This is a genomic window from Photobacterium rosenbergii, assembly GCF_033022775.1.
Taxonomy (GTDB): domain Bacteria; phylum Pseudomonadota; class Gammaproteobacteria; order Enterobacterales; family Vibrionaceae; genus Photobacterium; species Photobacterium rosenbergii_A.
Genome location: NZ_JAWJZI010000003.1, coordinates 230,686 through 285,501 on the forward strand (window position 1 = coordinate 230,686; position 54,816 = coordinate 285,501).

42 protein-coding genes, 4 tRNA genes and 1 pseudogene are annotated in these 54,816 nt (G+C 46.1%); 18 read left to right on the forward strand and 29 right to left on the reverse strand.

The features are described 5' to 3' along the window. Positions 1-99 precede the first annotated feature (99 nt). From gltS to tusE, 9 genes are all read left to right on the forward strand, one after another. Positions 100-1,323: a sodium/glutamate symporter gene (gene gltS / locus R2X38_RS09000; protein WP_317521902.1), complete on the forward strand. Its 1,224-nt coding sequence runs from the start codon at positions 100-102 to the stop codon at positions 1,321-1,323. Positions 1,324-1,570: 247 nt separating this feature from the next. Continuing rightward, positions 1,571-1,807 carry a YdcH family protein gene (locus tag R2X38_RS09005; RefSeq protein WP_317521903.1) on the forward strand — a complete coding sequence of 79 codons (237 nt, stop codon included), beginning with the start codon at positions 1,571-1,573 and terminating at the stop codon, positions 1,805-1,807. A gap of 334 nt (positions 1,808-2,141) precedes the next feature. After that, positions 2,142-3,365 (forward strand): OFA family MFS transporter, encoded by a 1,224-nt coding sequence (locus R2X38_RS09010; RefSeq protein ID WP_317521904.1) that lies wholly within the window; start codon positions 2,142-2,144, stop codon positions 3,363-3,365. Between the two features lie 293 nt (positions 3,366-3,658). Next, a complete protein-coding gene (locus tag R2X38_RS09015) occupies positions 3,659-4,816 on the forward strand; it encodes an amino acid ABC transporter substrate-binding protein (protein ID WP_317521905.1) in 1,158 nt (385 codons plus the stop codon). Positions 4,817-4,871: 55 nt separating this feature from the next. After that, positions 4,872-6,068 (forward strand): amino acid ABC transporter permease, encoded by a 1,197-nt coding sequence (locus tag R2X38_RS09020; RefSeq protein WP_317521906.1) that lies wholly within the window; start codon positions 4,872-4,874, stop codon positions 6,066-6,068. A gap of 11 nt (positions 6,069-6,079) precedes the next feature. Beyond that, a complete protein-coding gene (locus tag R2X38_RS09025; protein WP_317521907.1) occupies positions 6,080-7,180 on the forward strand; it encodes an amino acid ABC transporter permease in 1,101 nt (366 codons plus the stop codon). 93 nt (positions 7,181-7,273) lie between these two features. Next, complete coding sequence (locus tag R2X38_RS09030; RefSeq protein WP_317522252.1) at positions 7,274-7,999, forward strand: amino acid ABC transporter ATP-binding protein; 726 nt, start codon at positions 7,274-7,276, stop codon at positions 7,997-7,999. 234 nt (positions 8,000-8,233) lie between these two features. Continuing rightward, positions 8,234-8,899, forward strand: coding sequence for a Bax inhibitor-1/YccA family protein (locus R2X38_RS09035; protein WP_317521908.1), 666 nt, complete (start codon positions 8,234-8,236; stop codon positions 8,897-8,899). Positions 8,900-9,016: 117 nt separating this feature from the next. Further along, positions 9,017-9,346, forward strand: coding sequence for a sulfurtransferase TusE (gene tusE, locus R2X38_RS09040; protein WP_317521909.1), 330 nt, complete (start codon positions 9,017-9,019; stop codon positions 9,344-9,346). A 98-nt stretch (positions 9,347-9,444) separates the two neighbouring features. Here the strand turns inward: tusE and yccX are convergent, their stop codons facing one another. Continuing rightward, entirely contained in the window at positions 9,445-9,717 is a 273-nt protein-coding gene (gene yccX, locus R2X38_RS09045) for an acylphosphatase (protein WP_317521910.1), read from the reverse strand. Between the two features lie 91 nt (positions 9,718-9,808). Between yccX and R2X38_RS09050 the strand changes: the two genes are divergently transcribed. Both R2X38_RS09050 and R2X38_RS09055 read left to right on the forward strand, forming a co-directional pair. Continuing rightward, entirely contained in the window at positions 9,809-11,209 is a 1,401-nt protein-coding gene (locus R2X38_RS09050; RefSeq protein WP_317521911.1) for a methyl-accepting chemotaxis protein, read from the forward strand. 123 nt (positions 11,210-11,332) lie between these two features. After that, positions 11,333-12,523: a class I SAM-dependent methyltransferase gene (locus R2X38_RS09055; protein ID WP_317521912.1), complete on the forward strand. Its 1,191-nt coding sequence runs from the start codon at positions 11,333-11,335 to the stop codon at positions 12,521-12,523. Between the two features lie 76 nt (positions 12,524-12,599). Here R2X38_RS09055 and R2X38_RS09060 read toward each other — a convergent pair whose 3' ends face one another. Continuing rightward, positions 12,600-13,361, reverse strand: coding sequence for a sulfite exporter TauE/SafE family protein (locus R2X38_RS09060; protein ID WP_317521913.1), 762 nt, complete (start codon positions 13,359-13,361; stop codon positions 12,600-12,602). Between the two features lie 202 nt (positions 13,362-13,563). On the opposite strand from R2X38_RS09060, the gene R2X38_RS09065 reads away from it, so the two are divergent. From R2X38_RS09065 to R2X38_RS09075, 3 genes are all read left to right on the forward strand, one after another. After that, the gene (locus R2X38_RS09065) at positions 13,564-14,235 is read left to right on the forward strand and encodes a DUF2057 domain-containing protein (protein WP_317521914.1); all 672 of its coding nucleotides are present in this window, start codon (positions 13,564-13,566) and stop codon (positions 14,233-14,235) included. A gap of 413 nt (positions 14,236-14,648) precedes the next feature. Continuing rightward, on the forward strand, positions 14,649-17,801 hold the full coding sequence (locus R2X38_RS09070; RefSeq protein WP_317521915.1) for a chitinase C-terminal domain-containing protein: 3,153 nt from the start codon (positions 14,649-14,651) through the stop codon (positions 17,799-17,801). Positions 17,802-18,333: 532 nt separating this feature from the next. Further along, positions 18,334-18,981, forward strand: a complete 648-nt coding sequence (locus R2X38_RS09075) for a murein L,D-transpeptidase catalytic domain family protein (RefSeq protein ID WP_317521916.1) — start codon at positions 18,334-18,336, stop codon at positions 18,979-18,981. Positions 18,982-19,404: 423 nt separating this feature from the next. Here R2X38_RS09075 and ald read toward each other — a convergent pair whose 3' ends face one another. The 7 genes from ald to R2X38_RS09110 all read right to left on the reverse strand — a co-directional run bounded on the left by ald (position 19,405) and on the right by R2X38_RS09110 (position 28,914). Next, on the reverse strand, positions 19,405-20,520 hold the full coding sequence (gene ald / locus R2X38_RS09080) for an alanine dehydrogenase (RefSeq protein ID WP_317521917.1): 1,116 nt from the start codon (positions 20,518-20,520) through the stop codon (positions 19,405-19,407). Positions 20,521-20,996: 476 nt separating this feature from the next. After that, positions 20,997-21,263, reverse strand: a complete 267-nt coding sequence (locus tag R2X38_RS09085) for a hypothetical protein (RefSeq protein ID WP_317521918.1) — start codon at positions 21,261-21,263, stop codon at positions 20,997-20,999. Positions 21,264-21,347: 84 nt separating this feature from the next. Beyond that, complete coding sequence (locus R2X38_RS09090; RefSeq protein ID WP_317521919.1) at positions 21,348-21,995, reverse strand: HAD family phosphatase; 648 nt, start codon at positions 21,993-21,995, stop codon at positions 21,348-21,350. Between the two features lie 60 nt (positions 21,996-22,055). Continuing rightward, positions 22,056-25,013 carry an EAL domain-containing protein gene (locus tag R2X38_RS09095; RefSeq protein WP_317521920.1) on the reverse strand — a complete coding sequence of 986 codons (2,958 nt, stop codon included), beginning with the start codon at positions 25,011-25,013 and terminating at the stop codon, positions 22,056-22,058. Between the two features lie 337 nt (positions 25,014-25,350). Next, positions 25,351-26,154, reverse strand: a complete 804-nt coding sequence (locus R2X38_RS09100; protein WP_317521921.1) for a MetQ/NlpA family ABC transporter substrate-binding protein — start codon at positions 26,152-26,154, stop codon at positions 25,351-25,353. 139 nt (positions 26,155-26,293) lie between these two features. After that, complete coding sequence (locus tag R2X38_RS09105; RefSeq protein ID WP_317521922.1) at positions 26,294-28,117, reverse strand: ABC transporter ATP-binding protein/permease; 1,824 nt, start codon at positions 28,115-28,117, stop codon at positions 26,294-26,296. Between the two features lie 119 nt (positions 28,118-28,236). Further along, entirely contained in the window at positions 28,237-28,914 is a 678-nt protein-coding gene (locus R2X38_RS09110; protein ID WP_317521923.1) for an SDR family oxidoreductase, read from the reverse strand. A gap of 417 nt (positions 28,915-29,331) precedes the next feature. Here R2X38_RS09110 and R2X38_RS09115 point away from each other — a divergent pair. Next, a pseudogene (locus R2X38_RS09115) lies at positions 29,332-30,509 on the forward strand (IS3 family transposase). A 154-nt stretch (positions 30,510-30,663) separates the two neighbouring features. Here R2X38_RS09115 and R2X38_RS09120 read toward each other — a convergent pair. From R2X38_RS09120 to R2X38_RS09190, 16 genes are all read right to left on the reverse strand, one after another. After that, complete coding sequence (locus R2X38_RS09120) at positions 30,664-31,296, reverse strand: acyltransferase (protein ID WP_317521924.1); 633 nt, start codon at positions 31,294-31,296, stop codon at positions 30,664-30,666. After that, positions 31,283-33,433: a peptidase domain-containing ABC transporter gene (locus R2X38_RS09125; protein ID WP_317521925.1), complete on the reverse strand. Its 2,151-nt coding sequence runs from the start codon at positions 33,431-33,433 to the stop codon at positions 31,283-31,285. Before R2X38_RS09125 ends, R2X38_RS09120 begins: the two co-directional genes overlap by 14 nt. A 2-nt stretch (positions 33,434-33,435) precedes the next feature. Further along, on the reverse strand, positions 33,436-34,722 hold the full coding sequence (locus R2X38_RS09130; protein ID WP_317521926.1) for an HlyD family secretion protein: 1,287 nt from the start codon (positions 34,720-34,722) through the stop codon (positions 33,436-33,438). A gap of 27 nt (positions 34,723-34,749) precedes the next feature. Next, entirely contained in the window at positions 34,750-35,733 is a 984-nt protein-coding gene (locus R2X38_RS09135; protein WP_317521927.1) for a radical SAM protein, read from the reverse strand. Positions 35,734-36,281: 548 nt separating this feature from the next. Beyond that, positions 36,282-36,527, reverse strand: coding sequence for a hypothetical protein (locus tag R2X38_RS09140; RefSeq protein ID WP_317521928.1), 246 nt, complete (start codon positions 36,525-36,527; stop codon positions 36,282-36,284). Positions 36,528-36,579: 52 nt separating this feature from the next. Next, the gene (locus tag R2X38_RS09145) at positions 36,580-37,755 is read right to left on the reverse strand and encodes a glycosyltransferase family 2 protein (protein ID WP_317521929.1); all 1,176 of its coding nucleotides are present in this window, start codon (positions 37,753-37,755) and stop codon (positions 36,580-36,582) included. A gap of 11 nt (positions 37,756-37,766) precedes the next feature. Continuing rightward, entirely contained in the window at positions 37,767-39,131 is a 1,365-nt protein-coding gene (locus R2X38_RS09150) for an MchC protein (protein WP_317521930.1), read from the reverse strand. Continuing rightward, entirely contained in the window at positions 39,121-39,621 is a 501-nt protein-coding gene (locus tag R2X38_RS26790) for a toxin-activating lysine-acyltransferase (RefSeq protein WP_411184904.1), read from the reverse strand. The genes R2X38_RS09150 and R2X38_RS26790 overlap by 11 nt, the downstream gene beginning before the upstream one ends. A 666-nt stretch (positions 39,622-40,287) precedes the next feature. Then, a tRNA-Leu gene (locus R2X38_RS09155) sits at positions 40,288-40,374 on the reverse strand. A gap of 64 nt (positions 40,375-40,438) precedes the next feature. Continuing rightward, positions 40,439-40,512 (reverse strand) — tRNA-Gly (locus R2X38_RS09160). Positions 40,513-40,756: 244 nt separating this feature from the next. Continuing rightward, the gene (gene arsJ, locus R2X38_RS09165; RefSeq protein ID WP_317521931.1) at positions 40,757-41,986 is read right to left on the reverse strand and encodes an organoarsenical effux MFS transporter ArsJ; all 1,230 of its coding nucleotides are present in this window, start codon (positions 41,984-41,986) and stop codon (positions 40,757-40,759) included. 93 nt (positions 41,987-42,079) lie between these two features. Then, positions 42,080-43,081, reverse strand: a complete 1,002-nt coding sequence (locus tag R2X38_RS09170) for an ArsJ-associated glyceraldehyde-3-phosphate dehydrogenase (protein ID WP_317521932.1) — start codon at positions 43,079-43,081, stop codon at positions 42,080-42,082. Between the two features lie 357 nt (positions 43,082-43,438). After that, complete coding sequence (locus R2X38_RS09175; RefSeq protein WP_317521933.1) at positions 43,439-43,933, reverse strand: dual specificity protein phosphatase family protein; 495 nt, start codon at positions 43,931-43,933, stop codon at positions 43,439-43,441. 52 nt (positions 43,934-43,985) lie between these two features. After that, a complete protein-coding gene (locus R2X38_RS09180; RefSeq protein WP_317521934.1) occupies positions 43,986-44,747 on the reverse strand; it encodes a metalloregulator ArsR/SmtB family transcription factor in 762 nt (253 codons plus the stop codon). Positions 44,748-44,894: 147 nt separating this feature from the next. Then, on the reverse strand, positions 44,895-45,992 hold the full coding sequence (locus tag R2X38_RS09185) for an alpha/beta hydrolase (protein ID WP_317521935.1): 1,098 nt from the start codon (positions 45,990-45,992) through the stop codon (positions 44,895-44,897). Between the two features lie 249 nt (positions 45,993-46,241). Beyond that, on the reverse strand, positions 46,242-47,879 hold the full coding sequence (locus tag R2X38_RS09190) for a choline dehydrogenase (RefSeq protein ID WP_317521936.1): 1,638 nt from the start codon (positions 47,877-47,879) through the stop codon (positions 46,242-46,244). A 361-nt stretch (positions 47,880-48,240) separates the two neighbouring features. Here R2X38_RS09190 and R2X38_RS09195 point away from each other — a divergent pair, with 361 nt between their 5' ends. After that, on the forward strand, positions 48,241-48,507 hold the full coding sequence (locus tag R2X38_RS09195) for an acyl-CoA-binding protein (RefSeq protein ID WP_317521937.1): 267 nt from the start codon (positions 48,241-48,243) through the stop codon (positions 48,505-48,507). Between the two features lie 186 nt (positions 48,508-48,693). Here the strand turns inward: R2X38_RS09195 and R2X38_RS09200 are convergent, their stop codons facing one another. Together R2X38_RS09200 and R2X38_RS09205 are read right to left on the reverse strand one after the other, a co-directional pair. After that, complete coding sequence (locus R2X38_RS09200; protein WP_317521938.1) at positions 48,694-50,370, reverse strand: wax ester/triacylglycerol synthase family O-acyltransferase; 1,677 nt, start codon at positions 50,368-50,370, stop codon at positions 48,694-48,696. A 133-nt stretch (positions 50,371-50,503) separates the two neighbouring features. Beyond that, positions 50,504-50,869, reverse strand: a complete 366-nt coding sequence (locus R2X38_RS09205; RefSeq protein WP_317521939.1) for a phasin-related domain-containing protein — start codon at positions 50,867-50,869, stop codon at positions 50,504-50,506. A 328-nt stretch (positions 50,870-51,197) separates the two neighbouring features. Here R2X38_RS09205 and R2X38_RS09210 point away from each other — a divergent pair, with 328 nt between their 5' ends. Together R2X38_RS09210 and R2X38_RS09215 are read left to right on the forward strand one after the other, a co-directional pair. After that, on the forward strand, positions 51,198-53,441 hold the full coding sequence (locus R2X38_RS09210; protein WP_317521940.1) for an acetyl-CoA hydrolase/transferase C-terminal domain-containing protein: 2,244 nt from the start codon (positions 51,198-51,200) through the stop codon (positions 53,439-53,441). A 488-nt stretch (positions 53,442-53,929) separates the two neighbouring features. Next, positions 53,930-54,535, forward strand: coding sequence for a LysE family transporter (locus tag R2X38_RS09215; RefSeq protein WP_317521941.1), 606 nt, complete (start codon positions 53,930-53,932; stop codon positions 54,533-54,535). Positions 54,536-54,579: 44 nt separating this feature from the next. Here R2X38_RS09215 and R2X38_RS09220 read toward each other — a convergent pair. Further along, a tRNA-Cys gene (locus R2X38_RS09220) sits at positions 54,580-54,653 on the reverse strand. Between the two features lie 86 nt (positions 54,654-54,739). After that, positions 54,740-54,813, reverse strand: a tRNA-Cys gene (locus tag R2X38_RS09225). Between the last annotated feature and the right edge of the window lie 3 nt (positions 54,814-54,816).

Sequence of the window (54,816 nt, forward strand, 5' to 3'; positions counted from 1 at the left end):
CAACCACAGGTCTACACTATTGAAATTAAAATGGCAATATAGGCAGTCGCCATTTTAGGGGGTAAAATTAACGCCTAAAAACAATGAAAAGACATAATCATGAATTCAGTTATACAAGTAAGCGAACTTGAGTCGTTTCTCATTGCGATTATTGTGCTTTTTCTTGGCTACTTCATTAATAGCAAAGTAAAGGTATTCCGGAAGTACAATATACCTGAGCCAATTGTTGGCGGATTAATTGTTGCCGTACTTATTGCAATCTTACATACACAAGGTGTAGACATTACCTTCAAGCTAAGCCTCAAAGACACCCTGATGCAGATGTTCTTTGCCACTGTTGGCTTAGCAGCCAGTTTTAAACTGCTAGCTAAAGGTGGCTCACGGGTATTTTTGTTCCTTGCTATCGCAACGCTTTACATCATTATTCAAAATGCTGTCGGTGTCAGCCTAAGCACCATGCTTGGTCTGGACCCTCTGCTCGGTCTGATGGTGGGCTCGATTACCCTGTCTGGCGGACATGGTACAGGTGCAGCTTGGTCACAGACCTTTGCCGATATGTATGGCCTACAAACCTTGGAGCTGTCCATGGCAGCTGCAACCTTTGGTCTGGTCATGGGCGGTATTATCGGTGGCCCTGTTGCACAGCGACTGATCAACAAGTTCTCACTCAAATCAGAATTTGGCATTGGTGAAAAGCATCATATCGAACATCCCGACTTGGTTACCTACAGTGACAACGAAGAGGATCGTATTACTGCCAAGAACACCATTGAAGTAATGTTCATTCTGTTGATCTGCGTTGCAGGCGCGGCCCACGTCAAAGAGTTGGTAGACAGTATCGGCATCAACTGGCTACGTATCCCTGATTTTGTTTATGCACTGTTTATCGGTGTGTTCATCACCAATATTTGTGAATCGACAAAAGTCTACAAGATCAACAATGAAACTGTGGATGCATTGGGTACTATTTCACTGTCACTGTTCCTGGCGATGGCGCTGATGAGCCTACAATTGTGGGAGCTGCTTGGTCTCGCCCTGCCTATGATTGCGATTCTATCGGTACAAACAATCACGCTAGCAGCGTTTGCCTACTTTGTTACCTTTAGGTTGATGGGTAAGACATACGATGCAGCTGTTATTGCCGGTGGTCACTGCGGCTTTGGTATGGGGGCTACCCCAACCGCTGTGATGAACATGGGTGCCTTGGTGTCGCGTAATGGCCCGTCTCCGCAAGCCTTCATGGTCGTGCCTATTGTCGGTGCCTTCTTTATCGACATTGCCAACTTGATTGTGCTGCAGACCTACATCAGCTTCATTCAGTAAACCTCCTCCAAGCCGGACCTTACAAGGTCCGGCTTTGCCGTTCGGCATCTCCCAGCTATTATTAAATTATTGGCCTTAGTTTGAAGGTTGATGGGTACATCAACTTGGCTTTATAACATTATCAGAATAACTATCTTCATCTCGTTTGGGGTGCGCTTAATAATAGGTCACATGCCTCTGTGGCTTAATGTTGAATCTGTACCTATCGTCAGTTCGGTAGGATTATGAAGAGCGTGGGAGTATCAATATGTTAGGTGAAAATCATGCACTGTTTATCGAGTACCCTGAGCATCAAGATAGAATCAAGGAGCTAAAGCAATCCGACCAACACTTCAAACAAATGGCTGACCGTTACCACCAGCTAGATCACAAGATAAGAGGCCTCGAAGGTAACAACATTCCCACAGACGACCATCACTTCACTCAACTCAAATTAGAACGCGTCCAGCTGAAAGACAAAATCTACAGTATTCTTTCACACTGATCCTACCTATCCCAATATGTCCGATTATGTTCACTTCACAGGTTTACACACTGTGAGGTGGACATAATTTCACACTTTTTACATACCATGTAACCCCTGAGATATCCCAACATAAGTCATTGAATATTAAGAAATAGGCATATTAACAGGATGTGAACAACTCAAATCACCACCGAAACAATTGTAACTGAATATTTCTAGCGGTTTCCTATTCAAAAAATGTTGATAGAATCCGCGCACCTTTAATGACAATCAACTTTTGTTAATAAAGTACAATTTTTTTTGAGCACAGTATGAAGTTCATACTGTTTCCCTTGCAGTGACAGAGAAAACAATGACTAAATTCGATAAAGCAAAACAGATCCTGCTGGCAGGCTTCTGTATCAACCTATGTATGGGCATCCTGTATGCTTGGAGTGTATTCAAGCAAGCACTTGTTCTAGATATGGGCTGGTCTGATGCTGATGCTTCTATGCCATACTCAGTTGCTGTAATCACTTTTGCTCTATCACTATTGGTAGCTGGTGTACTTCAAGACCGCATGGGCCCACGTAAGATCCTTATCTTGGGTACTGTTCTTGTTGGTTCAGGCATGATCATTTCAAGCTTTGCCACTAGTCCTCTGCTACTTCTAATCACATTTGGTCTAATGACGGGTGCAGGTATCGGCTTCGGCTATGCATGTCTTGCCCCTTCTGCAATGAAGTGGTTCCACCCTTCTAAGAAGGGTTTGGTTAACGGTCTAATCGCAGCGGGCTTCGGTCTTGCAGCGGTATACCTGGCACCACTTACATCTCTGCTTATTGACTCGTTCGGCATCAGCACTAGTTTCCTGATCCTAGGTGTTGCGATTCTGCTTATCACTGTACCATTGGCAAGCACTATCACTAACCCACCAGCAGGTTACCAGCCGCAAGTACCAGCTAACTATAAAGCTAAGGCAACTAAGCCTGTCGATATCCAGTGGCGTGCAATGCTAAAAACTCCTCAGTTCTACTCACTGTGGATCATGTTTGCTCTTGCGTCTTCTGCAGGTCTGATGGTGATTGGTAACATCACTCTGATTGCCTCTCAGCAAGCCAACATTACTGAAGCCGCATTCCTGGTTGTTGTTCTGTCTATCTTCAACTCTGGTGGCCGTGTTGCTGCTGGTATGCTTGCCGATAAAATTGGTGGCCTACGTACTCTGACGATTGCATTTATCATGCAGGGTATCAATATGGCACTGTTTGCAAGCTTTGACTCAAGCTTCACGCTAATGATTGGTGCAGCACTTGCTGGTGTGGGTTACGGTACGCTGCTAGCGGTATTCCCAACCCTAACTGCTGAGTTCTACGGTTTGAAAAACTACGGTGCGAACTTCGGCGTGCTTTACACCGCTTGGGGTGTGAGTGGCTTTATCGGTTCTGCTATCACAGCAATCGCGATGGGTGCTTCAGGTAACTACACCCTTGCATACACTATCTGTGCGGTAATGATGGCTGTTAACGTACTTCTTTCTGTTATCACTAAGCCAGTTGATGCAGAAGCACTAGAGAAAAAGCTGGCAAACGCCTAATCTCCCCCGCTCCTTTGATAAAAAGCACAGCCCCGCTGTGCTTTTTTTGTACTTACCTTCCCAAAGCATCACCTCTCCCTCCCCCTCCTTTAAATATTAACAAGTTATTAACTAGAACTATTTCAAAGTGTTTCTATACTAAATAGTGACACAAAAACAGACAGTTATTTTTTATAGCTGAAAGAAAGTGCCTATTAGATGGATAAATCACGGGGCGCCCTTTTAGAGATAACTGCTAATAATGACGATAAGAAGCGTCAATTTCTCTTGATAAGGAATAACAGGACGTAATTATGAAGCAAACCCTTACCTCTACCTTGGCAGTATCAACTCTTGCTCTCATTCTTGCCGGCTGTGATAGTGGTGGTAGCAGTCAAGACAAAGAAATGATCCAATCGCTACAGAACAAAGTCGAGGCCCTCGAACAACAGCTTGTCCAAGCTACCGGAGGAACGGTTAAAGTTGGAGGAGGCAGCGACCAACCGGCATCAGCCCCTAGTTCTGACACCCTTGCTCAAATACAAAAACAAGGATACCTCCAATGTGGTGTGACTACTGGCTTACCCGGTTTTTCTAACCCTAACGAGAAAGGAGAGTGGGAAGGGATTGATGTCGAGTTTTGCCAGGCTGTTGCCGCCGCCACACTCGGTGACAAAACCAAGGTGAAATACATCCCGCTAACTGCCAAAGAACGCTTCACCGCCCTTCAGTCAGGTGAAATCGATCTGCTATCCCGCAATACCACCTGGACGTTACACCGTGATACTGCACTGGGCATCAACTTTGCGGGAGTGAACTACTATGACGGGCAAGGGTTTATGGTCAACAAACAGCTAGAGATTGAAAGTGCCACTGAGCTCGACGGTGCTGCAGTTTGTGTGCAATCAGGTACCACAACCGAGCTCAATCTGGCCGATTACTTCCGCCACCGCGATATGAAATATACCCCCGTCGTCTTTGATACCGCCGCGCAAACAGTGAAAGGCTTTGAAGCTGGCCGCTGTGACGTACTCACCACCGATCAGTCAGGCTTGTATGCCCTTCGCCTGAACCTGCAAGATCCATCTTCAGCCATCGTCCTGCCAGAAATCATCTCCAAAGAGCCATTAGGCCCTGCAGTACGCCAAGGGGATGACCAGTGGTTCAATATTGTGAAATGGACCCTCAATGCCATGATCAATGCCGAAGAATTGGGTGTATCTTCGCAAAATGTTGATGACATGAAGCAATCTGACGACCCAAATGTCAAGCGCTTGATTGGCGTTGATGGGCCGAAAGGGAAAGGGCTCGGCCTGAACGATGATTGGTCATATCAAGTGATCAAACAAGTTGGCAATTACGGCGAGAGCTTCGAGCGTACTGTCGGTATGAGCTCACCGCTTGAGATCAAACGGGGGGCCAACGCGCAATGGAGCGATGGTGGACTATTATACGCACCACCGATGCGCTAATACCCATCGCAAATGTTAGCCCCTTTGGAGGGGAGACGTTGCTTCCCCTCCTGCCATGATAATCTTTTCCACAGGAAGTGTCGTTTTGGCAGCGAAGAAAACAAGTCTATTTTATAACCCAACCTTTCGCGCTCTGCTGTTCCAGGCATTGGCTGCAGCAGCGCTCGCCTATTTTATCTATTCGATAATCAATAATGCCCTGACCAATCTGGACCAGCGCGGTATTGCAACAGGGTTTGGCTTTCTTAGTCAGGAAGCAGGATTTGGCATCGGGTTAAGCCTAATTGATTACGATGAAACCTACAGTTATGGCCGAACCTTTTTTGTTGGTTTGCTCAATACCGCTCTGGTTTCGGTAATGGGGATTTTCCTCGCGACTATATTGGGTTTTGTCATCGGCATTGCCCGACTTTCTTCCAACTGGTTAGTGAGCCGTTTTGCTGCGATCTATATCGAGACTTTCCGTAATATCCCCTTGCTACTGCAAATTTTCTTTTGGTATTTCGCCGTACTGCAAGCGCTACCCACCCCACGCAACAGTATTAGCCTGGGTGAGAGTATGTACCTCAATGTGCGTGGCCTGTATATTGCCAAACCCGTTTTCGAGCCAAACGCCCACTGGATTGGCCTTGCGCTCATTACCGCTGTCTTTATCAGCATCTGCTATACCATTTATGCCAAAAGAAAACAAAAGGTATCAGGGCAGCAGTCGCCCATTTTATGGGTGTCACTTAGCCTACTTATATTGCTCCCCACCCTCGCTTATTTTGCCAGTGGGCAGCCCGTCCACATGGAAGTCCCTGTGCTCAAAGGGTTCAACTTCAGAGGCGGCATCGGCATCATTCCCGAACTGGCAGCACTACTGCTGGCTTTGAGCACCTATACTGCTTCATTCATCGCGGAGATTGTCCGAGCCGGGATCAACGCTGTCAGCCACGGTCAAACAGAGGCCGCTTTATCGCTTGGGTTACCGCAAGGAAAAACCTTACGCCTGGTCGTGATCCCTCAAGCACTACGGATCATCATCCCACCACTGACCAGCCAATACCTTAACCTGACCAAGAACTCATCACTGGCCATGGCCATCGGCTATCCCGATCTGGTCTCGGTGTTTGCCGGGACGACGCTCAATCAAACCGGCCAAGCTATCGAGATCATCGCCATGACGATGGCGGTTTATCTCACACTCAGCTTGCTGACGTCTCTACTAATGAACATATACAACCGCAAAGTTGCACTGGTTGAACGTTAGGAGGAATGGGAATGCTTCATCAACATCAATTTCGCCCAGATTTACCTCCACCAGCTAATACCGTGGGTATTATTGGTTGGCTACGTAAGCATCTGTTTTCCAATATTATCAACACCTGCCTGACCCTCATTCTTGGCTATCTTGCTATCGTGGCAGTTTGGAACATCGTTGACTGGGCATTTATCAAAGCCGATTGGATTGGTTCCACACGAGATGATTGTCACCGGGATGGCGCCTGCTGGGTGTTTATCTCAGTGCGTTTTGAGCAGTTCATGTTTGGTTTTTATCCTCAGGAAGAATTGTGGCGACCTCAACTGTTCTACTTCACGCTCGCGATATTCATTACACTGCTCGCCATTGAAAAAACACCGGGACGAACATGGATTTGGCTTTTCTTCGTCAACATCTACCCCTTCATTATCGCAGGCCTACTATACGGTGGCATATTTGGCCTTCCCGTTGTCGAAACCCACCTTTGGGGTGGCCTGCTGATCACTCTGATTATTGCTATTGTCGGTATCGTGGTCTCCTTGCCAATAGGTATCGCACTGGCTTTAGGTAGACGCTCAAACATGCCAGTAATACGTAGTCTCTGTACCGTCTACATTGAGATCTGGCGCGGTGTCCCTTTGATCACCGTATTGTTCATGGCTTCTGTCATGCTCCCCCTATTTCTTGATGCCGAGACTGAAACTAACAAGTTATTTCGGGCACTCATTGGCGTGGTGCTTTTCAGTGCAGCCTACATGGCAGAAGTCGTACGAGGCGGCTTACAGGCAATTCCATCAGGGCAATATGAAGCTGCTGATGCGCTTGGGCTAAATTATTGGAAGAAAATGTACCTCATCGTGTTGCCGCAGGCGCTGAAGATAAGCATTCCAGCCATTGTTAACACCTTCATCGGGCTGTTCAAAGACACCAGCCTGGTGCTCATTATCGGTATGTTCGATGTCCTAGGGATAGGCCAAGCGGCCAATACCGATCCCAAATGGCTGGGTTTCGCGACAGAAAGCTATGTCTTCGTTGCGCTGGTGTTCTGGATATTCTGTTTTGGGATGTCGAGATACAGCATCTACCTAGAAAACAAACTCCATACCGGTCATAAGCGATAGGTCATAAAGAGGGATGATATGACAGACAGTTCGACTATCAATAAAGTTAATAAAGGCGACAACCCGCCAAACCATTCAGCACCGCAGGCAGCCATGATCACCATGACGGAAGTGAATAAGTGGTATGGGGAATTTCATGTGTTGAAAGACATTAACCTCACGGTTAAAAAAGGTGAGAAAATCGTCATCTGCGGTCCTTCCGGTTCGGGGAAATCCACGCTTATTCGCTGTATCAACCGTTTGGAAGAACACCAACAAGGGCAGATCATTGTCGCTGGCAACGAGCTGACCAGCGATCTGAAAAACATCGAGCTAGTACGCCGTGAAGTCGGCATGTGCTTCCAGCACTTCAACCTTTTCCCCCACCTCACCGTACTCGAAAACTGTACCTTGGCACCGATTTGGGTAAAGAAAATGCCGCAGAAAGAAGCCGAGAACATCGCTATGCAGTATTTGGAGCGAGTAAAAATCCCGGAACAAGCCAACAAATATCCCGGCCAGCTCTCCGGCGGTCAGCAACAGCGAGTCGCCATTGCCCGCTCACTGTGTATGAACCCGCAAGTTATGCTGTTTGATGAACCGACTTCGGCGCTTGACCCGGAAATGGTCAGGGAGGTGCTGGAAGTCATGGTTGAGCTTGCCAATGAAGGGATGACCATGATTTGTGTAACCCATGAGATGGGCTTTGCCAGACAGGTCGCCGATCGGGTTATCTTCATGGACATGGGAGAAATCATCGAAGAAAACACCCCGCAGGCATTCTTCGATAACCCGCAATCAGACAGGACGCAACTATTCTTGAACCAAATCCTGCATTAAAGCGTATAGTTTCATAAGGTTATTGAGGCGCAGCAAGAATGTGCTGTAACATTCATTTACAACTTTGACCACAAAGATAAGGAATTGTTAAGTATCATTCAGGTCATATCGTTACACTGAGTTTATTGTTTGGGGACAGCCGCATTAATTTGACAAACGGCTTGCAATAACGATGAAATGCCCCAATATACATTTACATTAGCAATCACATATCTAACCCTGAGGGGACTATTTATGAACGATCGTATTGTCAATCGTGGCACAGCTTACGAAAGCGTACTTTCTACAAACAAGGTTCTACGTAACACTTATTTTCTTCTGTCTCTAACGCTTGTATGGTCAGCTGTCGTTGCAGGCTTTGCAATGGCGATGAATATGCCTCACCCAGGTCTAATCATCACATTGGTTGGCTTCTACGGTCTTATGTTCCTGACAGAGAAAAACCGTAACAGCAGCCTAGGTATCGTATTTACCTTCGCACTAACTGGCTTTATGGGCTACACATTGGGGCCAATCCTCAATATGTACATCGGCGCTGGCATGGGCCACGCAATTATCCCTGCCCTTGGCGGTACAGCACTGACCTTTATGGCGTGTTCAGCTTACGCACTGACGACTAAGCGTGATCTGTCTTTCCTAGGCGGCATGTTGCTAGCCGGTTTTGTTGCCATCCTAGTTATGGTTGTAGCAAACATCTTCCTACAGATGCCAATGCTATCACTGGCAATCAGCGGTATGTTTGTTCTGTTCTCGTCTGCAGCTATCCTGCTGACCACGCAGAACATTGTGCGCGGCGGTGAAACCAACTACATCTCTGCTACCGTTACGTTGTATGTTTCTATCTACAACCTATTCCTGAGCCTACTGCAAATCCTAGGCATCATGGGTAGCAACGACTAATCTCTGATTAAGTCACAAATATACAAAAAGCGCCGAAAGGCGCTTTTTTTGTAGCCGCAGCCTTGCAGCCATCCTCGAATATCACTATCCTTTTGCCGTTCTATATGCGAGGCAAACATGCTTGAATTTGAAGGTAAACAAATAGAAACCGACGCCCACGGTTATCTGAAAAACACCGACGACTGGAGTGAAGCTCTGGTACCTATGCTGGCCGAAGAAGAAGGCATCACCCTGACAGAAGCCCATTGGGAAGTTGTTCGTTTTGTCCGAGAGTTCTATCAGGAATTCAACACCTCACCGGCCATCAGAATGCTGGTGAAGGCGATGGCCAAGAAATACGGTGAAGAGAAAGGCAGCTCTCGCTACCTCTACAAGCTGTTCCCTAAAGGCCCGGCAAAGCAAGCTACAAAACTAGCAGGTCTTCCAAAACCGGTGAAGTGCCTCTAAAACTTGATGCGTTAACTGGCAAATAGTGCGAGTGGGACCGACCACTCGCCTATCTCAGCCATCAATATCCTATCTCTATCTTTGCACCACAGACTCAACTACATAATTTCGAAGCCGTCATAATGGCGCCAGTCGATCTGTTCCCAACTCACACTATCGACGCGAGAGGTTCTCGGGCCATCCTGCAGCCAGGTAAGTAACTGCTGAACCTGATCTTCTTGTCCACACGCCATTACCTCGACACTGCCATCAGGCAAATTTTTGGCATAGCCCGTCAATCCACATTTCAACCCCTCATGGGCTGTATGGAACCTGAACCCAACCCCTTGAACCATACCAGTAATTAGTGCCTTTACACATATTTGTGACATAGATCACCTCAAGCTTCCTACTCTCAACCCGATAACAATATAATACTACTCGCACAAAAAATGCTCTAAGCTTCTGTTTTTAGGAATTAATATGAAAGAAGTCGCCTTTCGGTGGATTGATCGTTACTTAATCCATATCACCCTTCAGGAAAAATTTTACTTGTTGTTCCTGCTACCCGTTATCGCCCTCATAGGCGTCGCTACAATATTAGCCGATAGTGCTAGCCAGCAACGTATTGAAATCACGACACAGCAGCTAGAGACCACCGCTTCCCTTTTCACCCAGCAGAAAATCAGCCAAACTGAAGCCCGGAATATTCTTGCCGACACCAACCTGCATGTTGGCCAAGGCGACCTTACGGCTTATGTCAGCGGAATGAATTACAGCATATCATCAACTAGTGCTGAGGGGCTGTTTTCGAATGTCAGTACCAGCCAGTGGGCTATTATGGCGGCGATCCTAATCGTTGCCCTCGCTGCGGTTTACTACATCATGACTTTCATTGGTGGTGCGATGTTTACCACCTACAAAGCACTACAAAGTCTCGCTGACGGCGACTTAACCAACCGCCTCAACTTCTTCCAGGTACGAGACGAATTTAGTACTATCGCCATCACTATTGATCGTGTCAGCGAGCGTGAGCAACAACTTGTTCAGGCTACTCAGCAAGCGATAGCCTTGATGCAACAAATCAGCAGCAGCTTGCGCCAGCGTAGCGCAGGCAGTGAGCAACTGTCGACATCGCAGCAGCAGCACCTCGATTCATTGGCCAGTGCTACCGAGGAAATGGCAACGTCTATCCGCGAGGTAGCTACCCATGCCCACCAAACCTCCGAACAAACACGTGAGGCCCAGCTGGTGTCAGAGCAAGGCCGCGCGCAAGTCAACCAGACCCGCAATGCGATCAGCCATCTGAGCACAGAGATCAACCAGGCTGCTGATGCCGTAGCGGAGCTTGATACCAACGCCGCCAGAATCGACGATGTCGTGACCACCATCAATGGTATTTCAGAGCAAACGAATCTGCTCGCACTCAACGCAGCTATCGAAGCTGCCCGAGCCGGAGAGCAAGGACGTGGATTTGCCGTTGTTGCCGATGAGGTGCGTACCTTGGCCGGAAGAACGCAAAGCGCGACGGTTGAAATTCAGCAGATGATTGAAGCCTTACAGCAGAATAGTCAGAAGCTAATGCTTGTAATGAAGAATACGGTTGAGAATGCACAAAACAGCGAAGCCCTGATGGATTCGGTAGACAGTGAAATCTCACAGATCACTGAACGTAACCAGCATATATCGGATCGTAGTACTGAAATTGCGGCGGCTGCTGAGCAACAAGGCGCCGTAGCAGACGATATCGCCAACAATGTTGAACAGGTACGCAGCCAGTCTCATGAAATTTGCAGTGCCATTAATGCATCGGCTAATGACATCGAGCAGCTCAATAAGCAAGCAGAAGAACTTGAGTCGTTAATGCGAGGACTCAAAGTCTAACCCCTCCCCTCCTGGCAGTGCCGCCACACCGGCACTGCCTCCTGCAATCGGCATATAAATTTGATTTTATGTGCTTTCGACAACATAATACGCCCCCATTCCTTACTCCATACTGGGCAAGTCATGACAGCTTCAATTTATCTGGTTAAAGGCCGTGAAAAATCACTTCGCCGCCGCCACCCATGGGTTTTCTCTCGCGGTATTCAACGTGTAGAAGGCAAACCTGCACTTGGTGAAACCGTTGATATCTTCGACCACAAAGGTGAGTGGTTAGCACGCGGTGCTTTTTCTCCGCAATCTCAGATCCGCGTTCGAGTATGGACCTTTGATCGTAACCAAGAAATCAATGTCGATTTCTTCGTTAACCGCTTGAAAGCTGCCCAAGGGCTGCGTGACATTCTCGCCGCTCGCGATGGCCTTACCGGCTACCGCCTGATTGCTGCTGAGTCTGATGGTTTGCCTGGTATTACTATCGACCGTTACCAAGACTTCCTAGTGTGCCAGTTGCTAAGTGCTGGTGCCGAGGCGCAAAAAGACGCGTTGGTAGAAGCCCTAAACATCTGTTACCCAGAGTGCAGCGTGTATGAGCGTTCCGACGTGTCAGTACGTAAGAAAGAAGGCCTGAAACAGCGTACCGGCGTTCTTTCGGGTGAAGAGCCGCCTAAGTTCGTTACCATCGAAGAGAACGGCGTGAAAATCAATGTAGATATTGTTGGTGGCCACAAAACCGGTTTCTACCTTGATCAGCGTGACAGCCGTGAAGCGGCCGTTAAGTACGTTAACGGCAAGCGTGTTCTGAACTGCTTCTGCTACACCGGTGGCTTTGGTCTGTACGCACTTAAAGGCGGCGCAAGTGAAGTGGTGAATGTGGATGTTTCACAGCCAGCACTAGACACTGCACGTATGAACGCAGAAGCAAACGGCTACCCGCTAGAGAATGCGCAGTTCCTAAACGCAGATGTTTTCAAACTGCTTCGCGAATACCGTGAGCGCGGTGAGCTATTTGATGTCGTGATCATGGATCCACCTAAGTTTGCGGAATCTAAATCACAGCTAGTCGGTGCTTGCCGAGGCTACAAAGACATCAACATGCTAGCCATGCAGATCCTGAAACCGGGTGGCACATTGCTGACCTACTCTTGTTCTGGCCTGATGGACAACAATCTGTTCCAGAAGATCATTGCAGATGCCGCATTGGATGCTCATCGTGAAGTGCAATTTATCGAGCGCTTCGGCCAAGCCGCTGACCACCCACTAGACAGTGCCTACCCAGAAGGTTTCTACCTGAAAGGTTTTGCCTGCTACGTGAAATAAGTCAGCGCAGATCGAAAACAATCGGTTATTTAAAGTGAAGCCAGCAATCATTGCTGGCTTCTTTTCATCTCATCCCCTAATCGGTCAACATTGCTGCTAGCGAACCACACAGCGTCATCAAGAACAGAAACCACTTCAAGGTTTCTGGCCGGGCTGAAATAGCCATTTTTACCGCGATATGTGACCCGACCATAGTTCCGGCAGCAAGGATCAGCCCCGGCCCCCACATCACTAAGTCCTCGACAATAAAAAGCACTAGCGCCACTAAAGTAAATGCCAAAGCACACAGCATTTTCAATGCATTGGCTCTCACCAAATCATATCGCAGTGTGCCGGCCAGAGCCGCCAACAAAACGAAACCAACACCGGCTTGGACAAAGCCACCGTAAAAGCCAGCCAGCCCCAGCCCCCACCACGAGCTCGGGGTATTTCTCACTTTTCTTGGTTCAGTACCAGCAGGAGGAGCAACGATGGCAGGGCGAACTAAGATAATCAAAGCCATAGTAACCATGGTGCCGAGCAGCAAAGGCTTGATCCAAGTAGAGGGAGCATAAGCAGCGCCGACAGCTCCCAACAAACCGCCAATAATGGTCGGAAGTAATATCGGCCCGGTATCTGAGGTTTCGAGTTTTCCATGGCGACGAAAACCAAACAGCGCAGTGATTCCTTGTACCGCGACACCAACCCTGTTGGTCGCATTCGCCACCTCTGCCGGCATGCCCATCACCATTAACGCTGGAAGGGTCAGGTTTGAGCCCCCACCAGCCAATGTATTGATAATGCCAGCAAGAAAACCGGTTCCGATCAGCAAGCTGGCCTGCAGTAATGACATATCCATTGTAATATTCTGTCCATAGCAATTACGTTTTTTGTCTATACGCAATATACCCAATACATTAAACAAAGTGTTATATTTGATGATTAGTTTATGAGGGCATCAAAACCAGTATTCAGCCCTTATTCAGCTACCTAGCGACAAACTGCTAGGCTAATCCCGATAACTACAATCTAATTCGGACATTGTTTTTCAAGGAACCGCTATGAAATTTCGTACTGCGTTAATGGCTCTTGCAGCATGCGGCATCAGCTTCTCCTCTCTTGCTGACGTAAAACTGGATCTTCCACACCAAGCAGATCTTGTATTGGTCAATGGTGTAGAGCAAGACGGCAACGACACGTTAACGCTTCCAAATGGTGTCAACCAGTTTGCATTCACTTATATCGATTCACTGCGTGAAAATGGCGATGACTACCTCTACAAGTCTGATGTCATTATTGTTAAGTTCGATGCCAGTGATGAAGCATTAAAGCTTGAACTACCAAAGCTTCGTACTGCTCAAGATGCGCGTAAGTTCAACAAATCACCTAAGGTTTCTTTGGTTGCAGCCAACGGCGAGAAGATTAGCTTCGAGCAAGACAAGTTAATTAAGTCTGGCCTTCAGTTCGGTCGTGATTTTGAAAAAGAAATTGCGGTTTACAACCAGTCAGGTAAAGCGGCGGCTGTCGCTGCTACAGCGACAACTGCAGCGGTTGCTGCAACTGCTGCAGTACCAACTACACTTCCGGCGACTGCAGCACCAGCGGCAACGTCACCAAAGCCACCGGTTGATCAGCAGACACGTAATGTGGCTGAAAACATGCTTAATTACTGGTACGAGCAAGCTGATGAAGCAACACGTGCGCGCTTCAAAGCAAAAATCAACCAAGAGTAATCTTGCCATAAGAGCCTTCGGGCTCTTTTTCCCCTCTTATGCCTATGTTCGCCTGGTTACACTAACCTAGTCTTTACTCGCACTATTTTTCAACCACTTACCCATCAGCCTCCTTTTCAAGGTTATGGTCTTTAATTTAGAACAACCCCAGTCAGTTCTCCCGCCATTGATTCTTTGAACGGCATCTTCAGCTAATCGTCTGCAAAGTACGTCTTGAAAAATTAGTTATCGGTGCAAAATAACCTTGTTTAATTTACATGAAAATAGCAACTTTTTGCGAGACACTGTAAGAAACACAACTATTTCCCCTCCGTGTTCGACTTTTCCTCTTATACTTTTTTCACGGCACAACATAAGACCAAGATGCCGGTATTTTATTCAACTAACGCGTTTCAACTTAAAGGAATTATTCAATGGAACACCTGAAACACGGACAGGCGTTGACTCGAGCACTCCAGCTCAGTACCCTCGCCGTTTCATGCATGGCGGCAATGAATGCCCATGCTGCAATGGACTGTACGAACATCGAACCATGGAGCAGCACTGTTGCCTATACTGGCGGTGCTCAGGTTCAAGAGGCCAACAAAGTCTATAAAGCGAATTGGTGGACTAGGGGTAACAACCCAACCACCCATTCAGGCACCAGCCAAGAGTGGTCATATGTCGATGATTGCTCCACCGGCGCAACAAACCAACCTCCAACGGTTTCCATCACCTCCCCCTCATCCAGCACACAACTGCTCGTCGGTGATATCGTGACATTAGCCGCAGATGCAAATGACAGTGATGGCTCGGTTGCAAATGTTGACTTCTACCTTGGTACCTCTCTGCTCGGCTCAGTCTCACAACCGCCTTATAGCATGAGCTGGACTGCCGTTGCAGGCACTCAGGTACTCAGAGTGATCGCCACTGATGACAAAGGGGAGCAAACGGAAGCGACACAAACAGTGACTGTGCAGGAGACAGCCAATAACCTGCCTTCGGTCACTCTCTCCCTATCTGCGGCGAGTATTGATCTTGGCACGTCCATTACGCTTACTTCCACAGCCGACGACAGTGATGGGACCGTTGAGAAAGTCGACTTTTATGCCAACGGCTCATTAGTTGGCACCGTGGCGACGGCCCCTTATACACTTGACTACACACCAACTCAATCTGGCAGTGTCACCCTTTATGCCCGTGCAACCGACAACCTCGGCGGCACAGCAGACTCCAACTCATCAACACTGACGGTAAATGGTGGAACAACGACCCAAAGCTGCCGACCAGACGGCTTGTACCAAACCGAAGGGGTGAACGTCCCTTACTGTACGATTTACGATGACCAGGGCCGTGAAATCATGGGCGCTGACCACCCTCGCCGTGTCATTGGTTACTTCACCAGCTGGCGCAGTGGTGACGATCCGCAGGCTGCCTATTTAGTGAATGATATTCCGTGGGAGCAGCTCACCCACATCAATTACGCCTTTGTCAGCATCGGCAGCGATGGCAAAGTCAATGTGGGGGACACTACCGACCCCACCAACCCTGCGACAGGTAAAGAGTGGCCGGGTGTCGAAATAGATCCAACCCTCGGCTTCAAAGGGCACTTTGGTGCGCTTGCTACTTATAAGAAGAAGCACGACGTCAAGACCCTGATCTCAATTGGCGGTTGGGCTGAAACAGGTGGCCACTTCGGCGCCGATGGTAGCCGTGTCGCAGATGGTGGCTTCTATACCATGACCACCAATGCTGATGGCTCAATCAACTCTGCCGGTATCGAGAAGTTTGCAACTTCTGCGGTAGCTATGATGCGCCAATACCAATTCGATGGTCTGGACATCGACTACGAATACCCGACCTCAATGGCAGGAGCCGGTAACCCGGACGACAAAGCCTTCATGGAGCCACGCCGTGCTTACCTGTGGGCCTCCTACCAAGAGTTGATGAAGGTACTTCGCCAGAAGCTTGATCAGGCATCTGCGCAAGATGGCGTTCACTATATGCTGACTATCGCGGCGCCTTCGTCTGGCTACCTACTGCGCGGTATGGAAGACTTCAATGTCACCAAGTACCTTGATTACGTCAACATTATGTCATACGACTTACACGGTGCATGGAACGATCATGTCGGTCACAATGCCGCTCTGTTCGACACCGGTAAAGACTCTGAGCTAGCTCAATGGAATGTCTATGGTACAGCCGCTTATGGTGGTATTGGTTACCTAAACACTGACTGGGCATACCACTATTTCCGCGGCTCGATGCCAGCAGGTCGTATTAACATCGGGGTACCTTACTATACCCGTGGTTGGCAAGGCGTAACCGGCGGTGAAAATGGCCTTTGGGGTCGCGCTCCTCTTCCTAACCAATCGCAGTGTGCACCAGGCACCGGCGAAGGTGAGAAGAACAACTGTGGCTATGGTGCTGTGGGTATCGATAACCTATGGCATGACAAGAATGCGGCAGGTGACGAGATGGGAGCAGGTTCAAACCCAATGTGGCACGTCATGAACCTTGCCCAAGGTATCTTTGGTAGTTACAGCACGGCTTACAGCCTAGATCCGGTTAACAACCCAGAGCACCAATTAGTTGGCAGTTACACCCGCCACTATGACAGTGTTGCCGTCGCTCCATGGCTATGGAATGCCGAGAAGAAAGTCTTCCTATCGACTGAAGATAAAGCATCGATCAATGTCAAAGCCGATTATGTCATCGACAAAGAAATCGGTGGGATCATGTTCTGGGAGCTCGCGGGCGACTACAACTGTTATGTCTTTGATGCCAACGGTAACCGCACAACCGTCGATAGCACTGAAAATGCGTGTAAGACGGGCAATGGTGAGTACCACATGGGTAATACCATGACCAAAGCCATCTACGAGAAGTTCAAGTCTGCAACACCGTATGGCAACAAGGTAGCAACGGGGGCGATCCCTACCGAAGCGCTTGATATTGCCGTCGACGTGTCAGGCTTCAAAGTAGGCGATCAGAACTACCCTATCAACCCGAAAATTACCTTTACCAATAATACAGGCCAAGATATCCCTGGCGGAACAGAGTTCCAGTTTGATATTCCAACATCAGCACCGGACAACGCCAAAGATCAATCTGGCGGTGGCTTGAAGGTTATCGCATCCGGTCATACCCGTGCCAATAACATTGGTGGACTGGACGGCGAAATGCACCGGGTTGCCTTTACTCTACCGGGATGGAAGAGCCTGCCTGCTGGCGGTACCTACGAACTAGACATGGTTTACTACCTGCCTATTTCTGGCCCTGCCAACTACAGCGTCAACATTAACGGTAAGGATTACGCGTTCAAGTCAGAGCAACCTGATTTACCACTCGGTTCAATCGGTAGCGGCAATGGCGGCGGCGGTAATCCTGGCGGTGGAGATGGTTCCTGTGACACAACCGGCATCAACACCTACCCTAACTGGCCTCAAGCTGATTGGGCGGGTAATCCAAGCCATGCTAACCAGGGTGATAAAATCATCTACAACGGTGTGGTTTACCAGGCAAACTGGTGGAGCAGCTCTACACCAGGCAGTGATGGTAGCTGGGCACTAGTGTGCACAATTTAACCGATTCAGGCTAAAAACAATGCGCAGGCTCTTTCCTGCGCATTTTTTATCCAAAAAACAACAAAAACAGCAAGTTCATCATTCTTAAAATGACAATTTACAAGCAATATTAATGGCACACATATGCAACCACACTCAATATACGGTTTCTTACTTTAACTTTGGGAAGTAAAAAATTGCGATAAAGCGCTCAATTTTCAACCAAACAGTCAAAATGCTAACATTTCTTTGTTTTCAAAATATGACACAAAATTTGGCTTTAACAAACAATCAATTATCGTACTGAGAATTGTAACAGTGAAGAATTTGACGTATTTTTTCACCTTTGAGACAAAATTTCATATAAAAATGACAATCGCTTTTAATTACTTGTAATTAATTATTTTTTGAACAGCTGTCATTAATAAAACAGGATTTTTTTGCTTTTTCTACCTAACCCTTTCCCCGGTCGTTCACCTTAAATGTCCACATTTTTGTGTTAAAGTCAGCTTCAACCAACATCAACAACATTATTGAACATTTTACAGGGACAATGAAAAAGCTAACCGTACTATTTGCAGTGGCACTATTCATCTTGCCACTGCAGGCGACCGCAAGTGTTATATCTAGCCAACCTTACGCAAACAAAGCACAAGCAGACATCTTAGTAAAAGATGCTTATAACAAAGCAAAATTAAACGGAGTTATTAACTATCAGGTATTTAAAGAGGCCTACGAGGCTTATTACAATACCAAAGGCCGTAAAAAGCCGGTTCTGACAATTATTGATTACAGTCTGCCTTCGACCAAAGAGCGTTTCTTTGTTGTTGATCTTAATCGCAACAAGCTGCTCTACCGTACTTTCGTGTCACATGGCGTGAATAGCGGCGGTAAAAATGCGACAAAGTTCTCGAACATCGTTAACTCTCGCCAGACATCTCTTGGTACCTTCCTGACTGACACCACCTACTATGGTGGCAATGGTTACTCGTTGCGTCTTGATGGCTTGACCCCGGGTGTAAATGACAAGGCCCGCCAGCGCTACATCGTTATTCATGGTGCCGATTACGCAACGAAGTCATTCATTAACCGTCACGGCTACCTTGGCCGTAGCTGGGGCTGTCCGGCGCTGCCTACAGAGCTTTCAAGGGAAATTATCGATACCATTAAAGGTGGCAGTGTTATCTACGCACACGCATAGCTTTATTTTCCCTGTTATTATTGTTTAGTAAACAGCAGCTTATTTAAGCTGCTGTTTTTTATTTGGCTATTGGCTTGCACTCTAATTATGCGAACATCAATGGCTAAATTGTCATATATTTTAATTTAAATCTCTGTATTTAATTATTTTTAATTCTTACATCAATGTCTAAATAAGCAATCCCCCTGACAGTTAATTGGCATCTGTAATAGTGAACAAACTCATTTATTATTTATTTCTAATCTTAAAAGGTACATATAAGCAGTTAAACTCAAAGGCAAATTTCATGCTTAGTGCCCCGTTCCCCCCCCGTGTCTACTTTATGGGGTCATATCACCCTCGCCTCTCGCCTCTCGCCTCTCAGCATCCTATAGGCAAAAAAAATCCCTGCCAGGGCAGGGATTTGATGTTCGCGAGTGTAGATTACGCTAGCGCTTTTTCTGGTGCTAGGTATGGAAGCTCCAATGCTTCCGACACTTCTTCGCAAGTGATCTGGCCACGGTAAACGTTCAAACCGTTTAGCAGGTGCTTGTCTTCTTGCAACGCAGCTTTGTAGCCTTTGTCTGCCAGTTTAAGGATGTATGGCAGAGTCACGTTGTTCAGTGCGAAGGTTGATGTACGAGCAACCGCACCAGGCATGTTAGCAACACAGTAGTGAACAACATCGTCAACAATGTAAGTAGGATCGCTGTGAGTGGTTGCATGTGAAGTTTCAACACAGCCGCCTTGGTCGATAGCGACGTCGACAATCGCAGCACCAGGCTTCATCTTCTTGATCATTTCAGCAGTCACTAGCTTAGGCGCGGCAGCACCAGCGACCAGTACACCACCAACAACAAGGTCAGCTTCCAGTACGTGCTTCTCAATAGCATCTTTGGTTGAGTACACACACTGTACAGAGCCACCAAACTGGGCATCAAGTTGGCGCAATACATCGATGTTGCGGTCCAGCACAACGACATTAGCACGTAGGCCAACTGCCATTTGCGCAGCGTTTGCACCTACAACACCGCCACCGATGATAACAACTTTCGCTGGCTCTACACCTGGTACGCCTGCTAGTAGCATACCGCGGCCACCGTGTGACTTCTCAAGAGCCTGAGCACCGGCCTGAATTGACATGCGGCCAGCAACTTCTGACATCGGAGCCAGTAGAGGTAGGCGGCCTTTATCATCTGTTACGGTTTCGTAAGCAATACACACAGCCTTGCTGTTGATTAGGTCGTGAGTCTGCTCTGGGTCTGGCGCAAGGTGAAGGTAAGTAAATAGGATTTGGCCTTCACGAAGCATGGCACGTTCTACGGCTTGTGGCTCCTTAACCTTTACAATCATCTCTGACTCTGCAAATACCGCTTCAGCGGTTGGCAGAATCTGGGCACCTGCATCAATGTAGTCCTGATCGCTAAAGCCGATCCCAGCACCAGCATTGGTCTCAACGTATACCTTGTGTCCATGAGCAACCGCCTCGCTAACTGAAGCGGGTACCATACCCACACGGTATTCGTGAACTTTAATTTCCTTAGGTACGCCAATAATCATCTTTTGTTTCCTTGCTGCCTCGTTAAAAGATATACACACAATAAAGAAAAAACCTTGGAATGTGTGACCGTTTTTTAACTTAAAGACAACAAATCAAACTGGTATTTTCTTCTAAACCAGCACAAGAAACTGTTTTTGAGCTTGGTCACACAAGAAAAAACCAACATATCACAACAAACTAGACCAGTTGTCTGAAATATTTAGATCATCTAGTTATTTAAACCACCACCAGGCAATAAAAGCAGTTTAATGCACTAGACTAGCACGAGAAAAAGCTCGTGTTTTTTGTTGTTTTCAAGTGCTTATTTTAAAAAAAGTGATATCAGATCGGCCCTTTGCGATATTTTTCTCTATTGTGGTATCCAGTGCAGATTTTTATCTAAATGGTTTCCGGACAATCGCGGGAAACAAACCAGAAACATACAGGCAACAAAAAAGCCGCTAAAAAGCGGCTTTTGTGTGAGCTAACCCAAAAGTTAGTCTTCAAACTCCCAGGGCATATCTGGCAGAGCATTTAAATTTTCACTGTATCGTTTCAAATCGAAGCTGCCATCATTCTTTGCAACATCAAATACTTCAATCGACAGCGCACACGCAATCATTTGAATCGCTTCTTCCCGCGGTGTCCCCATCATCATCAAACGCATCAACGTTTCTTTCACCTTGATAGGGTTGCCTTCTTCTAGCTGGTTCTCAACTGTTTCAACTAGCATATCGCCAGTCATGATATCGTCGTCTTGCATAGCAATGCCTTTTACTAGGCCCATTGAATCGGCCAATATTCTAAATCTAAACTCTCGCCTATATCATAGGCAATAATTCATAGGTTAGGCGACAAGCCATTTGGCCTGCTGCGCCTGTGCTTCCATCAAATTGTCATAGCGATAGGGGGTCATCTCCGCGCCGAACGGATGTAGATCATTGACTACCACCAACCTCAGCCCTGCGCTATGGGCAGATTGTGCCCCGGTCTGGCTATCTTCAATCGCAACAGCTTGGTATTCCGGTACCCCAAGGGTGCGGCAAGCGAGTTGGTAGATTTCAGGAGCGGGCTTGTTATTTGCTACATCATCACCGCAAAACACATGATCAAAGTAATGCAGCCAGCCGAGATGCGCCAAGATTCCCTCAACATAATTCCTCGGAGAGCCCGTCACCACTGCTAATGGTAGAGAGCCATGGAGTGATTTAATCAAATCAAAAGCCCCGTGTTTAGCAGGGATCCCTCTCTCCATAATGGCTTGATAGGTCAATCGCTCCATATCAGACACCACGTTCGACGTACTATGGGGGATCGAAGCAATTGAAGAAAAATGGTGAGCGACCTTCTCCCAAGGTACACCTGCGAAATCGGCTAAAAAATCATGTGCTGAGATCTGGATATTCAAGCCCGACAGGTATTGGCTCCAATTCTGTGCATGAAAAATTTCAGAATCGACCAAAGTACCATCAAAATCAAAACAAACTGCCTGCATGGGCCTACTCCACGAACAACAAGACCGCCATCTTACTCAGTTAAGCCCGACAAATCCAAGTCAACTTTTCTTACTCATAGCCAATGCTTTACCTAACAACTGTCCTTCAAGGATTGAAATACAGTCTGTAAAAGGTACCGCTGGGCTGTAGAAGAACCCCTGAACAAAGTGGCAATTCATCTCTCTTAAAATGTTCAATTGCTTGCGAGTCTCAACACCTTCGGCAATCACCTGGATCCCCAGCTTATGGCTCAAATCAATAATCAAGGACACCAAGGTTCGATTTTCCTGCTTGTCGATCCCTTCAATAAAGCTGCGATCGATTTTGATGATGTTGGGTCGAAGCTCAACAATCGAACTCAATGAAGAATAACCAGTACCGAAATCATCCAGTGCAATTTCAATCCCCTTCTGTTTAAACGACGATAACAACGATTGGATATCACAACTTTCACTGGATGCCGTCGACTCGGTGATTTCGACAACAATTGCGTTCAGTGGCAAACCATAAGATTCAATGGTATCCCAGATAGGAGGGAGCCCATTGCTACTGATAAACTCTTTCACCGACCGGTTCAGACTGATCGTTACATCCGAGAAACCAGATTGGTGTAGCTGCTTTAGATCACGGCACACTTGATGAAGAACAAAGTCTCCCAACGGCCTTATCAAGCCATAACGCTCTGCAACAGGAATAAACTCTGCAGGTGAGATGCTTCCCTCGATATCATCAATCCATCTAATCAAGGCTTCAAATCGGCTAATTTGCCCCGTTTTTGCATCAACAACAGGCTGGTAATAAACGGTCAGCAACTCATCGGAGATCGCCTTTTTCAAGCGATCACGCATTTTTAGCTTTTCTATGTAGTCTGATTGAAGAGCACTGTCGTATTGGCAAATCCCATTGCGTCCCTGCCCTTTCATGTTGTACATCGCATAGTCGGCATTTTTTAGCAGCTCAGTATGGGTTTCGCCGCTTTCAGGGTAAGTCGAAATGCCAATGCTAACGGTGGTATTTACCTCGATATCATCAAGAACAAACGCTTCAGCAACACTATCTACAACTTGCTGCCCCCATACTCTTGCCGCACCGGAGGTGGTCTCAGGCAAAAGGACACAGAATTCATCACCACCGTAACGGCAGATATCGTCTGCAGCAGGAAAAACACGCTTAAGGCAGTTTGCAATATGAACCAACACCTTGTCACCGAAGTCATGGCCATAAAGATCGTTCAGTGACTTAAAATCATCCATATCAATGAACAACAGTGAGAATGTCTGAGCACGTTTGTCATCGATCGATGCTATGTGTTTTTTGACGCGCTGAACGAAGCTACGACGGTTCACCAAGCCAGTAAGCGGATCTTTATAAGCAAAGAAGGTCAGTTGCTCTTCAGCTTTTTTCCAGTGGCTGATGTCACGAAATACCGCCACGTAGTTAATGATCTCTTCATTATCATCGCGGATCACATTGATTGATATTTCTTCCGGGTAGATCTCACCGTTCTTGCGCCGGTTCCATACTTCACCTTTCCAGTGCCCATAATGGTTCAAGTTATGCCAAAGTGACTGATAGTACTTTGCATCATGGATCCCTGAAGACAAGATATTCGGTGACAGACCGAGTAATTCTTTTTCCCGATAACCCGTTGTCTCTTCGAATGCACGGTTAACCGATATGATTTTGTTGTGTTTATCGGTGATCAAAATGCATTCGGAAGTATTGTCAAACACCACCTGGGCTCGGTCCAATTGACGCTTAGCTTCAACGGTATGGGTGATATCTCGCTGGATACCCGCAACCTTGCTCGGCTTTCCATTTTCATCCCGAGCGACAATACTGCCTTTGACGGTCAACCAGCACTCATTGCCATCTACCGCAACCCGACTACAAGGTTTTAACCGAAACTCAAACTGAAAAACAGAGGCATGTTGCTGCTGAATAAAGCGGTCAAAATAATCAACGCCTTCATCACGGTCTTCCTCTACGATGCAAGATAACCAAGCCTGCAGATCGTCCCCTTCTTTGGGTTTTTCACGACCTAGCAGATGCCAAAACTTAGCAGATGTCGCTAGCTCTCTACGTTCAAGATCAAATTCCCAAATCCCCTCGTCCACAGAGTTGAAGGTCGTTGTCAGCTGTCGCGAGGCTTTATTCAACTTTGCCGAAATTTGGTATACATCCGTCACATCGTGGACGGTACCACGCATTTCTACCGCCTTGCCTTGACTGTCACGCAGCACCTCGGCGCGTTTGCGTAGGTATTTTATGGTGCCATCCCAAAGTTGAACTCGATGGACCAAGTTGTAGTTAACGGCATCACTTTCAATGGAGCGCTGAAGTGTATCAAGCACCCACTCACGATCTTCAGGATGAATCAAAGCGGACAGTAAAGACAGAGTTGGTAATATCGATTCATCCTTGATGTCATAGATGCGGTAGACTTCTTTGCTCCATTCAAAATACTCATCTTGGAAATTCCAAATCCAGCTCCCTACTTTTGCAACTCTTTGTCCTTCTTCCAGCTGCCATTGCAACTGTGACTGACGCATTAATAAGGCTTCGTACCCAACTTCTTGACCAAGATACGCACTGAATGTCTCGCAAAACTCGCACAAAGCGTCAACGGAATCAAAACGACGTTTGAAAATACAGGAAAGGACACCAACCAACTGGTGGTTTCTTGCAAACAAAGGAATACCAACATACGTGTCGGCAGACTCAACATGCTGGTGTGTGTATAGAGGGTAGGCCTGGTACAGTGCATTCGGGATAATCACCCGCTGACACAATTCTACGACTTCATTTTCAGGAACATCAATCAACGGGAAGTAGCTCTTCCCCCCATTTTCCCCCTGAAAACAACTAGAAAGGATGTGTACGCCTTCATTGTCATCATGAATTGAACCAATGATAACTTTATCTACTGCAAAGGCTTCATACAAACTTAGGCCAACAGTATCAAAGAGCACTTGTCCGCAGAGTTGATTAAACGTATTTATTTTTTTGTAATCCATCAGCTATTCAATTATTACCAACAGCAACCCTACTGCTTGCTTGGTAATAACACTATCACCTCACCCGCTGCGGACTTTACCGCATGAGAATGGGAGATAAAAGCAATGGCGAGCATTCATAAAAGCGATATAACAAAATATTGATTAACATCACCCTAATGAAATCTAATCGTTTACATAACATGCGAAATGCGTTTTGTATTCCAATTAGGCATAGGTGGTTAAAGAATAAAAAATCACCCCAGTATCTATACCCAAGTAACTTTAAGTTGCTTGGATATACTGGAGCGATTGTTATGAAGAACTATGTTGAGGAATTAACTCACAACACCTAAGTTTAACCCGCTGGCTCAATGGTGCCGTTAAAGGTGTCGCGCATGAAATCCTTCACTGGCTGAGACTGGAAGATACTTACGATTTTCTGATAAGTGCTGTTCGCTTTATCTTCTTCACGCGCAGCAATGACCATTACCGCTAGAGGCGCATCTTTAGCTTCGAGGAACAAGCCTTGCTCTTTGGGATTTAGGCCGGCTGACATCACGTAGTTCATGGTAATGGCTGCGGCATCGACATCATCCAAGCTTCTTGGCAATTGGGCAGCCTCAACCTCAATGAAATTCAGCCCTTTCGGGTTTTGAGCAATGTCATGCAATGTCGCGGTAAAGCCGACACCCGGTTTCAAAGTAATTAGCCCAGCATCTTCTAGCAGTAGCAAACCACGCCCGCCATTGGTTGGGTCGTTAGGAATAGCGATCTGGGCATTGGCTGGTAAATCATCAAGCGAGCTGTATTTGTTGGAGTAAATACCCATCCGCATCAGGATCGACTCGCCAATCGAAACCAAATCACTGTTATGGCCTTTATTGAAGTTCTGCAAAAACGGCAGGTGCTGGTAGCTGTTTAGCTGAATACTCCCATCGGCCAGCGCGGCATTCGGGGTGATATAATCAGAAAATTCCACCACTTCGATATCCAAGCCTTGCTTCTTTGCCTCGACAGCAACCGCTTCAACCACTTGTGCATGCGGCCCCGCCGTCGCACCAATTTTAATCACTGACGATTCCTTCTGGCCGCAAGCCGTTAAGCCGACTAATGCAACAGCCGCAATTATCCATCGATTCAGCTTGGTATATTTCTTCATGGCTCTTCCTTGAATAAGCATTTCACTTTTAGACGTCTGAGCGTCTATAATATAACGCCTTATCAATAAATCATACACTTAATCAGCACCAGCATAGAGCTGTATAGAATTTATTATTCCTTTTTGCGATATGCCAAAATTAGCCTTTCATATGCTTAAACTGCAACTCGACCAAGCGTTGATATAGCTCGCTGCTTTGCATCAGTGAAGAATGATCGCCGATATCGACCAACTGCCCCTGATCAAACACTGCAATTTGATCGGCATGCTGAATCGTTGAGAGACGATGGGCAATAATCAAGGTTGTTCTTCCTCGCATCAGCTCCTCAAGAGCAAGTTGTACGTGGTATTCGCTTTCACTATCCAATGCACTGGTTGCTTCATCCAGCAATAAGATCTTCGGATCTTTCAAGATCGCCCTGGCAATGGCAATTCGCTGGCGTTGACCACCAGACAGCCTGACCCCGCGTTCACCAAGGAAACTGCTGTAGCCATCCGGCAAGTTTTGAATGAACGCATGGGCGTGGGCTTTCTTGGCCGCCTCAATCACCTGCTCATCCGTCGCCTCCGGGTTACCGTAACGAATATTGTGGAACACATCATGGCTAAACAAGGCTGGTTGCTGGGGTACCAACGCCATTTGCTGGCGTAATTCACCAGGTTCAAACTGACGGATATCGACACCGCCCAATGTCACCTTGCCTGATTGCGGGTCGTAGAAGCGCTGCAACAGCTCGAACAAGGTCGTCTTGCCCGCACCGGATGGCCCGACTAACGCTAGCACCTTGCCTTCTTCGGCTTTTAACTGTAACTGCGTGATCGCGGCTTGATCCGGCCTTGATGGGTAACAGAACGTCACATCATCAAACTTTACTTCAGCCGACAGTGATTGAGTCGAGGCTGCATTCTGGCTTGGTGCAACAATATGGCTGTCGACATGAAGTAATTCAACCAGCCTTTCTGTTGCACCCGCTGCGCGCTGTAACTCCCCCATTACCTCAGAAATAGTCGCCAACGAAGAAGCCACCATAATGGCGTAGAAGACAAATGCCCCGAGGTCGCCTGCCGACATCACCCCATTAATAACATCGCTGCCACCGACCCACAGCATCCCGGCGATGGCACTGAACACAATGACAATAACGCCGGAGATCAAGATCGCTCGTTGCTTAACCCTTTGGCGGCCAATTTCGAAGGCCTTCTCTACTTCATCGGCAAAAGAGGCCTTTTCCTGTTGTTCATGGCTATAACTCTGCACCGTCTTGATATGCTCAATAGCTTCCCCGGCATAGCTACCTACATCGGCCATTGAATCTTGGCTTTTACGCGACAAAGCCCTGACACGTCGGCCGTAAATCAAGATAGGAACCAGCACAAACGGCACCGAAGCCAACACAATCAACGTCAGTTTAATATTGGTCGCAAACAACATGATAATCGCACCGACACACATCAAGGCACTGCGCATCGCCATGGAAAACGACGAGCCGATAATACTCTGCAGCAAGGTGGTGTCAGTAGTAAGGCGCGACATGATCTCGCCGCTGCCATTGGTCTCGAAATAACTCGGATGCAAAGTGATAACGTGGTTGAACACCGCCAGCCGGATATCGGCACTGACTCGCTCCCCCACTGAAGAAACTAAATAGAAGCGGAAGAAGGTCCCAACGGAGATGAGCACGGTGACGACAAGGATAAACTGGATGGCATTGGCAAGTTCGGTGGTCGACTGCTGGGAAAAGCCCTCATCAATCAAGATACGGACGCCATGGCCAACAGACAAAGTGAGCGAAGCGGTAAATACTAGCGCCACCAGCGCGGCCAATACCCTGCCACGATATGGCTGCACAAACTTCACCAGCTCTAATAAAATGCTGAGGCTCTTGCGCTGCTCTTTTGGTTTCAATGATTCATCGTGAATATCACGATTAGACGATGATTGAGTTTGACTAGACGTTTCCATAGACCTGCCTTTTGCTTTCCCTAAAGCTAGCTTATCACTATGTACACAATGATTAAGTATCAGATAACAGGTATGAGAAAAAAGCCCCTACATTGCTGCAGGGGCTTCTATCAATTGAATTACTCTAGTTCAACCGGTGGCCTAAACACCATTTCATGCATCACGACGTCTTGAGGTAGTTCAAGCAACACTGCAATCGTTTCAGCAACACTTTTCGGGTGCATGTACTGCGGGCGGTCAACGTCCCTGAAATTGGTATCCGTGCCGCCTGGGAACAAGGAAGTTACCTTGATGCCATACGGTTGCGCCTCTTTCATCAAGATAGCACTGAATCCTGCCAGTCCTTGTTTCATGGCCGTGTACACACTCATGGTTTCATTGGAACGCTTGGCAACCGTGCTGAGGACATTGATGATTTGGCCACTTTTAACAGGCTTCATCACCTTCAGAGCTTCGCGACTTAACACAGCAGGAGCACGCAGGTTCACCGCATACTGGTAGTCAAACTCCTCCAAGGTAAACTCATCGATACCGCATTTACGGGAGTTCATCCCGGCGTTGTTGATCAAGATATCCAACCCACCCAATAGCTCGACAGCTTTGTCCACCAGCTCAAGGGCTTGCTGCGGATCACTCAAATCAGCCTGGACTATCTGACAGCCTGTTAGCTCACTGAGTTCTTCCAACTTTGCCAAGTTACGACCAGTCGCAACGACACTGTGCCCTTTCTCGCACAGCGTCTTGCCCAACTCGTACCCAATCCCACTGGTGGCGCCAGTTACTAGTACACGTTTCATTCTTTTCCTTATGATTATACTCGCGAGCAGGTTGTTCAAGTCTGCCATAGAAAGACCCAAATGGGATCAAAATTAATCAGTGTGAGACGAAGCGTTTTTCGTAATATCAATAATTTGATAAACAGTATACCGTTCAATATACGTATTATGACATTGTTGATGCATAGATCATTGGGAGAAGCACAATAGCCCATATGACTAAAGAAAAGTGGCAAGAAAATTTTGCCAACTAAAATGCGATAATTTTAAAAATCTGTCTTGCTGAAGGCTGGGGATACGTGACATATGCTCGCCTAAGCAAAGAAACCGGACTTTGCAAAAACGCTATCGCCAGATATGGGGCCATGTAGTGGCATAGTTAATTTGGCCACCTGATTAGAGGTGTTAGAATGCACCTCGTACACAACAGGTGAAACTATGGCAAAACGTACCAGAAGAACTTTCAGTCCCGAGTTTAAGCTAGAAGCCGCTCAGTTGGTCACTGACCAAGGCTATACCGTCGTTGAAGCAGCGGAAGCTATGAATGTAAGCAAGTCAGCTATGGATAAGTGGGTGCGACAGCTCAAGCAAGAGAGGCAAGGTGTAACTCCGAAAGCTTCGCCGCTCACCCCTGAGCAAATCGAGATCCGTGAGCTTAAAAAGCGGATTGCGGAGCTGGAAGAGCACAATGAAATCATAAAAAAGGCTACTGCTCTGTTGATGTCGGACTCACTGAACAATTCTCGATAATCGAGAAACTCAAACAGAGCTACAGTGTTTCAAAGCTATGTAAGGTGTTTGGTATTCATCGAAGCAGCTTTAAGTATTGGTCTAAGAAGCCCAAGACTCAATCTGCAGAAGACGTCCGTTTACGTGCTCTAGTTCATGAGGCTCACAGCGTCAGCAATGGCTCAGCTGGGGCTAGAACCATTGCGAGTATCGTAACTAACTCAGGCATCAAGCTCTCTCGCTACAGAGCGACTAAGCTGATGAAAAAGCTCGAGCTGGTTAGCCGACAACTTCCCAAACACCGCTACAGCAAAGCAGCTCAGGAGCACATTGAAATTCCAAATCATTTAGACAGACAGTTTTCTGTGACTGCTCCTAATCAGGTTTAGGTCGGCGACGTGACCTATGTTTGGGCCGGAAATCGCTGGAGTTATCTTGCAGTTGTTATCGATCTCTTTGCACGTAAACCGATCGGTTGGGCGATGTCATTTTCACCCGATAGCCAACTGACAAGTAAGGCGCTAAAGATGGCCTATGAGTCGCGAGGTAAGCCCTCAGATGTGTTATTCCACAGTGATCAAGGTAGTCACTACACGAGTCGAAAGTACCGTCAAGCACTCTGGCGATATCAGATTAAACAGAGTTTATCTCGTCGAGGAAATTGCTGGGATAACAGTCCGATGGAACGCTTCTTTAGAAGTCTAAAAACTGAATGGGTGCCAGCTTGCGGCTACCGTAGCTTATCCGAAGCTAGGAAGAGTATTGTTGGCTACATCATTAGATATTACAGCCAAATCAGACCGCACCAGTACAATGGTGGCCTAACACCGAATGAATCGGAAAGGCAGTACTGGGAAACTTATAAAGAGGTGGCCAATTTTAGTTGACCACTACACCATCACAGACAAGTGTACTTCCAGATACCTTCTCATTATGTTCTGGCATGAAAACAATTGGGGGCTTTTACAACCCGATAACACAGCTAGCGATAATAGCGAAAGGCAATGGAATCTCATTTTATGAACTCCATTTTTAATTAATTTAGTTCCATTTTTTTACTGTGCAAGGGTTGCCTGCAGCCATACAATTGGCGGGAATATCCTTTGTAACAACACTACCAGCCCCAATTACTGCATCATCGCCAATACTGACACCAGGAAGAACAATACACCCGTAACCTATCCAAACATCATTGCCGATTGTAACCGGCTTGGCATTTACGTTATCAAGTTCATCAGGATGGCCTCGATTTGAAAGAGCATGGCCGCTACAGTCCATAATCACTGTATTGGGTCCAAAAATCACATTGTTTCCTATAGAAACTTTGTCATAAGCACAAATGGAAGTTCCTTGGAGCACACACCCTTTGCCAATGATTATCTTACCAAAAGGTCTGTCGTTAACTGAAACGCTAGTCAGCTTGGTGATACCCGAAGGAAAGGCAGGAAAGTTAGAAGATTCGATGTAACAGCCTGAATCGATGGCAATCACCCCACTCCTTTTGGGTAAACTTTCGAAGCCTTTAGAGCTGGCTTTAGTCAAGGTAATAGATGGGCACCCAGAAAATGTTACCCAATTATCCGCCCCAAAGTATTTGCTATATTGTTCCATTAATTGAATTTCAGATAATTCAGAATGATTATCTGGGCATAGTATTCTTTCAGAGTGATACATTTTGAGCTTCCTGCTTAAAATTATTAGGGATTTCCTGTACTAAACCACCATCCATGAGCAAAACTCGGTCAGCTGAAGCTATAGTTTCTGGGCGATGAGCAATCATCAGAATAGGAATATTGATTTCTTTAAACATCTGGCAGACAAACGACTCTGTATAGATGTCTAAGCTACTTGTCGCTTCATCCAGCACCAGAAGCTTAGGTTTCTTGTACAAAGCTCGCGCGATGAGGATTCTTTGTTTTTGCCCCCCGGAAAGACTTGACCCCATTTCACCTACCAGCGTGTGATAACCCATATTTAGGCGTTCAATATCATCATGAACACCAGCTTTACGAGCACATTCAACTAACCACTCTTCATCTAAGTCGCCAGTGAAGAACGTAATGTTCTCGATTATCGAACCACTAAACAGTTGATCTTCTTGAAGTACCGCTCCGACTTGAGTTCTAAGTGATTTAGAGACCGTCGACTTATTTCCAAAATAGTAAACGCCTCCAGAGGTAACTGAGTATATGCCCAGCAGAAGTTTCGATATCGTTGACTTACCACAACCTGATGGTCCGACTAACGCAACAATTTCATTATTTTTAACGCTAAAACTCGCACCGCTAAGAATAGGAGGTTGATCTTTTCCATAGGAAAAGTAAACATCGTCAAACTCGATGACATTATCACCCTGGCCATTAGTTTCAATAGGTTGCCCCATGACACCAGGAATGTTATCCGTCTCTTTTTCGGTTAAGACTATGTCCGCTAAACGCTCGTTGTACACAGATAACATCTTAAATTCGAAGTACTTATCTATTAGTGAACTAATGCTGGCAGAAAAACGCCCTTGATACGAAAGAAACGCCATCAACATACCGATAGTAAAGAACCCATCCAACACCAAATTTGCGCCAAACCAAAGAACACCCGCAGATACAAGGCTAACGATGGTCACATTCATTGTGTTATAGATCATCCCGAGCTTTTGCTCGTGTAACTGCGCATTTCTGCGATTAATGTTAAGATTTTTCCAAGCCGACTCTCGCCAAGGTAAGGTACCATTTACTCGCAAGCTCAATACACCGCGAACTGTCTCAATGAAATAGCTTTCTTCTTGAGTGCTGGCTTCCCAAGTATTTTCTTCAGCGCGTTTAAACGCGCCAAACCACGCAAACCTGAGTGCGATGTAACCTAACGCAGCGGCGATGGCAATTAGTGATAGTTGAGGACTGTAAACCAACATAACCGACAGCGTGCCGGCGACTAACACTAAGTCGAGCAGTGCTTGAATTGCGCTGGTTGTTAACGTCTGCTGAATGACATCCACGGCGGCAAATTTAGCACTGATACTCCCTATATCCCTTTTTTCAAACCAATCTATGGGTAACCGGAACAAGTGATGAAAAACATTCGCAGCCCACTGCATATTAAAGTTCACTGAGAGCTTGATGGTAGCCCATTGCTGGGCAAGACCGATCAGGGTTTGAGTCGCTGTTACCATCAGCATGGATCCGATGATGAGGACAAGAAGGTTTTTATCATACCCAACCAACACTTCATCAATCACGATTTGATTGAAGATGGGCAAAGTGAGGGCTAACACCTCCAATACTAAGGCGAAAACAAAAATCCGTCCTAGCGCCCCTTTTAGGCCAACTGTCTTACCGATAAGGGTTGATAACCGAACAGCTTTGCTTTCTACTTTTTCCTCGAAGTCATGAGTTGGTGTTAGCTCTAGAGCGATTCCTGTGAAATGTTTATTTACCTCATCATGACTCAGTGTCAATGCTCCATTCGCAGGATCGTGAATTTCAATTTTCTTCCCACTCACTTTCTTTAACACAACGAAATGATTTAGATTCCAGTGCAAAATACAAGGAGTGGTTAATTGTTCTAATTCATTTAGGTCTAAGCGCACCGCTCGACCCGAAAGATTGAGAAGTGCACCACACTCAATGAGCCGCGCAAACGACATCCCATGCTGAGTAATGCCACATTTTGCCCTCAACGACCTAAGATCGGTTTTGTACCCATGCCAATCGGCAACCATCGTTAAGCAAGCGATGCCGCATTCCGCCTTTTCTGTCTGTCGGATTAAAGGGAGTTTCTTCCCCCACCCCCAATCTATTAGCCCTTCTGCATTCATCGTTACATTCGCCCTTTAATGGTATACAAAGGCTCTAACAGCCACTCGTAAACCTTACGTGTATCCAGCTCAATATCTGCGGTCAATGTCATTCCTGACACAAACATTTGCTCCTCTCCATATACCGTGATGGTTGGTTTATCTAACTTGACTCTCACTTGGTACAAACCCACACCACCATGAGTACGAGAAAGTTGACTTTGTATAAGTGGGCTATTTGGTAACATCTCCGCAGAAACTGCAGATTTTGATATGGATGCGATAACGCCTTGCTGAACACCAAACTTTTCATAAGGGAACGCATCAAACCGTAAGCGTACATCTTGGCCCTCTTGAATAAAGCCTATGCTACGGCTGGGCGCGTAAAGCTCAACGACGACTGGTTCTTCACCCTCTGGAATAACAACAAGTAGAGGTTGACCTTTGTTAACTGAGTGGCCTTCCTTGACGAAAATTGACGCGACGACGCCGTCAATCGGTGATACAACCAGAGTGTCTGCTTGGTAAAAGTACTCGATTTTACTTTGAGCGATTTGTTGTAGCTGGCGGTCTATTTCCTGTAGAGCAATGTCAAGTTCCAACTGAAGTGTATCTTTCGTTTCTTCCAGCTTGGCCTTTTCTCTGACCAATCGTTGTAGACTAAGATGCTGTGTTTGTACCTTAGCTTCTAGTGTTATTAACTCGAGTCTTTGTCTTTGAAGTTCAATCGAAGAGATGAACTGTTTGTTGGCTAACACTTGCTGCTTATCAACTAGGCTTTGAGCTAGGCTTAGCTCTTGTTCAGATAAGTCGACGACAGTTTTCAGTATTCCTGCCTCTTCTGACAAGCGTACGAGGTCATCATCAACCATCTCTAGTTGATGTTGAGATTTTTCTACTTCTTTATTTCGACGTTCATTTAGCAGAGCAATCTGATTTTCAATGGTAGTAACAATACGTTTTTTTACACCCTGGCCAAACTCATCATATCTCTCGGTTTTGATCTCATATAATGGCTCGCCAGCGAGCACTTTTTGACCTTCGATGACGAATACATTTTCGGCGTATCCTTCATCGTTAGACTGTACCTTAACAATACCGCCAGTCGGACTTACCACTCCATTCAGTGTGTCTCTGCGAGTATATTCGGCAAAAACAACGAAAAAAATGATAGTCATCAGAACAAACACAGACGCACCTACAAATAAATACTGATTCAAAGAAGCATCGATTAAAATCGAGCCTTGATTGTCTGACTTCTGCGCCTCAAAATACTCTGGCCGATATAAATGCTTGGCTCTTGCTACCACGGGTAATCCTTCCCTCAACAATTGAGACTAAAGCTGCGTCACTGCAATTTCTTGTTGCCTATTTGAAATTAGCTTTGTATTAACTTTTTTAGCCGACAGGTCGACACCACACTGGCAAATCTTCGTTCGACACTTGGTTGGATTAGTAGGAAGCTCAATATTTTCATCATAAATGGAACCAATTGGCCCATCTTGCATGCACCAAGAGCGATAAATATCGCCGCTGAACGTCACGACTAAACTATCAATACCTGCGTAACAATCCCAGCCAACAAAATTAGTTTGATCATTGGCAATTAGGTCAAAGGTAGACAAATTCTTTGTTGTACCATCGGCATAATTAACTTCTAGTTCAGCCATTGAAGGAGGTAGTGTTTTAAGCTCCGGTCGGCCTCGAAAGTCTTTCATAATTTGTTCTTGTTCGGGGGTATAAGAATACTTCTTAGTAATCCCGCCATGTCCAAAGCCTTCAAAAAGTGGTTGAAGAGCAATAGAGCAACGAACTTCTTGTTTGAGTCGGTTAGCAAACTCGAAGCAATCATCAAATCGCTCAGGAACCATCATGACATTGACATGAAAACGCGTGGTTTGGGATGCTTCTAGAACTTTAGAGACCTCAATAAAATGAGATTTGCTCTTGGTCTCATCAATATGATAACTAAGACTCACTCCAGATAAATACTTAGCATTGGCTTGCCACCAAGAAACCTTTTTCGAGCCATTGGATACAATGCTTACTCTGCCATCATTCCCATGAATTGTTTTAGCAAGTTGACCGAATCTTCGAAAAAGAGTTACCTCACCACCACCGAATTCAAAATATGGAGTTAGTCCATAGTTTCTTGAATTAGCCATAATTTTTTCAACAAACTTCAACACCACTTCATACGATGGTGATTTTATAGAACCACTATTTAAGTCTAGGTGACAGTATCTGCAACTGTAGTTACAGATATTCATCAAAGCCCAATTTATATTAAAAGCTAAAAGCCTGCTCTTACACTCGATCATTAACACTTCCTATAGTTATGAGTAATAAAACTGACCAAGATAAACAAAAAGTAAAGAAGAAAAATTAAGCAAACAATGGATAGATATGGAAACGACAATTCCCAGCCATCTTTTTTTTACAGACCAAACTAGGTATGAAATGGAAAAAACGAAAAATGAAAAAAATGATACCACCCCCCAAAATGGAAAAACTAGGCTATGAATAGAAGATATAATAATTGCAACGATAATAGACTTGGTGTTTTTATTCTCGGTAAACCATCCTAACATCGAGACTAATACATATATAATAATCATTTCTAAAAAAGGTGAAACTAAACTTCCTCCTATTACGTCATAAAACGTAATATTTTCTGATGGAGATTCACTTTGAAAAACTTCGAAATAATCGAGAATTAGAGCCGTAAATATGGCCACGACGGCACATAATAGGAATGATTTTAGAATGTAAGAAACTACCGCTTGATTAGAGTTGTATAGAAACATATTTAGTCTAGTTCTCAACTTAAAAAATAGATAGGTAGGCTCAGAGGCCTACCTATAAAGATTTAGCATCGCCCGTGAGCCATTGCTCCGCCGCTTTGCATGGTGCAACCACCAGTATCACGACCTTGGCCACCATACGTTTGATTCGAACCTGTACGTGCTGGATTGTTAGAATATGAGGAAGAATTAGTTAACGCTCCCCATGCCAAGTTTCCTCCTACCCATTTAGCACCTTCCCAAGCTAATTTTCCAAGCCCATCACCACCGCCATCAACCAGGCAGATTTCTTCTTTGTTTAAGTTATACATAAGTTATTTCCTTATATTAAATTACAGTAAAAGAGTACTGTGCTCATAGAAACTATCTTGTTAACCAGCCCTTTTTCCTACCCAAAATCTCATCTGAGTATCCAAGCAAGTTTGGTAGCCATGTAATAGACTCTAATAGGGCTGAATATATTGGTGCTTTGATCACTTGCCGGTTTGATAATTCACTAGACAAATCAAAGTCTCTTATATAAGACTTCACCAGTAAAAAATAGACAAGTATATTGGCAACACCGATTACAATTGGAATCCAAATACCCGTTGCAACCATAAACCCAAACAAAATAATGCTAGATGGAAATATATACTGTGCCGTCGTAAGTAAAAACCAAGGAGATGCGCATAGACCTGCTATCCAATGTGTCTTCCAAGCTTCTGTATAAGCTTCTACTCGTCCCCGAGCCCAACGCCGGCGTTGATTAAACAATCCCTTTGCATCAGTTGGGCACTGTGTTGTTGCCTTTGCGTTAGGTGCATAGCCTGTTCGGTAACCGTTAGATATTGCCTTCCAGCACCAAGCAATATCTTCGACTAACCACTCGCTCCACCCCCCTAAGTTTTTCACAACTGAAGCTCGGTGGGCTACGAACGCGCCTGCTAATACTGGAACGCAACCAAGTTTGTCTTGCGCGGCTCTTATTGCGCCATAAAAGCTAATATGTTCATAGTGTTGCAGCTTACCTATAAAACTGTCTTTATGATTCTCTGGCGTGATATACCCACAAACAGCAGCGTATTTTTCATCGGACCAAAGCTTAGTGACCAATTCATAGATACCATTGGGCTCAATAAAAGTATCACTGTCTACAACGACATACACATCCCCGGAGGCTACGTCAAGATCTAGAACATGATCTAAGGCGAAGCCTTTCCTACCACCATTTACAGCCCTTTCAACGATTTGGAAATCATGCTTTACCTCGGTTTTAGCAATCCATTCTTTAACCCTACCTATTGCATTATTTGTAGAGCCGTCATCAATAACAATCACCTGAATTCGACTTGAATAGTTTTGTTCATTTAGCTTGCTCAATGCACATACTAAATGCTCTTCATTCTCATTATAAAAAGGTAAAAATACAGAAACTTCTGGGTCGTTTTCATTTTTGCACTTCGATTTTTTTAGTTTATAACACCCAAACAAAACTAGAGTCGTAATAAATGACAGTAAAGAAGTAGCAATTAATATTAATTCGATCACTTCAATCATAACCATCTCACTTATGACAAATAACTATTAATAAGCTGACTAACAGATTGATAGTCGTACTTTGTATTCAAGTGTCCTTGAAGCATAGTAAAGGATGAATATTTGGCCTTTCGTAAAGGAAACCCAATATAATTAATATTAAACCCCAAATTCTCTGCTTCTATGAGAACATTCTGACGAAACTCTTGATCATTAAAGCGAGTGATCATCCTACGCTCATCGCTTTTAAGCCGCTCCTTTAAACGACTAGCTTGTAGCAAATTTGAATCTGAATGATCCTCAACTCCTAGCTCTATTAACAAGTACTTATTTTCATATTCGTCAAGTAACCTCGAAAATTCTGACGAATATTCTCTTACTTGACTTGTTGTCAATTCGCCTTCCGAGTAATGATTGAGAGTGTCAATGAAATTAATAAGCCAGGATTCTATGAGTTCATGGTCATCCCATACGGCACCAACACCATTTGCCAATACATAATTACCGAAATCTGGCACAGCCGTAATGGTGCCAAAGTCCAAGAACCGGCCATCAACCGATATGTTCGAACTCGTCAAGGAACCATGTGGGATGCCTTTCACTCTGGATGCTGCAATCTGGCAAGACAAACGATCTATCATTTTATTAAGAGCATCTCCAAGGAAAGCGCCTTCAGCTCTACCCAACAACAACTTAGAGAGATAGGGCACAGCCTTTCTTACGCGATTCGCATCATTATCACGAAGATAACCATAACTTTCCTCTGGCCAAAAAAAGGTGCAACGCTCAAAATGGGCTGGGCGTACAGAAACTTCTCTGATAGCTAAGGCACAGTGTTTATCAGGTGAATCATTTAAGTACCCAAACTTGTGCTTTGTATTCGTCTTGATAATGGCTAACGTGCGTATCGCTCCGTAGGGCAAATGCTGATGGCAGATTTCGCCCCAAATCGCTTCACTGATTGCTTCATCAATAAACAACTTACCGTGTGAATGACTTTCAGACATATTTGCAGCTACTAGAGGGTTACGCCCAATACCCTTAATTTGGAAATGTCCATTTAATCCGCACCTAGCACTACCGCCATTGCATACCTCATGTCTCGAACCATACTGATCTGCCATGAACTGTTTTTTATCATTAGTTACCATCCTTGTTTTTTTGGTATAGCCCTTGGATACATAACTAAAGTTCTTAATCAGCTCGTCTTTAATAAAGTCCTCATCGAATTCGATATTATATTTTTGTATAAGTTCTTTATTAATCCAAACGACTTCTGTTCCATTTAGCTTATAGGCATCAAATGAAACAAAAGACTCTTCAGGCAAGTCATTGCCTATACATGGGGTGTTGTCTGTTCCAACTAACTTATATGTTTGTAGTAGTTCAGTACCCATAAATACTCCGTTTATTCGTTCTGGAAACATTTCCCTTGCTGTCCCGAATACAGATATTGACATCTTTCCTACTTATACTTGTGGATGACATTACAAACTTGTATAGCTCCTTTAGCTGACTTGCACTATTTCTTTCTACGAACCAATCGACAACTATTAAATTTACCCCTTCATTCCAGTTCATTGGACTGAGCGAAAACCTAGGCTGTGTCATATAATTTCTTAACGTCAATTCATCTACCCATGCCCATACAACGTAACCCGTGAAACCAACATCACTAGGTAATTTCAAAAACTTATACTGCCTATGAATTACCGCCGGTTTTATCCAGTGTAAAAACGAAGCCAAATTTAGCTCACTACGTTTATTACATTTAGCCATTACCTCTATAAATATGCCTAGTTCATGGGTAACTTCTACCTTTGACAAGGGCCCATAAGGTAATCCAGAAATTTGACTATTAAAAAATGAAACAGAACTATTTTTCATTACAACCTACAGAACTGGTTTTATTTAGTATTTCTACCACTAAACGCTATACTTTCAATTAACTCACCCGTATTAGTTATTTTCTTCGTATCACAACACACAAGAAATTGTTGATAAACATAATTATTGCAACGTTACGCGATATAAATGTAACCACTTGGCACTATTATTCGGTATTCTTTACTTTAAGGGTTGCCACCCTGCTCCCATTTCTTATCGCGTCCCTTGTACCACAAGCACTATCAGTCTTACTGATAAGGAATATCAAATTAACAAGTAGTGCCAGATTATTGAGATTTCCTTTAGATTATGACCAATTTAGAGGAGTAAAAACTTTAGTACTCACTTAGTGTACCACTACATGGATATAGCGTGTCTACTTGGCGATTGTGTCCAAACCATCTTACCGTGTTTTCTAAACCAAGTAAGGACAGTTTAGCGATCTTGGATACCATTGATAGATTGGGCTTGTTTATAGGTCATATCGCCTTTTTCGACAGAGGCTACAACCTGTAATTTAAAGCCCAATATATAATCACGTCGGGTGAGCTTAATGTAGGGTTGCTTGGTGTTATCATAATAAGTCCTTAATGTGTAAACACATTTCAGGACGAGACACGGAAAACAAAAAAGCCCGCAAGCTATTGCTTGCGGGCTTTCTATAGATGGTGCCCCGGGCCGGACTTGAACCGGCACAGCGCGAACGCCGAGGGATTTTAAATCCCTTGTGTCTACCAATTCCACCACCAGGGCACGCAATTCTTTGCGATGCCGTTTAGTACAGTAAACACCATCTTTTAATTTGGAGAGACGTGGCCGACTAGGTACACGAGGTTCGAACTCGTGACCTCAACCTTGGCAAGGTTGCGCTCTACCAACTGAGCTAGTGTCGCATTGCTTCTTGTGGGCTTTGCCCTTAAGACGAGATGTACTTTAACCGATTACAGAAATGAGTCAATGCGTTTTTTTAATGTTCTGATTTAAATGAACAAAACTCGATCAAGACGAAGAAATATCTCACATTTTTCAATCAATACATTTGCAATTTTCCTAGTCTTCTCATACTAAATGCCCAGCTCGGTGGCTGGGCTATAAAATATAAGCGTTTTATTGATTCAGCGATGACATCGCGTAATCAAGCTTCCGCTTTTTCAGGGTGTGCAGGCAGGCGGATTGAGATAATCGTTGTCAGTACCAAGAAGATCACCGATACCCACAAACATGCTGCCAACCCCGCATACTGATAAACCAAACCAGACAGCACGGTACCAATCAAGCGCCCCATCGCATTGGCCATGTAGTAGAAGCCGACATCCAGTGAAACACCGTCATCTTTGGCATAGCTCACAATCAGGTATGAGTGCAGTGAAGAGTTAACCGCAAACACCGCGCCGAAGATCAATAAGCCAACCACAATAGTAAACTCAGGCTGCCAGTTGAACTGCACGCCAAGGGCAACACCCATAGTGATAAGGCTCAGCGAACCGGCCCAACCCATCGCGGCACGACCGTCAGGCACTGTGCCTTTCGATTTACCGGTAATTTTCGGTGCGATACCCTGGACAAAGCCGTAGGCAATTACCCATAGGGCCAAAAAACCACCGACCATGGTATGGTCCCAATCAAACACCTGGCTTAGGTAGATTGGCAACGCGACAACAAACCAGACATCCCTTGCGCCGAACAGGAACATACGGGCTGCTGAGAGAATATTGATGCTCTCGCTTTTCGAGAAGATCTGCTTGAACTTGATTTTGTTCTTGGCCTTGCCCATGTCTTTTTCTAGTGACACCAAGCTCAGGATAAGTACCAACGCCAATAGCGCTGCCATAGCTAGAACTGCGCCTTTGAAGCCAACAACGGCCAACAGCAATCCGCCAATGAAGAAGCCCGCACCTTTGAGGGCATTCTTTGAACCGGTCAGGATAGCGATCCACTTGTACAATGCACCCTGCTTTTCATCCGGTACCAAGGTTTTGATCGCGCTCTTGGCGCTCATCTTATTGAGATCTTTGGCGATACCCGAAACCGCCTGCGCCAGCATCACCCAAGGTACAGTCAGATACGCCGATGGTACCGCTAGCATTACCAGCGCACCGACCTGCATCGCCAAACCTATATTCATGGTGCGGTTAAGGCCCAGCTTGGCACCCAGCCAGCCACCAATCAAGTTGGTAACGACGCCAAAAAATTCGTAGAACAAGAAGAGCGAGGCGATCTGCAGCGAGCTGTAACCCAACTGGTGGAAATGTAAGACAACCAACATACGCAATGCGCCGTCGGTAATGGTGAAGTTCCAGTAATTGAATGTCACCAGCATGTACTGGCGAACATCTTTGGAGAGGTTGGCAATAGCCGAAATCATGCAATAACTCACTCTACTGTTTGTTGCTGTGTACCGCTACATATTACGAAGGCCAGCCCCAATAACTGGGACTGGCCATTGGTACTGTGTTACTTACGCTAAACCAACCTTACGGATTAGCTCAGAAGTACGGGTTGCGTAACCCATTTCGTTATCGTACCAAGCGTACACTTTCACCATACGGTCGTTCACCACCATGGTTGATAGTGCATCAACGATGGTTGAGCGCTGGTCACCCTTGTAGTCGATAGATACCAGTGGACGGTCTTCGTAGCCTAGGATACCTGCAAGCTCGTTTTCAGACGCTTCTTTCAGTGCAGCGTTAACTTCTTCCGCTGTCACATCGCGGCCTAGGTCAAAGATGATGTCTGTTAGTGACGCATTAGCTAGAGGTACGCGAACCGCGTGGCCGTTAATCTTGCCTTCAAGCTCAGGGAAGATATCAATGATCGCTTTCGCAGAACCAGTAGTGGTTGGAATAAGGCTCATACCACATGCTCGGGCACGACGAAGATCTTTATGCGGCGCATCTAGGATAGTTTGCGTGTTTGTCAGATCGTGAATCGTCGTAAATGACGACTGCTCGATACCGAATTTCTCGTGGATAACCTTAACAACCGGGGCAATACAGTTGGTAGTACAAGACGCTGCCGTAACAATCTTGTGCTTGTCAGCATCAAACAGGTAATCGTTCACACCCACTACCACGTTCAACACGCTGTCATCTTTCACTGGCGCAGAAACGACAACACGCTTAACGCCTTGTGCTAGGTACTTGTTCAGGTATTCCATTTCACGGTGAACACCGGTTGCTTCTAGAACCACATCACAACCAGACCAGTCTACCGCATCGATATCGCGCTCTTGCGTACAGCGGATCACAGAATCTCCAATCTGCATCGATTGGCCATCAGAAGTGACAGCATGATGCCAGCGGCCTTGTACTGAATCGAACTCCATCAAATGAGCTAATGTTTTTGCGTCACCTGCCACATCATTGATTTGAACAAATTCCACTTCTTCCCAGTCAAACGCAGCACGCATCGCCAAACGACCAATACGACCAAAACCGTTAATGCCTACTTTGATAGCCATAATCCACTTTCCTTAAACCGTTAACTTTAACATATGATTTAGCATATATATGGTATGCCGCATATACTAGTCAGATCCGAACCGCTTTTCCAGATCTTTTTTCAATTAATTACTACTGTAACTGCCAAGGACACAGCCCGGTGACGTTAGGTACTGAGATAGGCGCTTTTCCTTCGCTTTCTGAGGGGGTCACAAGGCAAATTATAGTTATGCCATTGCCAAGCTACAGTCACGAAAGAGCAAGGAAATGACTGGATGGAAGAGAGAATGGCTGAGTAAATGGGAGAAACGACAGATACAAAAATGCCCTGCAAAGGCAGGGCATTCTATGAGTAAGGAAAGCCTAACGACAGTGACTTACTTGTACTGCTGGATGTAGTCGATATGCGGCTGACGCTGGAAGGCACCTGGGCGAAGTGCTTGGATCTTCTCGATTGTTGAGTTCAGTTCTGCACCGCGAGAAAGCATAATGCGTGCTGCAATCAAACCTGTGCGGCCAGAACCACCCATGCAGTGAACAGCAATCGCATCACCGTTATCCAACATGGCCTGAGCGGCTTTGTTAGCTTCAGGGAAGTTTGCATCAAACTGAGCACCCGGTGCACAGTCATCTTCGATAGGCAGGTGGAACCAACGCATACCTAGGCCACGACACTCTTCCGCCAAGGTTTCCAAACCACCTTCCGGTAGATCTTCTGGCTCAAGGGCTGTCAGTACTGCTGTTGCTCCAGCTTCTTTTAGTTGCACTAGCGAGTCGTGCAGAGAAACCTCTTTGGTACCTGGACATGGAGTCAGTAGCAGTTTGCCGCTATCTTCTAAAGGCAGGGTCCAGAATGGGTGTGTGTTTGACATATTTGCACCTATAAATAAGTAACTTACTTCTAATTAATCGTAAAACAAAATACTAGCTAACTTTGCTAAAGCCTGGCTTTTTGCGCTCTTCACGGTGGCTGAGTTTGATCTTCTCGTCGTTGATCATGCCCGGATTACCATTTCTCACGGTAGCAAGGATATGGCGAATCCAAACCGGCAATTGCTTAGCCAAATGATAAAAAATCCACTGCCCTTCCCGCTGGGTCTCCAGCACACCACCGTCACGCAGCAAGGCAAGATGGCGGGAGACTTTAGGCTGGCTCACGCCAAGCACATCGACCAGATCGCCAACGGTCAGCGCTTGCTCATCTTCAATCAACATCAAGATACGCAGGCGTAGCGGATCGCTAAGCACTTTAAATAATTCAACCGGGCCAATCACCGAATCGTGCTCTTCACCGTTCAGCATCAGAAACAATGCCATACGACTTTCCAAGCCGTCTAAGGTGTCACGAAAAGGTTGATCGCCGCTCTGTGGCTTGGGATCTTTAAAATCCCAGTGAAGGAGTGCGTCTGAGTCAGGGAACAAGGCACATTCATTACTGGCCTTGTCGCAAAGGGTGATAACGGTATCAAAGTGCTGCCCTTCAAGATCAGCAGCCGAACAACTCTTTAAGTTATCGCTATTGATGCCGCGCTCGGCCAATACACGGTAAACACGAGGATCCACTTCCTCTGGTGCCATCCCTGCACTAACAACTTGGTAATGCTCACCCGCCATGTGCCGCAAAGCGGCTTCTGCTAACTGAGAACGGGCTGAGTTTCCGGTACATAAAAATAAGATGCGTTTCATGTGACTCGCGGCAGCAAATAATACATATGGAAAGCATTATATATGCTTTCCATTATATGTAAATCCCCGCGTAATGAATCAGTCAGGCGCTTATTAGGTAAGTTCAGACGCTAAAATGGTAAGTTTCTGAAGCAGCTGCTATTGGCGTTACAGCGTATTAGCCAGCACCCACTCACTGATTTTCGCCGCGACAGCAGGATGATTGAGCAAATCGAGGTGATCAACCCCACCAACAACCCATTTATGTTCAGCTGGATAGTTCAGCGCCAGCACCCCTTTCGAGCTCTCTGCCAGCGCACTGGATACAGGCACCAGCCCATCCCCCAACTTGCGGTTGTTTTCATCCTGAATGTTCTTGCCAAGGCAAGACGCAATAGCATAACACTGAACCGTATCAGGCAACGTAGGCCGTTGGATCAACGCCGTGCCAGTGGCTGTGTCCTGATCCGCTTGTTTGAAAGGAATTGTCGGTGCCTGCCAGTCCTCATGAACAATGTAACCCCGGCTGAGATCCTTACTGCCACTACTGCGAATCTCCCCCAGTTTTTGCAAAAACTTCAGCTGAGGTGTATCTGCCACTTGTTCATCAATCCAACAAGCTAGCTTCGCCAGTGGTGCACCATTATGCGGTGTCCCCAAAGTAATAAAGGTACGGAGCACCTGCAGCCACTGTAGCTGGTTAATGCCGGCATAGTAACAGGCACTGCGCGTTACCAAACCGCCCATGCTATGGCCGATGATCACCAGCTCTTTGACCTCACAAGGCCAAGCCTGCAAGAGCTTTTCCAGCCTGAAGGCAAACTCTTCACCATTGAGGGAGATATGGTTGCCGGTGTTGTACCACAGGTAGATAGGGGTATAGCCCGCATTGATAAATTGCTTACCGTGATCGTGGCCTTTCCTGACCCAACCTTTATCAGCCATACACCAGCCATGGACACACAATACGATACGCCCCGACGCATCAGGGATCTGGCGCTCAAGCGCTTCGGCATCATCGCTTAAATGCTGGGTATGATCAGTGAATACCATAGGTATGGCGAAACGACTGTTTCTGTGCAGTAAATGGTCACCAACCAAACCATTGAAACTTGCTAGCAAAGCATCCCCTTGAGCTGGCGGCAATCCGTGCTCCAGCAACTCAACCACCCGTTGTTTGGCAAACTCCGAGTTTTCTATCACTTTGCTAGAAATATCTTCCTTGAGGCTTTTGAGCTTTTCGCTCCATTCGTTTTTAGAAATCATTACTACCTCAAATAAATACCATCTATTTATCTGATATTAAGCATATGGATTAGAATTAACAACCGATTTTAGCAGGGAGAAGAAAGGTAGATATTTAATCTTAATTAGATAATTAAGAAACAAATATATAGTTAGAAGTAACAGATTATAATAGAATAAATAATTAGAATATTCATACTAACTTTTAGATAAAAATAAAAGACACGATAAAAGTATTACTATCGTGCCTTAAAGGTTAAGATAAACTATTTATGCCACACAATCTTTCAGCTTGGAAATATTCGTTTCGCTAATAGATATATCATCCAATATCATGTCAGCTGCTTTTTCACCAATCATGATGGTAGGTGCATTCGTATTACCACCAACCAAGGTTGGCATAATCGACGCATCCACAACACGCAGCCCTTTCAACCCATGAACACGCAGTCTATCGTCGACTACAGCTTGGTCATCATTGCCCATTTTACAGGTGCCAACCGGGTGATAAATCGACTCCGCCTTGCGCCTGATAAACTCTTCTAACTGCGTATCAGTTTGTACTTCCTTACCCGGGAAGACCTCTTTGCCGCGGTAATGATCAAACCCAGCCTGTTTCAATATCTGCCGTGACAACTTGATCGCCTTAAGCATGACTTCCATGTCTTCGGGATGACTGAGGTAATTCGCGGTTATACGTGGCGGCTCTAGCGGATCTGCACTGACCAGCTCCAAGCTGCCTCGGCTTTTTGGTCTTAGATTACAAGCATGTAACGAGTAACCATGCTTCACCGTTTGCCATAAATTCAGCCCATGGTTATCCAGGTAGCACGGAGAGAAATGGAACTGGACATCCGGTTTATCAAGCTCAGGAGATGTTTTGGCAAACCCTCCAGCCTCAGCAATATTGGTCGTAAAATTACCCTTTCTAAACAATAGGTAATCGAAGATTCCTTTGATTGCCCTAGTTAGAGCAACAGGCGAAAAACCGACAGAATGGAAAGTACGCTCACGGGTTACAACCAGCACATCAAGGTGATCTTGGAGGTTCTTGCCGACCCCTGGTAGATGGTGTTTTACCTCAATACCATGGGCTTCGAGTTCTTGCTGGTCCCCGACACCAGAGAGCATCAGCAACTGTGGGCTATTGATTGCGCCGCCACTTAGAATAACCTCTTTGCTCGCCAAAACCTGATGTTGCTGGCCGCCTTTTAGGTACTCAACCCCTGTTGCTTTACCCTCTTCAATCAGTACCTTAGTTGTGGTTGCATCAGTAATAACCGTCAGGTTTGAACGCGGCTCGGCTGGGCGAAGGTAAGCCACTGCCGAGCTACAGCGCTGGCCATTTTTTTGCGTCACTTGGTAATAACCGACTCCTTGTTGTTCCTTGCCGTTAAAGTCAGTGGTGATGTTATGGCCTGCCTGTGCTGCCGCCTTGAGGAATGCATCAGAAAGCGGGTTATTTATCCGCAAATCAGACACATGTAATGGGCCATCAACACCGTGATAGTCATCGCCCCCCCGCTCTTGGGTTTCTGATTTCCTGAAATACGGCAGTACTTCATCATAGCTCCAGCCTTTATTACCCAGCGCTGACCACTCATCATAGTCACTAGCATGGCCGCGGATGTAGCACATGGCATTGGATGAGGAGCTTCCTCCCAAGGTCTTGCCCCGAGGCCAGAACAGTTGGCGGCTTTGCAGGTTCGGTTCTTTGTCGGTGTAGTAGCGCCAGTTCATTTTCTTAGAGTGCATCATGCCGATAATGCCCAACGGAACATGGACAACCGGACTACTGTCTTTTGGGCCGGCCTCAATGAGACAGACTTTTAAAGAAGGATCAGATGATAGTCTATTTGCAAGCACGCATCCTGCCGAACCCGCCCCTACAATAATGAAGTCATACATAGCTTTCCCTCAATAGAATAATCCTTGTTCAGCCAGCCAATTAATAATTCCAGTCTTTATCATCTATTTTTTGTTTCATTTAATCATAGTGTATTTTAATTCTGATTGGGCAAATACCTCACAGATTATGAATTATTTCATCACTGAAAATTAAATAGTGATCCATATTAAACTTTTTGCATTCAATAGGAGACATGACCTCAGACCAGTGCAAATATGTATTGGCTAAAGGAATACAGCATTTTCTGAATTCATTAAACCTAACGGTTTTCTCTTGTCCATTTACTGGGCGCAAAGAGTTTTCATCTTTTATCTCGGCACACTGTTTTGTGCTGGCTAGGAACAAGTAAAGGAACACATCATGGCAGATCTAAAAGCGAGTTTTGAACAAGCTCAAGTTGACGTAAAAGCATTGACTAAACGCCCATCTAACGACGAGCTACTAGCACTATACTCGCTGTTCAAGCAAGCAACTGAAGGTGACGTGAAAGGCAAGCGCCCTGGCATGTTTGACTTCAAAGGCGGCGCGAAATACGACGCGTGGGAAAAACTAAAAGGTATGGATGCAGAAACGGCGATGCAGCAGTATGTCGACAAAGTCGGTGAGCTGACTGCCGCTTACGCATAAGCCTCATACAACTCGCTCCCAACTTTTATGAAAGGTCGCATTGCGGCCTTTTTTTGTTTATGTGTGCCCTCCTCCGCCAGTCTTTGAAAAACAATCAGTTACAACTAAAAAAACCAGAACCACTTTCGCGGTTCTGGCTTTGCAAGGTTTAAACAGCAGTACTATCTTGCGAGTAATCTTGGCTAACTAGCTAGCGCTCTTGGCCTTTCTCACTCTCACTTTGCGAGGTGCAGGGCTGATTTCGTCCTGGTTAGTCGCAGGGGTTTCCGGGTCAATATCGACAGTGGCTGATAGCATTTCGGTCAGTTTTGCCAACTGCTTTTCAAGCTCCTCCACTTTACGCTGCTTTTCCTGATAAAGCCTTTCGAACTCATCATCTTCTGGTGTCAACGACTCCTGCGCCGCTTCAACAGCCAGTTCGACCGCCAACGACTCATCATGCTGATAACCAAGCTGCTCGGCAACAGCCTGTGCCGCCGTTTCCATCACTTCCTGCTCAATCTCGGCAAAGGCATCACACATGTAGTCGGTGATCACCTCGAAGCCCGGTAGCGACTGGTTACAGGCCACCAACGAGAAGTACATAGTGTCGGCATTACTGAAGAAGGTAATGTTCAAGGTTTGGCCCGGCATCAGCAAAGATACAGGGTACTGCTCGCGGACCTTGGCACCCATGAAGTAAAGCTCTTCTTTGGCACCTGGTACATTGGAGATAAGGAGGTTACTGGCTGGAGGTATGAAGTTATTCAAACCAAATTTACCGCTGAACAGTGAAACACCATTTACCAGCAACGAGTAGTTGATGTAAGCATCTGGCGAAATATTCAGGGCTTCGTTTTTCAGATCCGTTGTTGCATGTTGGATAGACTCAAGGCGCTCAAGTGGAGACAAGCCTTGTTTACCCAGCTCAACGTGACCAATCGACATCTTGTTGCCCGATTTTCCTTCATCCCCTTTGGCGCGCAAGTTGATAGGCATCATCGCCACCAATGGCTTACGGATTGGGATCGCCCTGTCGTTCAGGTAACGGTTCAGCGCGATATCACTGATGGTGAACAGAATATCGTTCATCGACGCGCCAGTGATGCGGCTAATGTGTTTCAGCTGCTTGATAGAAAAATGGCCTAGGCTAACCGCACGGCTGCGCTTTGGGCTCAGGTTAAAAGGCGTTTTCGGTGCAGTAAACGGTACTTTCAAGTCGCAATCAGCAATGTTCACCGCTTTTAGTGCCAATTTACTGCCTAACCTGAACATTGATGGGATCAGGGAAATCTGCTTGGTCGCTGCCACGGCTGTTTTCATCACCATATCGGTAAGGTGGGATTCTTCACGGCGCTGACGCGATGTTTTTCTTAAATCACACTGCCAGATTGGCTTACTGAATGACTCTTCAACTGAAGTCGAACAGCTTTGAGTAAAGATCTTACTGGCGCGAACACCATCAGCCATCGAATGATGGATCTTCAGCACTAGCGCCACGCGGTTATTTTCAAGCCCGCCGATCACCCACACTTCCCACATCGGGCGGCTACGATCCAGCACCTGGCTGTGCAAGCGACCCACTACCTGCTGCAACTGCTGCTCGTTTCCCGGGGACGGAAGCATGGTAATACGCAGGTGATCTTCCAAATTAACGTGGTTTACCGTGGTCCAGCTCGGGCGGCCTGTCAGTGACCAGTTAAGCTTCCAGTTAAACGGTGGCACCATTTCCGGCTGCTGCAGGAAACTGGCATAGAGTTCTTGGGCATAGGTCCCGGCATGCTCTTCTGGCGGATCAAGAATGACCAAGCCAGTAACATGCATAGGGGTTTTTGCCGTTTCAAAGGCAATGAAGCTGAAATCCAGCAGAGACAAACTCGGCATAAATCTAATCCTTTCTTGCGGTGTGGCATGGTCTGACGGGTGAGCATTAACTCCTGACTTGATAACTTGCTGGGGCTAATGCCACCCAATCAAGGTCTGTCCCTTTGCCATTGTCGCTATTGTGTAAATTCCGTTACTTCGACTTTTCAGCCAGCTTTTCTACCATCTCTTGAAGACGGTCCACTTTATCTTCGAAATTGCTAAAACGATCGCGGTCGATACCACAAGTTGCGTTGAAAGCATGATTGAATTGCGACTCAGCCTGACCGAACAGACCACGCTTGGTATCTTTAATTCGCTCAACCATTTCAGTTTCCACTTCGCTGCCTTTGGAAACCAAATCTTGGATTTGCTTGCTTACTATGTGCTGCGCCATACCTACTTGCTCAGTTCCTTTGCTGTATGCGCCTAGGCCAGCCCAAATCACAGTACGGACAGAAGACTCACCCATCTGGGTGGCCGATTTTACAGTGCCAATAATTTTCTTAGGAGTAATCATCACTTTATCCTCAATAAATCAGAGAAATATCTTTTTCGATGCTTAAACCCTACCAATTAGAATTAGATCAATCTTTCTAATTCAACCAAGGAATTGGTAAGCAGCTCACACAACGCCCTGCCGGTAAGAATCACTGGTTTCATGGTATGCCTACACATTAGCAATGCCGATTGCGCATACACGTGACTAAAGTCCCAAAACCACACACTAGACAAAATTTGGGGCTTTTTTGTCCAAAAATAGAGTGAACGCTCTAAGTTCAGGCGCAACAATGAGGGGATAACAACAATAAGAACATATATGAATAATATCGAACAAGGAATGCACTATGTCAGTTTTAGAAATCGTAGATTCATCATACCCAAACCCATCCCTTGAAGCGTCTGACTCCACAACGAAAGCTCCCGCAAAAGTTATCGCTAAGCCAGACGATCTGGTTGATCAAATCATTGCTACTGTCGGTAAGAACATTGTCCTTGGCGCCCCACTAGCCATCGGTAAGCCTGTTAGCTTTATGAATGCGCTGTACCAACGAGCGAAGAAAGACCCAAGCATCAATCTGCGGATCGAAACCGGGATCTCTTTAGAAAAGCCAATCGGCAAAAGCAAAATTGAACGCGGCTTCCTAGAACCCTTCGTTGCCCGCGAGTTTGAAGATGTCCCTGATCTTGACTACATCATGGATCTGCGTGCTGGCAAAGTCCCTAGCAACATCACTATCAGTGAATTCTTCTTCAAAGCCGGTAGCTTTATGAATTCACCACAGCAGCAAAACTACACATCTACCAACTACACCCATGCTGTTCGTGACTTGCTGGATAAAGGGGTCAACGTCATTGGCCAATTGGTCGCTGCACGCACTGTTGACGGTGTAACGACCTACAGCCTATGTAGTAACTCTGATCTGGCTTTAGATCTTATCCCTGAAATAGATAAGCTAAAAGCAAAGGGCACGCCGATTGCTATCATTGGCGAAGTAAATAGCAACATGCCTTTCATGCAAAACCATGCTGAAGTGGCGAGCTCTGAGTTCGATTTCATCCTAGATGGTAACAGCCTGCCTGATCACAAAGACTACCAACTGTTTGCTGCTCCGCATGCCAGCATTTCTGCGGAAGACCATATGATCGGCCTCTACGCCAGCGCCTTGATCAAAGACGGCGGTACCCTTCAAGTGGGGATCGGCTCCCTTAGTAGTGCCCTCTCCTACAGCGCCCTTGTTCGCCACCAGCAAAACCGCATGTATAACAAAATGCTGTCTGAGCTGAACATCTACGAAAAATTCCCTGTCTGCAAAGAAGTGGGTGATACAAGTACCTTCGAGAAAGGCCTCTACGGCTGTAGTGAGCTAATGGTCGATGGCTTTGTCCACCTTTACCGTGCCGGTATCCTCAAGCGTGAAGTATTTGAAGACCTAACGATCCAGCGCCTGCTCAACGATGAAATGATCACTCACGAAGTGACGGTAATGACCTTATTGGCACTGCTTGAGCGTGAAGCGATTTCTGCCGAGCTAACCGAAGCAGACGTTAAGTACCTCAAGCGCTTTGGTATTTTCAACGACAAAGTAGAGTTTGTAGACGGCAAACTGAAAACCACCGATGGCACCAGTAAAGCTAATATCCAAGACAAGGATGCCCTTGAGTGGATCACTAAATACGCACTAGGCCAACGCCTAAAAGGCGGTACAGTGATGCACGGTGCTTTCTTCATCGGCCCGAAAGATTTCTACCAAGAGCTGAACAACTTTACCCAGGAAGATCACGACAAGTTCTGCATGACCAGCGTGAACTATGTCAATGACCTGTATGATCACTTCCTTGGTAGCCAGCAGCTTAAACAGGCCCAGCGCCAGCATGCCCGCTTTATGAACTCGGGCATGATGGTCACCTTAGATGGTTCGGTCGTCTCCGATGCGCTGGAAAACGGTCAAGTGGTCAGTGGCGTTGGCGGCCAGTACAACTTTGTTGCCCAGTCAGGCCAAATGCGCGAATCCCGCTCTATTATCAAGATCCGTAGCTGCTCTTTCCGTAACGGTAAGCTGCGCTCGAACATCCTATTCAACTATGGCCATAACACTATTCCACGCCAGTTGCGAGATATCGTGGTTACTGAGTACGGTATTGCCAACTTGCGTAGTAAACCAGACCACGTGGTATACACCGAGCTTATCAAGATTGCCGACTCGCGCTTCCAGCAGCAATTGCTAGAAGAAGCCAAAGCAGCCGGAAAAGTGGCCAAGGATTACCAAATCCCGAAAGAGTATGCCAACAACACGCCAGAAGCGATTCAGGCTTTCTACAAGAAGTACACTGACCAGGATATTTTCGGCCCATTCCCATTTGGATGTTGCTTCACCGACCAAGAATTGAAACTGGGTAAAGCGCTGAAGGCGCTGAAGTCTAAATGTGCGACGCCTACTGGCAAGCTGAAAGCTATCGCCCAATCGTTGTCGGCTCCAAAGCCTGGCCATGATATTGATATTCTGCTCAAGCGCGTTGGCCTTGATAAACCGGAAAACCTACAAGAAAAAATCACACGCAAACTGGTGATCGCTGAACTTGTGAAGTGATCATCGCGTAAATAAAGGCTGGGCCACTTCTGTGGCCCAGCCTTGTTACATTAAGAAAAGCAAACAAGCAAAGAGGTGTTCAATGTCGAAGAAAAGCAAGGAAATGGCACTATGCCCGTACGCTGCAGTGTGGGGCTGTCCAAAGTGTCCGGTCAAGAGAATCTGCCCAGGAAAGACGACAATTGGCGACCAGCCGATAAAACGTAAGCAAGAAGCAGACGTCGACGCAGACAAATAAAAAGAATCCCCTCCCGGAGGCTGCCCTACCAGCTTCCGGGAGCATTCAGCCTAGGCTATCCCTAAAGAGTTATTCATACACTAGTCCCCTCTTGTACTATTTCACCATGACTGTCTCATACGTTGTAAACCGCTAAAACTCTTATTGTTTCTTCTAGCACATCATTTCCATTCCTGACTATGATTTAAATAAAACCACCGAAATTCCAATAACCAAATCAGACGCGGTGGGATAAATAGTGGGGGGAGTTATGGAAGTGATGAAAGCCATTCTGTTCGGCATTATATTGTCATTGACCGTCGGGCCAATAGCCATTTTAGTACTCAATAATGGGATGCATCATGGCTACATGGCAGCCGTTCGCAGTGCTGCGGGCGCAGCACTGGCTGACTATTGCTATGCGTTGGTAAGCTTCGTGACCGGCAGCCTATTGATCAGTAAACTCGATCAGTACCACTACCAAATCATCCTACTGTCTTCTTGGGTACTCATTTTCATGGGCTTCTATATGATGTTCAATGCCATGAAAAACACTAAGCTCCTCGCTAGGGTACACCGTCCGACAAAAAAATTAGGCTTTCGTTCTGCCTTTTACCTGACACTTGCCAACCCGATAGCCATCATTGCGCTCTCTGCATTTATCGGCCATTCCACCGAGCAGGTAGACTTACTGTTTGCCATGCAACTTGCCGGAGCCGTGTTTGTGGGTAGTTTAATTGTCCAATGCTTGCTTGCCATTTCTGGTTTTGCGCTAAAAGATGATGACAGCATTACCTTCCCGTTTTATTTGCAGTTACTGGGCGGTTTGCTGATTTGCCTATTTGGGGTGAATAACTTTATCGAGCTGGCTGGATGAAAAGCAACAAAAAAGGCCTAGCGTTGCCGCTAGGCCTTCAATGATGGAGGCGCGTCCCGGAGTCGAACCGAGGTCCACGGATTTGCAATCCGCTGCATAGCCACTCTGCCAACGCGCCAAATTTTGCCAAACGTACCTATTTAGCTATCACTATTAGGTCGCTTGTTTGGTTGCTACCGCCCAAAGGCACCAGAACCGAAATAATGGAGGCGCGTCCCGGAGTCGAACCGAGGTCCACGGATTTGCAATCCGCTGCATAGCCACTCTGCCAACGCGCCAAC

Bases quoted from the DNA above. Each gene is read 5' to 3' on its own strand.
- gltS (WP_317521902.1), top strand. From the start codon at position 100: ATGAATTCAGTTATACAAGTAAGCGAACTTGAGTCGTTTCTCATTGCG.
- R2X38_RS09005 (WP_317521903.1), top strand. From the start codon at position 1,571: ATGTTAGGTGAAAATCATGCACTGTTTATCGAGTACCCTGAGCATCAA.
- R2X38_RS09010 (WP_317521904.1), top strand. From the start codon at position 2,142: ATGACTAAATTCGATAAAGCAAAACAGATCCTGCTGGCAGGCTTCTGT.
- R2X38_RS09015 (WP_317521905.1), top strand. From the start codon at position 3,659: ATGAAGCAAACCCTTACCTCTACCTTGGCAGTATCAACTCTTGCTCTC.
- R2X38_RS09020 (WP_317521906.1), top strand. From the start codon at position 4,872: ATGATAATCTTTTCCACAGGAAGTGTCGTTTTGGCAGCGAAGAAAACA.
- R2X38_RS09025 (WP_317521907.1), top strand. From the start codon at position 6,080: ATGCTTCATCAACATCAATTTCGCCCAGATTTACCTCCACCAGCTAAT.
- R2X38_RS09030 (WP_317522252.1), top strand. From the start codon at position 7,274: ATGATCACCATGACGGAAGTGAATAAGTGGTATGGGGAATTTCATGTG.
- R2X38_RS09035 (WP_317521908.1), top strand. From the start codon at position 8,234: ATGAACGATCGTATTGTCAATCGTGGCACAGCTTACGAAAGCGTACTT.
- tusE (WP_317521909.1), top strand. From the start codon at position 9,017: ATGCTTGAATTTGAAGGTAAACAAATAGAAACCGACGCCCACGGTTAT.
- yccX (WP_317521910.1), bottom strand. From the start codon at position 9,717: ATGTCACAAATATGTGTAAAGGCACTAATTACTGGTATGGTTCAAGGG.
- R2X38_RS09050 (WP_317521911.1), top strand. From the start codon at position 9,809: ATGAAAGAAGTCGCCTTTCGGTGGATTGATCGTTACTTAATCCATATC.
- R2X38_RS09055 (WP_317521912.1), top strand. From the start codon at position 11,333: ATGACAGCTTCAATTTATCTGGTTAAAGGCCGTGAAAAATCACTTCGC.
- R2X38_RS09060 (WP_317521913.1), bottom strand. From the start codon at position 13,361: ATGGATATGTCATTACTGCAGGCCAGCTTGCTGATCGGAACCGGTTTT.
- R2X38_RS09065 (WP_317521914.1), top strand. From the start codon at position 13,564: ATGAAATTTCGTACTGCGTTAATGGCTCTTGCAGCATGCGGCATCAGC.
- R2X38_RS09070 (WP_317521915.1), top strand. From the start codon at position 14,649: ATGGAACACCTGAAACACGGACAGGCGTTGACTCGAGCACTCCAGCTC.
- R2X38_RS09075 (WP_317521916.1), top strand. From the start codon at position 18,334: ATGAAAAAGCTAACCGTACTATTTGCAGTGGCACTATTCATCTTGCCA.
- ald (WP_317521917.1), bottom strand. From the start codon at position 20,520: ATGATTATTGGCGTACCTAAGGAAATTAAAGTTCACGAATACCGTGTG.
- R2X38_RS09085 (WP_317521918.1), bottom strand. From the start codon at position 21,263: ATGCAAGACGACGATATCATGACTGGCGATATGCTAGTTGAAACAGTT.
- R2X38_RS09090 (WP_317521919.1), bottom strand. From the start codon at position 21,995: ATGCAGGCAGTTTGTTTTGATTTTGATGGTACTTTGGTCGATTCTGAA.
- R2X38_RS09095 (WP_317521920.1), bottom strand. From the start codon at position 25,013: ATGGATTACAAAAAAATAAATACGTTTAATCAACTCTGCGGACAAGTG.
- R2X38_RS09100 (WP_317521921.1), bottom strand. From the start codon at position 26,154: ATGAAGAAATATACCAAGCTGAATCGATGGATAATTGCGGCTGTTGCA.
- R2X38_RS09105 (WP_317521922.1), bottom strand. From the start codon at position 28,117: ATGGAAACGTCTAGTCAAACTCAATCATCGTCTAATCGTGATATTCAC.
- R2X38_RS09110 (WP_317521923.1), bottom strand. From the start codon at position 28,914: ATGAAACGTGTACTAGTAACTGGCGCCACCAGTGGGATTGGGTACGAG.
- R2X38_RS09120 (WP_317521924.1), bottom strand. From the start codon at position 31,296: ATGTATCACTCTGAAAGAATACTATGCCCAGATAATCATTCTGAATTA.
- R2X38_RS09125 (WP_317521925.1), bottom strand. From the start codon at position 33,433: ATGAATGCAGAAGGGCTAATAGATTGGGGGTGGGGGAAGAAACTCCCT.
- R2X38_RS09135 (WP_317521927.1), bottom strand. From the start codon at position 35,733: ATGATCGAGTGTAAGAGCAGGCTTTTAGCTTTTAATATAAATTGGGCT.
- R2X38_RS09140 (WP_317521928.1), bottom strand. From the start codon at position 36,527: ATGTATAACTTAAACAAAGAAGAAATCTGCCTGGTTGATGGCGGTGGT.
- R2X38_RS09145 (WP_317521929.1), bottom strand. From the start codon at position 37,755: ATGATTGAAGTGATCGAATTAATATTAATTGCTACTTCTTTACTGTCA.
- R2X38_RS09150 (WP_317521930.1), bottom strand. From the start codon at position 39,131: ATGGGTACTGAACTACTACAAACATATAAGTTAGTTGGAACAGACAAC.
- R2X38_RS26790 (WP_411184904.1), bottom strand. From the start codon at position 39,621: ATGAAAAATAGTTCTGTTTCATTTTTTAATAGTCAAATTTCTGGATTA.
- arsJ (WP_317521931.1), bottom strand. From the start codon at position 41,986: ATGATTTCGGCTATTGCCAACCTCTCCAAAGATGTTCGCCAGTACATG.
- R2X38_RS09170 (WP_317521932.1), bottom strand. From the start codon at position 43,081: ATGGCTATCAAAGTAGGCATTAACGGTTTTGGTCGTATTGGTCGTTTG.
- R2X38_RS09175 (WP_317521933.1), bottom strand. From the start codon at position 43,933: ATGTCAAACACACACCCATTCTGGACCCTGCCTTTAGAAGATAGCGGC.
- R2X38_RS09180 (WP_317521934.1), bottom strand. From the start codon at position 44,747: ATGAAACGCATCTTATTTTTATGTACCGGAAACTCAGCCCGTTCTCAG.
- R2X38_RS09185 (WP_317521935.1), bottom strand. From the start codon at position 45,992: ATGATTTCTAAAAACGAATGGAGCGAAAAGCTCAAAAGCCTCAAGGAA.
- R2X38_RS09190 (WP_317521936.1), bottom strand. From the start codon at position 47,879: ATGTATGACTTCATTATTGTAGGGGCGGGTTCGGCAGGATGCGTGCTT.
- R2X38_RS09195 (WP_317521937.1), top strand. From the start codon at position 48,241: ATGGCAGATCTAAAAGCGAGTTTTGAACAAGCTCAAGTTGACGTAAAA.
- R2X38_RS09200 (WP_317521938.1), bottom strand. From the start codon at position 50,370: ATGCCGAGTTTGTCTCTGCTGGATTTCAGCTTCATTGCCTTTGAAACG.
- R2X38_RS09205 (WP_317521939.1), bottom strand. From the start codon at position 50,869: ATGATTACTCCTAAGAAAATTATTGGCACTGTAAAATCGGCCACCCAG.
- R2X38_RS09210 (WP_317521940.1), top strand. From the start codon at position 51,198: ATGTCAGTTTTAGAAATCGTAGATTCATCATACCCAAACCCATCCCTT.
- R2X38_RS09215 (WP_317521941.1), top strand. From the start codon at position 53,930: ATGGAAGTGATGAAAGCCATTCTGTTCGGCATTATATTGTCATTGACC.